51 protein-coding genes, 1 tRNA gene, 2 pseudogenes and 1 riboswitch (2 of these 55 running past the window's edge) are annotated in these 55,606 nt (G+C 74.9%); of the genes and pseudogenes, 30 read left to right on the top strand and 24 right to left on the bottom strand.

Annotated elements, in window-relative coordinates; genetic code table 11:
* A pseudogene (locus ACZ7KX_RS33735) lies at positions 1–196 on the bottom strand (SpoIIE family protein phosphatase); its annotated part reaches 1,127 nt to the left of the window's first position; the annotation flags it as partial.
* A 170-nt stretch (positions 197–366) separates the two neighbouring features.
* On the bottom strand, positions 367–1,812 hold the full coding sequence (locus ACZ7KX_RS33730; protein WP_470329798.1) for an NAD(P)/FAD-dependent oxidoreductase: 1,446 nt from the start codon (positions 1,810–1,812) through the stop codon (positions 367–369).
* A 479-nt stretch (positions 1,813–2,291) separates the two neighbouring features.
* Between ACZ7KX_RS33730 and ACZ7KX_RS33725 the strand changes: the two genes are divergently transcribed.
* Positions 2,292–3,167, top strand: a complete 876-nt coding sequence (locus ACZ7KX_RS33725; RefSeq protein ID WP_470329797.1) for a TetR/AcrR family transcriptional regulator — start codon at positions 2,292–2,294, stop codon at positions 3,165–3,167.
* Positions 3,168–3,725: 558 nt separating this feature from the next.
* Positions 3,726–5,876, top strand: coding sequence for a sigma-70 family RNA polymerase sigma factor (locus ACZ7KX_RS33720; RefSeq protein WP_470329796.1), 2,151 nt, complete (start codon positions 3,726–3,728; stop codon positions 5,874–5,876).
* Between the two features lie 55 nt (positions 5,877–5,931).
* Here the strand turns inward: ACZ7KX_RS33720 and ACZ7KX_RS33715 are convergent, their stop codons facing one another.
* The 3 genes from ACZ7KX_RS33715 to ACZ7KX_RS33705 form a co-directional block, all read right to left on the bottom strand.
* Entirely contained in the window at positions 5,932–6,636 is a 705-nt protein-coding gene (locus ACZ7KX_RS33715) for a DsbA family oxidoreductase (RefSeq protein WP_470329795.1), read from the bottom strand.
* A 95-nt stretch (positions 6,637–6,731) separates the two neighbouring features.
* Entirely contained in the window at positions 6,732–7,253 is a 522-nt protein-coding gene (locus tag ACZ7KX_RS33710) for a universal stress protein (RefSeq protein WP_396552910.1), read from the bottom strand.
* Positions 7,254–7,423: 170 nt separating this feature from the next.
* Positions 7,424–9,601 (bottom strand): asparagine synthase-related protein, encoded by a 2,178-nt coding sequence (locus ACZ7KX_RS33705; protein ID WP_470329794.1) that lies wholly within the window; start codon positions 9,599–9,601, stop codon positions 7,424–7,426.
* A gap of 741 nt (positions 9,602–10,342) precedes the next feature.
* On the opposite strand from ACZ7KX_RS33705, the gene ACZ7KX_RS33700 reads away from it, so the two are divergent.
* From ACZ7KX_RS33700 to ACZ7KX_RS33665, 8 genes are all read left to right on the top strand, one after another.
* A complete protein-coding gene (locus tag ACZ7KX_RS33700; protein ID WP_350525373.1) occupies positions 10,343–11,770 on the top strand; it encodes an MFS transporter in 1,428 nt (475 codons plus the stop codon).
* A gap of 653 nt (positions 11,771–12,423) precedes the next feature.
* Complete coding sequence (locus ACZ7KX_RS33695; protein ID WP_470329793.1) at positions 12,424–14,001, top strand: TROVE domain-containing protein; 1,578 nt, start codon at positions 12,424–12,426, stop codon at positions 13,999–14,001.
* Between the two features lie 270 nt (positions 14,002–14,271).
* On the top strand, positions 14,272–15,510 hold the full coding sequence (gene lhgO / locus ACZ7KX_RS33690) for an L-2-hydroxyglutarate oxidase (protein WP_470329792.1): 1,239 nt from the start codon (positions 14,272–14,274) through the stop codon (positions 15,508–15,510).
* A gap of 55 nt (positions 15,511–15,565) precedes the next feature.
* Positions 15,566–16,396, top strand: coding sequence for a tRNA (guanosine(46)-N7)-methyltransferase TrmB (gene trmB / locus ACZ7KX_RS33685; RefSeq protein ID WP_350525376.1), 831 nt, complete (start codon positions 15,566–15,568; stop codon positions 16,394–16,396).
* A 115-nt stretch (positions 16,397–16,511) separates the two neighbouring features.
* Positions 16,512–17,879: a PrsW family intramembrane metalloprotease gene (locus ACZ7KX_RS33680; protein ID WP_470329791.1), complete on the top strand. Its 1,368-nt coding sequence runs from the start codon at positions 16,512–16,514 to the stop codon at positions 17,877–17,879.
* 94 nt (positions 17,880–17,973) lie between these two features.
* A tRNA-Met gene (locus ACZ7KX_RS33675) sits at positions 17,974–18,047 on the top strand.
* 196 nt (positions 18,048–18,243) lie between these two features.
* Positions 18,244–19,035 (top strand): hypothetical protein, encoded by a 792-nt coding sequence (locus ACZ7KX_RS33670; RefSeq protein WP_470329790.1) that lies wholly within the window; start codon positions 18,244–18,246, stop codon positions 19,033–19,035.
* A 452-nt stretch (positions 19,036–19,487) separates the two neighbouring features.
* Positions 19,488–20,639 (top strand): hypothetical protein, encoded by a 1,152-nt coding sequence (locus tag ACZ7KX_RS33665; RefSeq protein ID WP_470329789.1) that lies wholly within the window; start codon positions 19,488–19,490, stop codon positions 20,637–20,639.
* Here ACZ7KX_RS33665 and ACZ7KX_RS33660 read toward each other — a convergent pair.
* The 4 genes from ACZ7KX_RS33660 to ACZ7KX_RS33645 all read right to left on the bottom strand — a co-directional run bounded on the left by ACZ7KX_RS33660 (position 20,636) and on the right by ACZ7KX_RS33645 (position 23,500).
* Positions 20,636–21,082: a GNAT family N-acetyltransferase gene (locus ACZ7KX_RS33660; RefSeq protein ID WP_470329788.1), complete on the bottom strand. Its 447-nt coding sequence runs from the start codon at positions 21,080–21,082 to the stop codon at positions 20,636–20,638. The two genes, ACZ7KX_RS33665 and ACZ7KX_RS33660, sit on opposite strands and share 4 nt — an antisense overlap.
* A 47-nt stretch (positions 21,083–21,129) precedes the next feature.
* Positions 21,130–21,882: a class I SAM-dependent methyltransferase gene (locus ACZ7KX_RS33655; RefSeq protein WP_470329787.1), complete on the bottom strand. Its 753-nt coding sequence runs from the start codon at positions 21,880–21,882 to the stop codon at positions 21,130–21,132.
* Between the two features lie 150 nt (positions 21,883–22,032).
* A complete protein-coding gene (locus ACZ7KX_RS33650) occupies positions 22,033–22,773 on the bottom strand; it encodes a sensor domain-containing protein (RefSeq protein ID WP_470329786.1) in 741 nt (246 codons plus the stop codon).
* A 115-nt stretch (positions 22,774–22,888) separates the two neighbouring features.
* The gene (locus tag ACZ7KX_RS33645; RefSeq protein WP_470329785.1) at positions 22,889–23,500 is read right to left on the bottom strand and encodes a GNAT family N-acetyltransferase; all 612 of its coding nucleotides are present in this window, start codon (positions 23,498–23,500) and stop codon (positions 22,889–22,891) included.
* Between the two features lie 42 nt (positions 23,501–23,542).
* Here ACZ7KX_RS33645 and ACZ7KX_RS33640 point away from each other — a divergent pair, with 42 nt between their 5' ends.
* Entirely contained in the window at positions 23,543–24,418 is an 876-nt protein-coding gene (locus ACZ7KX_RS33640; protein ID WP_470329784.1) for a hypothetical protein, read from the top strand.
* 86 nt (positions 24,419–24,504) lie between these two features.
* Here the strand turns inward: ACZ7KX_RS33640 and ACZ7KX_RS33635 are convergent, their stop codons facing one another.
* Entirely contained in the window at positions 24,505–25,338 is an 834-nt protein-coding gene (locus tag ACZ7KX_RS33635) for a M23 family metallopeptidase (RefSeq protein WP_350525385.1), read from the bottom strand.
* Between the two features lie 12 nt (positions 25,339–25,350).
* Positions 25,351–25,509: riboswitch (cyclic di-AMP (ydaO/yuaA leader) on the bottom strand.
* 197 nt (positions 25,510–25,706) lie between these two features.
* Between ACZ7KX_RS33635 and ACZ7KX_RS33630 the strand changes: the two genes are divergently transcribed.
* From ACZ7KX_RS33630 to ACZ7KX_RS33585, 10 genes are all read left to right on the top strand, one after another.
* On the top strand, positions 25,707–25,997 hold the full coding sequence (locus tag ACZ7KX_RS33630) for a YiaA/YiaB family inner membrane protein (RefSeq protein WP_470329783.1): 291 nt from the start codon (positions 25,707–25,709) through the stop codon (positions 25,995–25,997).
* A 131-nt stretch (positions 25,998–26,128) separates the two neighbouring features.
* A complete protein-coding gene (locus ACZ7KX_RS33625) occupies positions 26,129–26,956 on the top strand; it encodes an alpha/beta fold hydrolase (protein WP_470329782.1) in 828 nt (275 codons plus the stop codon).
* A 111-nt stretch (positions 26,957–27,067) separates the two neighbouring features.
* Entirely contained in the window at positions 27,068–27,634 is a 567-nt protein-coding gene (locus tag ACZ7KX_RS33620; RefSeq protein ID WP_470329781.1) for a TetR/AcrR family transcriptional regulator, read from the top strand.
* Positions 27,635–28,038: 404 nt separating this feature from the next.
* Positions 28,039–29,250, top strand: coding sequence for an ATP-binding protein (locus tag ACZ7KX_RS33615; protein WP_470329800.1), 1,212 nt, complete (start codon positions 28,039–28,041; stop codon positions 29,248–29,250).
* A 58-nt stretch (positions 29,251–29,308) separates the two neighbouring features.
* On the top strand, positions 29,309–29,722 hold the full coding sequence (locus tag ACZ7KX_RS33610; RefSeq protein ID WP_350525389.1) for a roadblock/LC7 domain-containing protein: 414 nt from the start codon (positions 29,309–29,311) through the stop codon (positions 29,720–29,722).
* Positions 29,719–30,066: a DUF742 domain-containing protein gene (locus ACZ7KX_RS33605; RefSeq protein ID WP_350525390.1), complete on the top strand. Its 348-nt coding sequence runs from the start codon at positions 29,719–29,721 to the stop codon at positions 30,064–30,066. Before ACZ7KX_RS33610 ends, ACZ7KX_RS33605 begins: the two co-directional genes overlap by 4 nt.
* On the top strand, positions 30,044–30,679 hold the full coding sequence (locus tag ACZ7KX_RS33600) for a GTP-binding protein (RefSeq protein WP_350525391.1): 636 nt from the start codon (positions 30,044–30,046) through the stop codon (positions 30,677–30,679). Before ACZ7KX_RS33605 ends, ACZ7KX_RS33600 begins: the two co-directional genes overlap by 23 nt.
* Positions 30,676–32,148, top strand: a complete 1,473-nt coding sequence (locus tag ACZ7KX_RS33595) for a cytochrome P450 (RefSeq protein WP_470329780.1) — start codon at positions 30,676–30,678, stop codon at positions 32,146–32,148. The genes ACZ7KX_RS33600 and ACZ7KX_RS33595 overlap by 4 nt, the downstream gene beginning before the upstream one ends.
* Positions 32,112–33,245 carry a cytochrome P450 family protein gene (locus ACZ7KX_RS33590; protein ID WP_470329779.1) on the top strand — a complete coding sequence of 378 codons (1,134 nt, stop codon included), beginning with the start codon at positions 32,112–32,114 and terminating at the stop codon, positions 33,243–33,245. Before ACZ7KX_RS33595 ends, ACZ7KX_RS33590 begins: the two co-directional genes overlap by 37 nt.
* An 84-nt stretch (positions 33,246–33,329) precedes the next feature.
* Complete coding sequence (locus ACZ7KX_RS33585; protein ID WP_396552924.1) at positions 33,330–33,587, top strand: hypothetical protein; 258 nt, start codon at positions 33,330–33,332, stop codon at positions 33,585–33,587.
* 92 nt (positions 33,588–33,679) lie between these two features.
* On the opposite strand, the gene ACZ7KX_RS33580 is transcribed toward ACZ7KX_RS33585, so the two are convergent.
* Together ACZ7KX_RS33580 and ACZ7KX_RS33575 are read right to left on the bottom strand one after the other, a co-directional pair.
* Positions 33,680–34,489 (bottom strand): isocitrate lyase/PEP mutase family protein, encoded by an 810-nt coding sequence (locus ACZ7KX_RS33580; protein WP_470329778.1) that lies wholly within the window; start codon positions 34,487–34,489, stop codon positions 33,680–33,682.
* Positions 34,490–34,500: 11 nt separating this feature from the next.
* Complete coding sequence (locus ACZ7KX_RS33575) at positions 34,501–35,001, bottom strand: carboxymuconolactone decarboxylase family protein (RefSeq protein ID WP_470329777.1); 501 nt, start codon at positions 34,999–35,001, stop codon at positions 34,501–34,503.
* A 128-nt stretch (positions 35,002–35,129) separates the two neighbouring features.
* Here ACZ7KX_RS33575 and ACZ7KX_RS33570 point away from each other — a divergent pair, with 128 nt between their 5' ends.
* The 3 genes from ACZ7KX_RS33570 (at position 35,130) to ACZ7KX_RS33560 (ending at position 37,297) form a co-directional block, all read left to right on the top strand.
* On the top strand, positions 35,130–35,930 hold the full coding sequence (locus ACZ7KX_RS33570) for an NRDE family protein (RefSeq protein ID WP_470329776.1): 801 nt from the start codon (positions 35,130–35,132) through the stop codon (positions 35,928–35,930).
* A 159-nt stretch (positions 35,931–36,089) separates the two neighbouring features.
* A complete protein-coding gene (locus tag ACZ7KX_RS33565; RefSeq protein ID WP_470329775.1) occupies positions 36,090–36,263 on the top strand; it encodes a hypothetical protein in 174 nt (57 codons plus the stop codon).
* A gap of 116 nt (positions 36,264–36,379) precedes the next feature.
* Entirely contained in the window at positions 36,380–37,297 is a 918-nt protein-coding gene (locus ACZ7KX_RS33560) for an undecaprenyl-diphosphate phosphatase (protein ID WP_350525399.1), read from the top strand.
* On the opposite strand, the pseudogene ACZ7KX_RS33555 reads toward ACZ7KX_RS33560, so the two are convergent.
* Positions 37,282–37,740 (bottom strand): annotated as a pseudogene (locus tag ACZ7KX_RS33555) (hypothetical protein). The gene ACZ7KX_RS33560 and the pseudogene ACZ7KX_RS33555 sit on opposite strands and share 16 nt — an antisense overlap.
* Positions 37,741–37,797: 57 nt before the next feature.
* On the opposite strand from ACZ7KX_RS33555, the gene ACZ7KX_RS33550 reads away from it, so the two are divergent.
* Entirely contained in the window at positions 37,798–38,550 is a 753-nt protein-coding gene (locus ACZ7KX_RS33550; RefSeq protein ID WP_470329774.1) for a glucose 1-dehydrogenase, read from the top strand.
* Between the two features lie 63 nt (positions 38,551–38,613).
* Here the strand turns inward: ACZ7KX_RS33550 and ACZ7KX_RS33545 are convergent, their stop codons facing one another.
* Positions 38,614–39,552: a sigma-70 family RNA polymerase sigma factor gene (locus tag ACZ7KX_RS33545; protein ID WP_470329773.1), complete on the bottom strand. Its 939-nt coding sequence runs from the start codon at positions 39,550–39,552 to the stop codon at positions 38,614–38,616.
* A gap of 81 nt (positions 39,553–39,633) precedes the next feature.
* On the opposite strand from ACZ7KX_RS33545, the gene ACZ7KX_RS33540 reads away from it, so the two are divergent.
* The gene (locus ACZ7KX_RS33540) at positions 39,634–40,080 is read left to right on the top strand and encodes a carboxymuconolactone decarboxylase family protein (RefSeq protein WP_470329799.1); all 447 of its coding nucleotides are present in this window, start codon (positions 39,634–39,636) and stop codon (positions 40,078–40,080) included.
* Positions 40,081–40,116: 36 nt separating this feature from the next.
* Positions 40,117–41,550, top strand: a complete 1,434-nt coding sequence (gene pdxR, locus ACZ7KX_RS33535; protein ID WP_470329772.1) for a MocR-like pyridoxine biosynthesis transcription factor PdxR — start codon at positions 40,117–40,119, stop codon at positions 41,548–41,550.
* A gap of 236 nt (positions 41,551–41,786) precedes the next feature.
* Here the strand turns inward: pdxR and ACZ7KX_RS33530 are convergent, their stop codons facing one another.
* The 9 genes from ACZ7KX_RS33530 to ACZ7KX_RS33490 form a co-directional block, all read right to left on the bottom strand.
* Positions 41,787–41,990 (bottom strand): DUF6126 family protein, encoded by a 204-nt coding sequence (locus ACZ7KX_RS33530; protein WP_470329771.1) that lies wholly within the window; start codon positions 41,988–41,990, stop codon positions 41,787–41,789.
* Positions 41,991–42,022: 32 nt separating this feature from the next.
* A complete protein-coding gene (locus tag ACZ7KX_RS33525; RefSeq protein ID WP_470329770.1) occupies positions 42,023–42,658 on the bottom strand; it encodes a helix-turn-helix domain-containing protein in 636 nt (211 codons plus the stop codon).
* 104 nt (positions 42,659–42,762) lie between these two features.
* Positions 42,763–44,496, bottom strand: a complete 1,734-nt coding sequence (locus ACZ7KX_RS33520) for a pyruvate dehydrogenase (RefSeq protein WP_470329769.1) — start codon at positions 44,494–44,496, stop codon at positions 42,763–42,765.
* Positions 44,497–44,656: 160 nt separating this feature from the next.
* Entirely contained in the window at positions 44,657–47,062 is a 2,406-nt protein-coding gene (locus ACZ7KX_RS33515; RefSeq protein WP_470329768.1) for a glycoside hydrolase family 65 protein, read from the bottom strand.
* 49 nt (positions 47,063–47,111) lie between these two features.
* Entirely contained in the window at positions 47,112–47,858 is a 747-nt protein-coding gene (locus ACZ7KX_RS33510) for an HAD family hydrolase (RefSeq protein ID WP_470329767.1), read from the bottom strand.
* Between the two features lie 98 nt (positions 47,859–47,956).
* Positions 47,957–48,757, bottom strand: coding sequence for a VOC family protein (locus tag ACZ7KX_RS33505; RefSeq protein WP_470329766.1), 801 nt, complete (start codon positions 48,755–48,757; stop codon positions 47,957–47,959).
* A 248-nt stretch (positions 48,758–49,005) separates the two neighbouring features.
* On the bottom strand, positions 49,006–49,455 hold the full coding sequence (locus ACZ7KX_RS33500) for an SRPBCC family protein (protein WP_402805906.1): 450 nt from the start codon (positions 49,453–49,455) through the stop codon (positions 49,006–49,008).
* A gap of 126 nt (positions 49,456–49,581) precedes the next feature.
* Positions 49,582–51,333: an LCP family protein gene (locus tag ACZ7KX_RS33495; protein WP_470329765.1), complete on the bottom strand. Its 1,752-nt coding sequence runs from the start codon at positions 51,331–51,333 to the stop codon at positions 49,582–49,584.
* Between the two features lie 314 nt (positions 51,334–51,647).
* Positions 51,648–52,634, bottom strand: a complete 987-nt coding sequence (locus tag ACZ7KX_RS33490) for a LuxR C-terminal-related transcriptional regulator (protein ID WP_350525412.1) — start codon at positions 52,632–52,634, stop codon at positions 51,648–51,650.
* Positions 52,635–53,002: 368 nt separating this feature from the next.
* On the opposite strand from ACZ7KX_RS33490, the gene ACZ7KX_RS33485 reads away from it, so the two are divergent.
* The 3 genes from ACZ7KX_RS33485 to ACZ7KX_RS33475 all read left to right on the top strand — a co-directional run bounded on the left by ACZ7KX_RS33485 (position 53,003) and on the right by ACZ7KX_RS33475 (position 55,066).
* Positions 53,003–53,233 (top strand): hypothetical protein, encoded by a 231-nt coding sequence (locus tag ACZ7KX_RS33485; protein WP_470329764.1) that lies wholly within the window; start codon positions 53,003–53,005, stop codon positions 53,231–53,233.
* 301 nt (positions 53,234–53,534) lie between these two features.
* Positions 53,535–54,404 (top strand): hypothetical protein, encoded by an 870-nt coding sequence (locus ACZ7KX_RS33480; protein WP_470329763.1) that lies wholly within the window; start codon positions 53,535–53,537, stop codon positions 54,402–54,404.
* Entirely contained in the window at positions 54,338–55,066 is a 729-nt protein-coding gene (locus ACZ7KX_RS33475) for a VOC family protein (RefSeq protein WP_470329762.1), read from the top strand. Before ACZ7KX_RS33480 ends, ACZ7KX_RS33475 begins: the two co-directional genes overlap by 67 nt.
* Positions 55,067–55,141: 75 nt before the next feature.
* On the opposite strand, the gene ACZ7KX_RS33470 is transcribed toward ACZ7KX_RS33475, so the two are convergent.
* Positions 55,142–55,606 carry the 3' portion of an AAA family ATPase gene (locus ACZ7KX_RS33470; protein ID WP_470329761.1) on the bottom strand. It continues 2,031 nt past the right edge of the window, so only the last 465 of its 2,496 coding nucleotides appear in the window; its start codon lies off the right edge, out of view; it ends in the stop codon at positions 55,142–55,144.

Here is a 55,606-nt window from a genome sequence, read left to right as displayed (position 1 = left end):
GGACCTCGCGCAGGTTCTGGGGTTTGTGCGGGTCGAGGAGCTCGGAGGCGGCACCGGTGGAGCCGGCCGGTTCGCGGGGGCTGGGCACGACGACGCCGTCGGCGGAGGGCGCGCCCTCGTCGGTGCCGACCCCGCAAGTCGGGGTGGCACGCCAGGGGACTCCGGTGAGCCGGGCGCTCCAACGCATCAGGTTCAAACGACGGCCGCTTCCTCGTTTTCCAGGCATATCATCACTTTTTGTGTACACGGCAGTACACGGGGTAATGACCAGGTCGGGCTGATCCTGTCAGGCAGAGGCCCGGTTTCGGAAGTCGCGCGCCCGGCGTGGCCGTCCGATCGGCTTCCGGGCCGCACCGGCGGGGGCGGTCAGCGGGGCGCATCCGGTCCGGCGTCGGACGGCCGTCCGAACTTCGGGTCGAACCCCTCCTCGAACGCCGAACGCGGGTGCTCCATCGCACCCAGCGAGACCACCTCGCGGGAGAACACCCCGCCCAGCACCCAGTCCATCAGCACCCGGACCCGGCGCTCCGCGGTCGGCAGTCGCCGCAGGTGCCTCGCCCGGTGCAGCCACCAGGCCCGCCGGCCGGTGAGCTTGCCGCCCCGCCGGGTGTGCGCGACGGCCCGGTGCGGGCCGAGCGAGGTCGAGCAGGCCGCGGGACCGGGCTCGTACTCCGCCAGGCCCGGTGCGTGCGGCCCGCCGTCCAGGGCGACCGCGATGTTGCGGGCGAGCAGCGCGGCCTCGGCGAAGGCGTGCTGGGCGTTGGGCGCGCAGGGGGCGCCGTGCGCGTTCGGATCCGGTACGGCCGCGCAGTCGCCGGCCGCCCAGACGCCGGGCAGGGCCCGCCCGTCCGGTCCCACCACCTGCAGGGTGGACAGACAGCGGACCCGGCCGAGGGTGTCCAGCGGCAGGTCGGTGTCGCGCAGCAGCGGGGACGGCCGGACGCCCGCCGTCCAGACCAGGGTGCGGGCACCGAAGCGGCTGCCGTCGGAGAGTGCGACGACCCGGTCGACGGCGGACTCCAGGGTGGTGCGCAGCCGGATGTCGACGCCGCGTTCGCGCAGCTCGCCGAGGGTGTGATCGGCGAGTTCGGGCGACTCCTCGGCGAGGATCCGGTCGGTCGCCTCGACCAGTACCCAGCGCAGGTCCTCCGCACGGACGTTGTGGTAGCCGCGCACGGCGGTGCGGACCATGTCCTCCAGCTCCGCGAGCGCCCCGACGCCCGCGTAGCCCGCGCCGACGAAGACGAAGGTGAGTGCGGCCTGGCGCAGCGCGGGATCGCGGGTGGCGGAGGCCAGGTCGAGCTGTTCCAGGACGTGGTTGCGCAGGCCGACCGCCTCGCCGACGGTGGAGAAGCCGAGGCCGTGCTCGGCGAGGCCCGGCACCGGTGCCGCCCGGGAGACCGATCCGGGGGCCACCACCAGGACGTCGTAGGGCAGTTCGATCGGCGCCGGGAGTTCGCCGGGGCTCGCGGCGTCGGCCAGGGCGCGGCGGGCGGCGTGCTCGATCCGGGTGATCCTGGCGGTGAGCACCCGGCAGTCGGGCAGGACCCTGCGCAGCGGGACGACCACGTGTCTCGGGTCGATCGAACCGGCCGCGACCTCGGCCAGCAGCGGGTGGTAGGTGAAGTAGGCCTGGGGCTCGACCACGGTGATCTCCACCTCGCCGCTCCGCAGCCGCTCCCGCAGGCCGCGCTGGAGGTGGAGTGCGGTGGCCGTACCGGCGCAGCCGCCGCCGGCGATCAGGATCCTGATGGTGCACCTCCTGCCGATGAACGTTTCGTCCCGGCCTCGCGGCCGGGGGTGTCCCCCCATCACGCCCCCCTATGAAGGACCGGCGGAGGTGGTCTTGTCCACAGTCCGTACGGGGCTGGTTGCGCCGCGAGTGGCCGTCGTGGCCAGTTGTGCTTCCTGGGCGACTTTCTGACGCACTTTCGGCCGCGAAGAGCCGTGAACTATGGTCGGATTGTGTACCGGGGCGGCTGTCGCCATGACAATCGGCGGCGACGCACCGTGGAGCGGCCACTACGGCCAGTTCCAGCGTTGGCGTGAGAACCCGACTGGGGGACAGTCATCCGGGGAAGGGTAGTTCCCGGACAGGGCCCCGGGCGGTGCCGACGCGCCGAGCCGGACATGGACCCGGCCCGGCGGCACGAAACCGTGGTCACCGGAACGGGACGGGCGGCACGAGCGATGGTTCATCGGGTCATTTCTGACGGGCTGAGCTGCACCGGGGGGTGCAGGGGCGGGCGACGACAGGGTCCGGATTCGGACGCCTGCGGGGGAGAGTTGGGATGATGGAACAGGAGCAGGTGTTGGGGAGGGCGGGCGCGCCGCAGGCCGGACCGGGCACGGTGCCCGGGCAACGCGGCCCGGTGGACCTGTCGGTGCAGGCCGGGATGTTCCAGGGCGCCGCGCCGTACCGGACCGAGTCCGCGCAGGCCGTGCCGCCGGTGCCGGGGGCCCGGCTCCGGGTGGACGCCCGGCGGAATCTGGAGAGCGTGCTGCGGGCGGCACGCGAGGTGTTCGGCGAGTTCGGCTACGGCGCGCCGATGGAGGAGGTCGCGCGCCGGGCCGGGGTCGGCGTCGGCACCGTCTACCGACGGTTCCCGAGCAAGGAGGTGCTGGTCCAGAGGATCGCCGCCGAGGAGGTGGCGTGGCTGACCGCGCAGGCGCGCGAGTCGCTGTACGGCGGCGACGGCGCCTGGGAGTCGCTGGCCGGCTACCTGGCCCGCGCGGTGAGCAGCGGGGCCGGGCGGCTACTGCCGCCGGAGGCGTTCCGCTACGCGGAGGAGCTGGGCCGGGTGCCCCAACAGCGGGTGCCGGAACCGCCCGCGGCGGTCCGCTTCGACCTGCGCGGTGAGGAGGCCCGGTCCGGCGGGGCGGTCGAGCCGTCGGCCGCCGACGCCGATCCCCGGCTGCTGCTCCAGCTGCTGGCCGCGCTGGTGGCGCGGGCCGGTGCGGCGGGCGAACTGCGGCCGGGTGTCACGGTGTCGGACGTGGTGCTGGTGCTGACCGCGTCGGTGCCGGTGCACGCGGCCCGCCCGTCGGTCTCGACGCCGGCGGCGGGCGGCTTCTCGCCGGTTGCTCCGCAGACGGACGGTCAGGCGCTCACCGGTCCCGCGGACCGGCTGCTGCAGATCCTGCTGGACGGTCTGCGGGCGCGCTGACTCCCGGCGGCGGGTGTGGCCGCCGCGCTTGGCTAGCAGGGCAGTTGGACGGATCACCGGCGCGCGGGGCGGGCGCGCGCCGGGTGCGGGTGTCGCGCGACCGGGCGCCGCACGCTGGGCGAACACATCCGCGACGGCCCCACGGAAGAGTGGGGAACGGCCGGTCCGGCTACCGCGCGTCCCTGCGCTATGCCATCCTTTGCCCGTGGTTGGAGCCAATGTCCGGATGCGCGCCCTTCGCGCGCCGTCGGCGCCGCACGCCGGGGAACCGTGCGCCTACGCACGTCTGCGCGCCCTGCCACACTACGGGGGCTGTCGTGGAATCTGGGGTCCGTTGTGAGCGCCGAGGAACAGAACGACTACGGGTACGGCCTCGACTTCGGAGGCCTCTCGGGTAGTACCGCCGAAGGGTCAGCCGCAGGCTCCGGCGGGCTCGGCGGTACGGGCGGGCTCGGCGGAACGGGCGGGCTCGGCAGCCCGGGCGGGGGCGGCGGACCGGCCCAAGGTTCCGGCGCCGCACCGGGTTCCGCGGCCGGACACGTCCCCGACCAGGCCGGGATGCCCAGCCGTGAGTCGCTCTCCGCATCGGCCGCCGCGCTGCCCTCCGGCCGGGTGCCCGGCCAGGCCCCGGCGGGCCGCGGCGGCGTCGCCCCCGAGGCGTTCGTCGGCGAGCAGTTCGGCGGCGGCCGGCCCGTGCGCCCGACCGTGCCCGCGCCCGCCGACCCGGTGGACGGTGAGCGGCCGCCCTCCGACGCCGAGTTGACCGCCCGGGTGCGGGCCGGCGACGACACCGCGTACGAGGAGATCTACCGCCGGCACGCCGAATCGGTCCGCCGCTACGCGCGCACCTGCTGCCGGGACAGCTTCACCGCCGAGGACCTCGCGGGCGAGGTCTTCGCCCGCACCCTGCAGGCGCTGCGGGCGGGCAAGGGACCGGAGTTCGCCGTCCGCGCCTACCTGCTGACCGCCGTGCGCAACGTCGCCGCCGCCTGGCACCGCAGCGAACGGCGCGAGCAACTCGTGGACGACTTCGCCGTCTTCGCGCAGAGCTCGGCCGCCGTGGCCGACCCCGACCTGGCCGACCCGGGCGCCGACGCATGGGCGATGGCGATGGCCGACCAGCGGATGGTCATGCAGGCCTACGCCGAACTGCCCGAGGACGACCGGGTGGTGCTCTGGCACACCGAGGTCGAACGGGAGTCCCCCAAGACCGTCGCGGTGATGCTCGGCAAGACCGCCAACGCCACCGCCGTCCAGGCCCACCGGGCCCGTGACCGGCTCGCCGCCGCGTTCCTGCAGGCACACGTCTCCGGCAGCCAGGACCGGGCGTGCGAGGGGTACGCCAACCGGCTGGGCGCGTACGCGCGCGGCTCGCTGCGCAAGCGGGCCTCGGCGGAGGTCGGACGGCACCTCAAGGAGTGCGACCGCTGCACGGCGGCCTGCCTGGAACTGACCGAGATCAACACCGGCCTGCGCGCGCTGCTGCCCGGCGGCGTGCTCGTCTGGGTCGGGGTCGGCGGGTTCGGTGCCGCCGCGGCCGCCGTCGGCGGTGTCGCCGCGGTCGGCGGGGCGGCGGTGGGGACGGCGGCGGCGAGCGCCGGGTCCTCGGGCGCGGCGGCCGGCTCGGCTGCGGGCGGTTCGGCGGGTGCGGCCGGGTCCGTCGGTGCCGCGGGCTCGGGCGGTGCCGCGGGCGGAGGGGCCGCGGGGGCCGGTGCGGCCTCCGGCGGGCACGCGGCCGCCCTGGCCGGCGAGGGCCTGGGCGCGGCCGCCAAGGCCGGGATCGCCGCCGCCGTCGCGGTGGCCGCGGCCGCCGTCGCCGCCTACGCGCTGACCGGTTCGTCCGAGCCGACTCCCCCGGCGGCCGCTCCCCCCGCCGTCAGCGCCCCGGCCGCGCCTTCCCCGGCGGCCCCCTCCCCGGCGGCCCCCTCCCCGGCGGCGCCCCCTCCGGCACCGGCGCCCCCCGCGCCCGCCCCGGCACCCGCGCCCAGCAGCGCCGCGCCGCCCCCGGAGCAGCCCGCGCCGAGCCCCGGTGCGCAGCCGCCCGTCAAACCCGCTCCGGCACCGCCCGCGGCCAAGGCGCCGAAGCCCGCCCCGGCCGCGCCCAGCAGCCCGGCGGCCCCGAAGCCGACCTTCGTGCCCCCGGTCGTGCCCGCGCCGACCCTGCCGCCGGTGCCCGTGCCCGAGCCGCCCGTCGTCCCGACGCCCACCCCGCCGCGGGTGCCGACCCCGACCGTCACACCGCCCACTCCGCCGCTGCCCACCGACTTCTGGGCCGACGCGCTGCCCGTGATCAAGCCCGGCCACAACCGGGTGCCGCCGCCCCAGCCGAGCATCCGGCAGAAGGGCAGCGACAACTTCTGGCAGCGCGTCGGCGGCTGGATCGGCGGTGACCACCACGCGCACGTCCTCACCGTGCGCGCCCCGGCGACCACCCTGATCGACCTCAACCGCAGCTGCACGTCCTTCGACGCGGTGGCCGGAGTGGACGACGCCACGCTCTCGCCCGGCGGGGTGGTCTTCTCCGTCGAGGGAGGCGACGGCCGCACCCTGTGGCGCTCCCGGCCGCTCGCCGTCGGTGACGACGCCGTGCCGGTGCACGTGCCACTGGCCGGGCAGAAGTCGATCCGGCTGGTGGTCACGCCGGCGAACGGGATCTGGTCGGCGCTGAACGTCGCGGACTGGGCCGAGGCCCGCTTCCGGTGCTCCTGAGGCAGGTGCACCGGAAACGGGCCTCGGGCTCCGGGCCGCCGGGGCCCGGAGGGGGTCAGATGGCGCAGGCGCCGTCCGCGCAGGCTTCCCCGGCCGGGGCGACCTGCACCGGGGCGGGCCGGCGCTCGCCGATCTCGGTGGCGACCTGGTCCAGCACCTTGCGGAAGGTCTCGGCGTCCTGGCCGCCCTGGACCGCCCACTTGCCCTCGAACACGAAGGTGGGAACGGCGGAGATCCCCAGCTCCCGGCCCTCGGCCAGCTGGGCGTCGACCTCGGCGGTGCCCTCGTCGCCCGCCAGGTAGGCGGTCACCCGCTCCCGGTCCAGGCCCACCGCCACGGCGACGTCGGCCAGCGCGGCGCGGTCGCCGACGTCGACGCCGTCGGTGAAGTGCGCCTTGAGCAGCGCCTCCTTCAGCCGGCCCTGGACCTCCGGGCCGTACTCGGACTCGGCGAGGTGCAGCAGGCGGTGGCCGAGGAAGGTGTTGGCGTGCAGCGCGGCGTCGAAGTCGTACGCGATGCCCTCGGCGAGGCCCAGCTCGGCCACCCGGGCGTCCATCGCCACCGACTGGGGCCCGTAGCGCTCGGCCAGCCAGGCGCGGTGCGGGCTCGCCGTCGAGGGGGCGTCCGGGACCAGCTGGTACGGGCGGTAGACGACCTCGACCTGCTCCTTGCCCGGGAAGTCCGCGAGGGCCTGCTCGAAGCGGCGCTTGCCGATGTAGCACCAGGGGCAGGCGATGTCGGACCAGATCTCGACCTTCATGCGGGGTCTCCAGGGGGCGTCTTGTCAGAGGTGAACGAGATGGGTGAACGATGAACCATCTCGGTACATTCCCGACAACTCCGTGACCTGCCGGTTCAGCCGGCCGGCGGCGCCGGGACCACCAGCACCGGGCACGCCGCGTGGTGCACCATCGCCGAACTCACCGACCCCAGCAGCAGCCGGGCGAACCCGCCGTTGCCCCGGGTGCCGACCACCATCGTGTGCTGCCGGGGCGCCGCCTCCAGCAGCACCTCGATGACGTTGCCCAGCACCACGTGCAGCGACATCTCCCCGGCGTACGGCGTCGGGCGCTGCCGCTGCACGGCGACCACCGAGCGGCGCAGCCCGTCCGCGGTGCTCTCGACCAGCGTCTCCACACTCTCCTGCACCAGCTCCGCCATCCCCGGCGGATAGCCGGCCGGCGCCGGGTTCACCACGGCCAGCACGTACAGCGGCAGGCCGAACAGCTCCGCCTCCGTCATCGCCCGGTCCAGCGCCCACAGCGACCCGTCCGACCCGTCGCACGCCGCCAGCACCCCGGCCGGTCGGCCGGCCGGCGGCCGCCCGAGCACCGACAGCACCACGGGCACGTCCCGCCCCGCGCTCCCACCGGCCACCGCACACCCTCCTCGCCCCGGATCCACAACCCCGCCATCATGGGCGCCCGGACGACGCCGCCGCCGCAACCGCGCCGAGGGAGGGAGGGCGGGTCGGTGGGTGCGGCCCGGTCGACGGGCGGCGGAGCGCGGAGGCGGCCCCCCGCGCGGCAGGGCCGTCCTGCGTCGGGTCAGGGGGTGAGGGCGGGGGGCTGGGGGTGCGGGAGGCCGGTCCAGCAGGCGCCGTGGCGGCGGGCGCGGACGCGGCGCAGCCAGAGTTCGGCGGAGACGAGCTCGGCCAGGCCGGCGAGCGCACCGGGGGAGATCGGGGAGGCGGGGTCCGCGGAGTCGGCGAGGCCGGCGCGGACGGCGGGGAGGTCGATGAGGCCGGCTTCGGCGAGGAGGGGGGCGTCGAAGAGTTCGGCGAGGCCGTCGGCGGCGAGGCGCAGTCCGGCGCGGGCGGGCGCGGTGCGGTCGGGGCGGGGGCCGCGGCCCCAGTCGGGGGGCAGGTCGGTGCGGCCGGCACCGGTGAGGACGGCGTGCAGGAGGGCGTGCCGGGCGCCGGGCTGGAGGCGGACGTCGTCGGGGAGGAGGCGGGCGGCCCGGACGACCTGGTTGTCGAGGAAGGGCGCGTGCAGCCGTTGGCCGGGCTGTTCGGCTGCGTGTACGAGCGTGCGGAAGGAGCGTGCCTGCCGGTAGAGGGCGTGCCGGGCGCGGCGCGCGCCGGGGCGTTCGTCGGGCGCCGGTTTGCGCGCCGCCAGGCGGAGCCGCAGGGCCACCGAGGAGAGCGCCTCGTCGGAGAGCCAGCGGGCGGCCGGCCCGGGCACGCACCAGGCGAGGTCGACGGCCGAGCGGCTCCCCGCCGTCCCGCCGCCCTCCGGGACGTGGCGGGCGGTCAGTTTGGCGGCGGCCTCGTCCAGCGCCTCGGCGTAGCCGACCCGGGAGAGCCGGTGGGCGGCGCGGACCACGGTGAGCGGTGTGCGCAGCGCGCCGGCCAGGACGCCCGCGACGGCCCGGTCGGCCCCGGCCAGCGCGGCGACCGGGGGCAGGAGTTCGCGCGGGCGGCCGGCCCGGATGAGGTCGGCGAGGCGGGCCGGGTGGCCGTCGAGGACCTGGCGGGCCCCGTAGCCGGTGAGGTGGTCGGTGCCGCCGGCGTCGAAGCGGGCCTCGGCGCGGGCGGCGGCGACGAGTTCGGGCCCGGGCTCGTCGGTGAGCCGGCCGGCCTGCGGGTCGGTGCGCAGCCCGGCGTACGGGAGGGTGTCGGGGCCGGGGTCGAGCACGGTGTGCCGCAGTCGCGGGGTGTCGGGGGCGAGCGCGAGGGTGGCCGGCGGCTCGGTCTCGCCGAGCGTGACGGCGGCCAGCTGCTCGGGCGCGGCGGGTTCCGGGGCGGCGGCCCGGGCCCAGGAACCCTTGACCGCGCCGTTCCTGGCCCCCTGCATCCCGGCTGCCCCCGCGGCTCCCGGAAGCCCTGCGGCCCCCGGTGCCCTCGGGGCCGGGACGGTCGCCGCGGGCACCGGCGGCAGCGGTACGGCGGCGGCGAGCAGCGCGACGGTGGCGGAGGCGGTGCCGTACGAGAGGTCGACGCCGAGCCGGGCCCGCCCGGCGGGGTCGAGGACCGGCGCGGTGGTGCGGACCCGGGAGCGGACGGATTCCAGCAGGGCGCGGGTGAGTTCGCGGACGGCGGGCGCCTCGTCGCGGGGCTGCTCGGCGGAGACCGGGTCGTCGTAGCCGGACAGGTACGGACGGCCGCCGCGGATCCCGAGCACGTGGCCGGGCGGCACCTGCTGGACGCCCAGGTACGGCGTTCCGGTGCCGAGCGCCTCGGGGGACTCGGGGCAGGCGAGCCGGGCGGCGAGGTGGCCGGTGTCCAGGGCGGCGCCGACCAGGTCGGCCAGCGGGAGGGCGGCGGTGGCGTACGCCGTGCCGCCGGCCCAGGGGGTGTGGAAGACCGGCTGGGCGCCGGCGAGGTCGGTGAGCAGCAGGGTGGAGCGGGTGCCGGCGCGCAGCACGACGGCGTAGCTGCCGGGCCAGGCGGTGAGGTGGCGGACCGCGCCGCCGCGGGCGGCCGCGAGGCCGGCGGCGAGCTCGGCGTCGGTGGCGCCGCAGTGGCCGAGGACGGCGAGCCTGGTGGTGGCGGGGGTGTCCTCGATCGGGTCGGGGGCGGTGGGGCCGCTGCTGACCACGGCGGGGGCGCCGGGGCGGAGGGTGACCAGGCGGATCTCCTCGGGGCGCCAGTCGCCGACGGCCCAGAGCGGGTCGGATCCGGTCCACAGCGGGCGCGCGGCGATCGGCGCGACCGTGCCGGGCGTCCCGTGCGCGGGCGTGCCCGCCCGGGGCCCGCCCGTGCACCAGCCCGTCAGCCACCGCATCGCGCCTCCACCGGACGAGGACCTGCATCCGCGCGGCGTGCCGAACGCCGGGTGGGTGTGCCGTGGCGGCCCGTGCGCGTCCCGACGTGCCCCCGCAGCTCGATGCGCCGTCAGGGACATCGTGCCACCGCTCGGCGTCGCTGTGGCCGGTGTTGCGGGTTCCGCTTCGGTGGCGGCCTTTCGGCGGCGGGACGGAACCGGGGCTGAACTCCCCACGGCGGCGGGGCGGAACGAGGGCGGAGGGCGCCCACGGCGGCGGGACGGGGCCGGGCGGGCCGGGCCTCCCCCTCCTTGGCCCGGACCGCCCGCGGGCCGCCTTGGCATGGGCATCGCGAGATGGCCGAAAGGCGTCGCCCAGCCCGGGAGGGCATCCGCATGCCCTCCCGGACTTCACCGCCGCCCGCGGGGATTGAGGCGGCGGCATCCCCCGGCCCGCCGGGTCCTCGACGGCGGGCCGACCCACGACCACCAGCGAATCGCCGACCAGCCGGTGCGGCCAGGGGGCACGGCCGGGCGCACGTGAACACGGGACCGGAGCACGACGCTCCGGCGCGCGGCGCGATCGGCCGGATCCGAGTGGTCCGGACCAACCCCCGTGCGGCGCCGCCGAGTGCGCGATCCCGCCATCCGGAATGCGACCTCTTAACCGTCGGAACGCGTCCGACTACTCTAGGTACAGCAGCTACGGCCCGGTGCCGCCCGGGCCCCGCGCACAAGGCCGCAGGAGGTGCCGCCGCCACCATGACCGTCAGCCCACGTGGACCGAACGAACGGCTCGGCACGCTCCTGACCCTCGCCCAGATCAGCAACGCCGGACTGGCCCGCCGGGTCAACGACCTGGGCGCACAGCGGGGGTTGACCCTGCGGTACGACAAGACCTCGGTGGCCCGGTGGGTCAGCAAGGGCATGGTCCCGCAGGGGCCCGTCCCGCACCTGATCGCCACCGCGATCGGCGGCAAGCTCGGCCGGCCCGTCCCGCTGGAGGAGATCGGCCTGGGCGACACCGACCCGGCGCCCGAACTCGGCCTGGCCTTCCCGCGCGACGTCGCCGAGGCCGTCCGCTCCGCCACCGACCTGTGGCGGGTCGACCTCGACCTGCGCCGGGGCCCCGGCGGCGGCCGGTGGAGCGACAGCCTGGCCGGCACCTTCTCGGTCGCCGCCTACGCGACGCCCGTCTCCCGCTGGCTGATCACCCCGGCGGACGGCTCGGTGGCCCGCGAGGTGCCGCGCTCCCCCAGCGACACGTCCTCCTACCGGGTCGGCCACTCGGACGCCGCCAAGCTCCGCGAGGCCGCCCAGGAGGCCCGCCGCTGGGACTCCAAGTACGGCGGCGGGGACTGGCGTTCGTCGATGGTGCCGGAGTGCCTGCGGGTGGAGGCGGCGCCGCTGCTGCTGGCCTCGTACAGCGACGCGGTCGGCCGGGCGCTGTTCGGGGCGACGGCCGAACTGACCAGGCTGGCCGGGTGGATGGCCTTCGACACCGGGCAGCACGAGGCCGCCCAGCGGTACTACATCCAGGCCCTGCGGCTCGCCCGGGCCGCCGCCGACGTGCCGCTCGGCGGCTACGTGCTGGCCTCGATGAGCCTGCAGGCCGGCTACCGGGGCTTCGCCGAGGAGGCGGTGGACCTGGCGCAGGCCGCCCTGGAGCGCAACCGGGGCCTGGCCACCGCCCGCACCATGAGCTTCTTCCACCTGGTGGAGGCGCGGGCCCAGGCCAAGGCCCGCAACGCGGCGGCGTGTGCGACGGCGCTCGGCGCAGCGGAGAGCGCACTCGAACGAGCGCGCGCCGGGGATCCCGATCCGGCGTGGATCGACTTCTACGCCTACGACCGGCTCGCCGCCGACGCCGCCGAGTGCTTCCGCGACCTCGGAGTGCCCTCCAAGGTGCGGCAGTTCACCCGCGAGGCACTGGCCAAGCCCACCGAGGGCTTCGTCCGCTCGCACGGCCTGCGGCTGGTGGTCTCGGCGATGGCCGAGGCGGAGGCGGGCAACCTGGACGCCGCGGTCGCCGCCGGCGAACGCGCCGTCGAGGTGGCCGGCCGGATCTCCTCGCAGCGCAGCCGGGAGTACGTGGTGGAGATGCTGCGGCGCCTGGAGCCGTTCCAGGGCGAGCGCCGGGTGCGGGAGCTGACCGAGCGGGCGCGGGCGGTGATCGTCGCTCCGGCTTGAGGGGCGCCGGGCGGGCCCGCCACCGCGCCGGGCGGGGCTCCCACTCCGCCGGGCGGGTCGGCTGCTGCACCGGGCGGGCCCGCCGCTGCACCGGCTGATGCCTGACGGTAAATGAGGTGCGCCTGCGAGAGGGGCCTGGCTAAGGTCTCTCTCGTCCAGGTGCGCAGGCAGAGGTTACTTCCAACTCCCAATTGGGCAGGTCGCGGGTTCGAATCCCGTCATCGGCTTCGGGCCGGTGTAGCTCAGTGGCCAGAGCAGCTTCGTCACCTCAGCCGTCCTCGAACTCTGGACACCCATACGTGAATAGTTCGTCCGCACCTCCCGGTGCGACGGCAGCGGTTACTTCGGTCGAGTGCCCCCCGTGGGCGCGGTGAAGCTGAGTTCCATCGACCGCGGCCACCTCTGATCTCGGGAGGCAGTGCGCTTCGGAATGCCCGGTGCGCAGGCGGGGGTTACTTCGGATCTTGCGGTTCCGGGTTCGAGTCCCGGGCGTGCCGTGCGCGAGCGCGGGCGCTAGCTCAATGGACAGAGCACAAGGCATACAAACCTCCGCCGACGCCGGCCGTCCTCGCGACGGTCGGCACGATCTCGGGCACCCCGGACGCAGCACGCCTCCCTCCCACTGACACCGACAGGCCGAGGGGGGCTGTCCCATGTCCAGGTTCAACATCCGCAGGGCGAAGGCGGGCCCGAGCTCGCCGGTGACCACGACCGGACGGCTCACCCGCAACCACAACGGCGGCACCGGCCACGTCCGGGACGCCCGGTCCGAGCTGTTCCTGCTCGCGATGGCCAACATGGTCGGCAAGGACACCTACTACGAGCGCGGCGGCGAGCGCGACGACCGCTACACCGCGCTGGTGCGCGAACTCGCCGTCTCCGATCCCGAGTGGACCCTCGGGCTGCTGCGCTGGCTGCGCTACGGCGCCCACATGCGCACCGCCGCCCTGGTCGGCGCCGCCGAGTTCACCCGGGCCCGGCTCGACGCGGGTGCCCACGGGCACTCCCGGCAGGCCGTCGCGGCGGTGCTGCGGCGCGCCGACGAGCCCGGTGAGCTGCTCGCCTACTGGACCTCGCGCTACGGCCGGGCGCTGCCCAAGCCGCTCAAGCGCGGTGTCGCGGACGGCATCCGGCGCCTCTACGACGCCCGTTCGCTGCTCAAGTACGACACGGCGGGCAAGGGTTACCGCTTCGGTGACGTGATCGAGCTGACCCACCCCGCGCCGGACCCGGACAAGCCGTGGCAGGGCGCCCTGTTCGCGTACGCGCTGGACCGCCGGCACCGGCCGGACGAGGCCGTCCCGCCCGTGTCCGAGCCGCTGCTGACCGCCAACCGCGAGCTGCTCGCGCTGCCGGTCGAGGAGCGGCGGGCAGCGGTGACCGCCGAGGACGGCGCCGAGCGGCTGGCCGCCGCCGGGCTGACCTGGGAGGCGCTGGCCGGATGGCTGCAGGGGCCGCTGGACGCGCCGGTCTGGGAGGCGGTCATTCCGTCGATGGGGCCGATGGCGCTGGTGCGGAACCTGCGCAACTTCGACCAGGCGGGGGTGTCGGACGCGGTCGCGGCCGACGTGGCCCGGCGGATCTCCGACAAGGGCGAGGTACGGCGCTCGCGCCAGTTCCCGTTCCGCTACCTGTCCGCGCACCGGCACGCGCCCTCGCTGCGCTGGGGGCACGCCCTGGAGACCGCGCTCGGCCACTCGCTGGCCAACGTGCCGGAGCTGCCGGGCCGGACGCTGGTCCTGGTGGACCGCTCGGGCTCGATGTTCGACCGTTCCGGCGGCCCGACCGAGCTCAACCGGGCCGACTCGGCGGCGATCTTCGGCACCGCGCTGAAGGTCCGTGCCGCCGACGCGGACCTGGTCGAGTTCGGCACCACCAGCCGGGTGGTCGAGGTCGGCCGGGGCGAGGCGGTGCTGCGGGTGCTGGATCGTTTCTCCAGCCTCGGCGGCACCAACACCGCCGACGCCGTGCGCGCCCACTACCGCGGCCACGACCGGGTGGTGATCGTCACCGACGAGCAGACCGGCCCGAACCACTGGGGTGGCGACCCCCTCGCCGCCGTCCCCGCCCACGTCCCCGTCTACACCTGGAACCTGGCCGGCTACGCGCCGGCCCACGGCCCCAGCGGCGGCGCCCACCGCCACACCTTCGGCGGCCTGAGCGACGCCGCCTTCCGCCTCATCCCGCTCCTGGAGGCCGGGGCGAACGCCCACTGGCCCTGGGAGGAGTGAGGGGGCCGCCGGCCCGCGCGGTCGCCGGCCGTCCCGCAGCACCGGTCGTGGGGGCCGGGGCTGCGGGACGGGACCGCACCGGACCCCCGGCGGGGCCGGGCCCGGCATCGGGCACCGCCGGGGGCGGGCGGGCCGGGAAGGGATCCACGGGGGTGGTTCCTTCCCGGCCCGAACGCCGTTCCCGTGCGGGCCGTTCGCACTCTCGACCCGGCCCGGCCGCCGTGGCAGCATCGGCGGCGGTGGGGGCGGGCCGGGCGAGGCGAGGAGCCTGTGGTGGCGGACGAGATCGATGTGCTGGTGGTGGGCGGCGGGATCGTCGGGCTGGCCACGGCGTACGCACTGACCGGGGCGCGGCCGGGGCTGCGGGTCGCGGTTCTGGAGAAGGAGACCGGCTTCGCGGCGCACCAGACCGGGCGCAACAGCGGGGTGATCCACAGCGGCGTCTACTACAAACCGGGTTCGTACAAGGCCCGGTTCGCCGTCGAGGGCGCCGCCGAGCTGGTGGCGTTCTGCCGCGAGCAGGGCATCCCGTACGAGGTGACCGGCAAGCTGATCGTGGCCACCGGCGCCGCCGAGCTGCCCCGGCTGGCGGCCCTGGCGGAGCGCGGACGGGCCAACGGCATCCCGGTCACCGAGCTGGACCGGGCCGGGATCGCCCGGTACGAGCCGGAGGTGTCCGGGCTCGCCGGGCTGCACGTCGGCACCACCGGCATCTGCGACTTCCCGGCCGTCGCCACCGCCTACGCCCGGCTGGCCCGGGAGGCCGGGGCCGAGCTGCGGCCCGGCAGCGAGGTCCGGACGGTGGCGCGGCGCAGGGACGGGGTGACGGTGGGCACCACCACCGGCGAGCTGCGGTGCCGGGTGCTGGTGAACTGCGCCGGGCTGCACAGCGACCGGATCGCCCGGATGGCCGGGGACGAGACCGGGGTGCGGATCGTGCCGTTCCGCGGCGAGTACTACGAACTGGCCGAGCACCGGAGGGACTTGGTGCGCGGCCTGGTCTACCCGGTGCCCGACCCGGCGTTCCCGTTCCTCGGCGTGCACCTCACCCGGGGGATCCACGGGGACGTCCACGTCGGCCCGAACGCGGTGCCCGCACTGGCCCGCGAGGGCTACGACTGGCGCACCGTCCGCCCGCGCGACCTGGCCGGGACCCTGGCCTTCCCGGGCACCTGGCGGATCGCCCGCCGGCACTGGCGGTACGAGCTGGGCGAGCTGCACCGCTCGCTGTCCAAGCGGGCGTTCACCACGGCCGTCCGGCGGCTGCTGCCCGCCGTCTCCGCCGAGGACCTGGTGCCGGCCACCGCCGGGGTGCGGGCCCAGGCGGTGGCCCGGGACGGCTCGCTGCTGGACGACTTCGCCTTCGCCGGCTTCGACCCGCAGGACCCGGGCTCCCCGCGCCGCGCGGTGCACGTGCTGAACGCCCCCTCCCCGGCCGCGACGGCCTCGCTGCCGATCGGCCGGGAGGTGGCCCGGCGGGCCCTGGCCGCGCTGGAGGCGGGCGGATGAGCCCCGTCACACACCCCGCCGGGCGCCCCGCACGGCCCCGTAGACTCGGGGGATTGTGACTGCCACCGCCCCGATCCCCCAGCCCTCGCCGTCCGCCCGGCTCTCCGCCGCGCCGGCCGGCTACCCCGCGCCGATGTACCCGCACAAGGCCACCGAGGAGCAGCACCGGGAGCGTCGCATCCGCAGCTTCCAGCCGCGCCGGGGCCGGATGACCAACGCCCAGGCCGGTGCGCTGGACCGCGGCTGGGAGACGTACGGCATCCCGATCGACGGCACGCCGCTCGACCTGCGGGAGCTGTTCGGCGAGCTGCCGGTGACGCTGGAGATCGGCTTCGGCATGGGCGAGACCACCGCCGCGATGGCCGCCGCCGACCCGGGCACGGGCATCCTCGCCGCCGACGTGCACACCCCGGGCCACGGCAACCTGCTCGGCCTGCTGGAGCGCGACGGCTCGGACAACGTCCGGCTCGCCGCCGGCGACGCGGTGATCCTGCTGCGCGACATGCTCCCGGACGCCTCGCTGGCCGGCCTGAGGGTGTTCTTCGCCGACCCGTGGCCCAAGCCCAAGCACCACAAGCGCCGGCTGGTCCAGGAGTCCTTCCTCGACCTGGTGCTGCCCCGGCTCGCCCCCGGCGCCCTGGTGCACTGCGCCACCGACTGGGAGCCGTACGCGGAGCAGATGCTGGCGGTGCTGTCCGCCTCGCCGGAGCTGGAGAACCTGCACCCCGAGGGTGACGGGACCGGCTGGCTGGAGCCCGCGGACCACCCGGACGGCAGCATCCCGGGCTACGCACCGCGACCGGAGTGGCGGCCGGTCACCAAGTTCGAACGGGCCGGGATCGCCAAGGGCCACGTGGTCCACGACCTGCTGTTCCGCCGGCGCTGACCCACCGGCCGCCGTTCGAACGGCGGCCGCGCGGCGGCCGTACGGACGTGCCCCGAACGGACGTTTCGTCCCGAGTCCTCCCGACGGGCGGCTGCCGTGGCCTACCCTGTGCCGCATGGGCAGCCCGTCCGGCGGCGGGTCCCGGCCGACCGCCCTGACGACGGTTCGGACGGCTGTTCGGGTCGCCGCCGACGCACCGGAGACGGTCCCGGGCACCGGCGACACCCGGACGATCCCGGGGCCCCGGTGGCGCCGGGACCGACGGCTGCTGCCCCGGCCGGGGGGCTCGTCACCGCCGACCGTGAGGGTCCTCGCCACCGCTTCCGCCGCCGTCGGCGCGGCCGGCGCCCCCGGAGGGCCGCCGGGCCGCAGCCGCCCGACGGTGCTCTCCTCGGTCACCGCGACCGCCGTCCTCGTCCTGCTCGGCTGCGGCGTGCTGATCCTGCACCTCGTCCAGCGGCAGACCGGCACCGTCGGACTGCTGGTCGGCCTGGGGCTGGCGATGGTGCCGCTGCCCTTCGTGCTGGGCGGCCTGGCCTGGCTCAACCTCACCGCCCGGGTACCGCTGAGGCACACCGCGTTCTGCCTCGCCTGGGGCGCCTGCGCCGCCACCACCGTCGCCATCCTCGCCAACAACTGGACGGCCAGCTACCTCACCAGGCACCGTGGCCCGCTCGGCGCACTGCTCGGCGCCGGGATCGCCACCCCGGTGATCGAGGAGACCGCCAAGGCCACCGCCCTGCTGGTGCTGCTGCTGCCGCTCGGCCGACGACTGCGCTGCCGGGGCCGCCGCACCGGGCGCCCCTGCGCGCCGCTGCTGCACCGGTCGTCCGCGCCCCGGCGCCCCCGCCCGTACCCGCGCCGCGAGGTCGGGCCGCACGCCCGGGGCCGGCTGCGACTGCGCCCCTACCTGCGGCCGCTGCCCTACCTCTGCCCCGCCCCGCCGTCCGGCGGCGCACCGCACCGCCGCTCCCGGCCCCGCACCCTGGCCGCCGGGGTGGTGCTCGGCGGGACGACCGCCTGCGGCTTCGCCTTCACCGAGAACGCCCTCTACCTGGGACGGGCCTTCACCAGCGACCAGCGGCAGCGGCTGGACAGCATAGGGCTCGGTGATCCGCCCAGCCTGCGCGACTTCGACAGCACCGTGCAGACCTTCGTGCTGCGCGCCCTGCTCTCGCCCTTCGCCCACCCGCTGTTCACCGCGCTCACCGGGATCGGCCTGGCCGTCGCCCTGACCACCGGGCGGCACTGGCTCGCCCGGCTGGCCGCACCGACCGGGCTGCTGCTGGCGATGGTGCTGCACGGCACCTGGAACGCCGCCGCCGACCTCGGCACGCACGGCTTCCTGGTGGTGTACGCGGCGCTGATGGTGCCCTGCTTCGTCGCGCTGGTCTGCTTCGCGGCCTGGGCGAGGGCCCGCTCGGCCCGGCACGGGGCACGGGGCGGGCGGCGGCCCGCCGGGCACCCCGCCGGGGGCGGCTGAGGCCCGCCGCGGGGGTGCGCCGGGCCCGCGGCGGGGGTGCTCGCAGAACCGATTTCCCATCTCGGCGACTTCCACGTATTGTTGTGTTCACCGACGCGGGGTGGAGCAGCTCGGTAGCTCGCTGGGCTCATAACCCAGAGGTCGCAGGTTCAAATCCTGTCCCCGCTACTCAGTAGCACGAAAGGCCCGGAGGACTCGTCCTCCGGGCCTTTCGCGTTCCCGGGTACACGGAGAGCACGGTCCTGCCACGAAGCTGTAACGGCGGCGGATTGCAAGATCCCCCGTCTGGCGCCTGACCCATACTGAGGAAAAATTCATCCAGTTGGGGGCGGCCCGGGGCCACCCCCGGGACAAGGAAGCACCAATGCTCTCGAAGCGCCTGGTCAGCACCGCCGCGATCTGCCTCGTCCTGGCAGCCGGCACCGCCGCGTGCGGTGACAACAAGGGCGACAGCAAGGGTGGCGGCGACTCCAAGGCGGCCGCCTCGCAGAAGCTCGACACCGACAAGCTCAGCGCGCAGGACATCGAGAAGCAGGCCAAGGACGCCCTGGCCGGCGCCACCGCCCTCAAGATCAGCGGCAACATGGTCGACGAGGACGGGAAGATGGAGATGAACCTGTCCCTGGACAACAAGAGCCAGTGCACCGGCACCATGTCGATGCCCGGCATGGGCAAGTTCGAGATCATCAGCGACGGCAAGACCTCCTACGTCAAGCCGGACGCCGACTTCTGGACCAACCTCGGCGGCCCGAACGGCGCCCAGGCGGCCGAGCTGTTCAAGGGCCGCTACCTGACCGGCTTCGACACCGACCCGGAGATGAAGTCCCTCTCCAGCGTCTGCAACCTCGCCGACTTCAGCAAGAAGATCACCGAGGACGACGGCACCGACAACAAGGTCGAGAAGGGCTCCGCCGGCAACGTCAACGGCGTGAAGACCTTCAGCCTCAAGTCCACCGACACCAAGGGCGGGGTGTCGACCATCCACGTCGCCACCGAGGGCAAGCCGTACCCGGTCCGGATCGAGCACACCGGCGGCACGGACGGCAGCGGCCAGATCGACTTCTCCGACTTCGACAAGCCGCTGACCATCCAGGCCCCGCCGGCCGACAACGTCATCGACTTCGCCAAGTTCAAGAGCCAGTTCAAGACCGCGTGAGCGACGCACCCGGATAAATCCGTTGCCCTCCCGACAGTGGCCTGCCTATGGTGGCGGCACACTGAAAGGAGGTGATCCTGAGTTGAGTACGACCAGGATGCGTGAGGTGGCTGCTCGCTAGAGCCGCCCCTGCCTGCGCGGGGTGAGGCCCTTGGCCTCCGGCAGGCGAAATCCATAGCAGTCACCCGGCCCGCAGGCTCACCGGTACATCCCCGGTGCCTCGGCGCCAGGCCAGTGCACGGGCCGGCGTCGCAGGAGCAGCCTGCGGGCTGTCTGCGTTTTCGGGGACCGTCGGTGTTTTCAGGGGTCTTCCTGTCGTAGCCGGGGCGTGCTCCGGGCGTTTCCGTGGTGGGGCCGCAGCGCTAGAGTCGGCGCGGGGTTCCGGAGCGGAGCGGCACGGACACAGGGGGTGGGCGATGGCGGGGTCGCGGCGGCCGGGCGGCAGGTCGGCGATGCGCACGGCGCAGTGGGGTGCCGCCGGCGCACTGGCCGGGACGGGGCTGATCGGACTGCTGCTGTTCGCGCTCGGCCGGGACGAGACCTGGCAGGCGCTCGGCGGCGGCCTGGTGGTGACCGGGGCCTCGACGGTGCTCGGCGGCGCGCTGGGCTTCCTGTTCGGGGTGCCCCGGGTGCGCGGCGGCTCGGACCAGCCCCAGGGCTCGTACGCGCCGAACACCAATCTGGAGCAGGTCTCGGACTGGCTGACCAAGGTGCTGCTGGGCGTCGGACTGACCCAGCTCGGCTCGCTCGGCGAACGGCTGCACGAACTCGGGTCGGCGCTGGCGCCGGTGCTCGGCGGGGGCGACTCCGCGGTGCCGTTCGCGGCGGCGCTGGTGCTCTACTTCCTGGTCCTCGGCTTCCTCGCCGGCTGGCTGGTGACCAGGCTCGCGCTGCCCCGGGTGCTGAACGACGCCGACCGGGCGCTGGACCTCTTCCTCGCCGGGCAGGACCGCGACCGGCACGGCGACAAGGTGGGCGCGGACGACCTGCGGGTCCGCGCGATGCAGCAGCTCGGGCTGCTGGGCGGCAGCGCCGAGCACCCTGCCGCGCTGGCCGGGCAGCTGCCGCCGGCCTCGGGCTCGCCGGGCGGGCCGGAGGGCGTGGTGGCCGAGGTCCGTTCGACGGCGCGGCGCTCGGCACTGACCGCCGACCAGGTGCGGGGCCTCTTCACGGACGGCTCCGAGGGACGGCGGATCCAGGCACTCGCGCTGATGCAGGGCGACCCCGCCCTGGCGGACCTGACGAGCGTGCTGGACGCGATCGAGCACCCGCGCTCGGGCTTCGAGCAGTACCACGCGCTGCTGGCCGCCCGGGGACTGCTCTCCCGGCTGCCGGCCGCCGAGGCGCAGCGGCTGCGGGACGCGGTGGCGGCGCAGCTGGTCGACCCGCGGGGCATTCCGTACGGGTCGGACCGCAGCTGGCTGGCGGAGAAGATCCTGTCCCGGCTGCAGGTGACGGCCTTCGTGCCGGCGCAGCCGGTGGAGTCGGCACCGACGGCTGCGCCCGCGGCAGTGACCTCCCCGGCCTCCCAAGCCTCTCCCGACGCCCCGGACGCGGCGGCGCCTTCGGCTCCGTCCCCCTCCGGTGCTGCGGGCGAGTCCTAGACGGTGAAGCGCAGTTCGGGCTGCTCCCACGGGGTCCTGGGCTGCGGCGGCCGGGTGCCGGTGCGCTCGGCGCCCATCCGGAGGTAGAAACGCTCGGCGGGCGGGTGCGACACGACCTTGACCGAGGTGATCCCGGCCGCCCGGGCACGGTCCAGCATGTCCGCGATCAACTGCCGCCCGACGCCGAGCCCCTGGGCCTCGTCCGCGACGAACATCAGGTCCAGCTCGGCCGGTTCGCGGATCAGCGCGTAGAAGCCGAGCAGGCGGTCGTCGGTGCTGTCCGCGGCCATCCGCACCTCGTGCCGCGCGAGGTAGTCGGGCGTCACCTGGTAGCCGTCGATCATCGCGAAGTACTCGCCGCGGTAGGCGCCGGAGGCTCGGATCAGCCCGGTGAGCCGGGCGGCGTCGGCCGCTTCGGCACGCCGGATCGTCATGTCGGTCATGCGGCGAGTATAGGCGGCCGTATAGGAGCGCAGGCCGCCAGTGACCATTACATGCTGAGCGACCCCGCCCGGCGGCGGCGGTCGGCGGCCCGCAGCACCAGGACCCGGCGGGTTCGGCCGCCCTCGGCCGGGCGGACGCGGTGGACCTCGCTGGCGATGCGGCGCCCGCCGAGCGCGTAGCGCAGGGGGTCGAGGTGGGGGCAGCGGCGGCCCAGGGCGTCGTACAGCGGCTGGACGCGGACCTCGCCGTCCGGGGACGTGACCCGGACCAGCTCGGCCAGGGCGGCCAACTGGAGCTCGGGGCCGAAGAGTCCGGGGTAGGCGAAGAGCAGGTAGCCGCTCAGGGTGAGGGCGAAGGTGCCGTCGTCGAAGGGCAGCCGGGGCAGCGCGGCGGCGACGTACCGCTGCGGGTGCGCGGCCGAGTCGGCGGCGAACAGCCGCCGGGCGCGGTCCCAGCTGCGCAGGTAGCGCTCGGGCCGGTGGGGGTGGGGCGCGGGGTAGAGGTACGGGCGGGCGGCCATCGCGGTGGCCATCGCCGCCCGGGCGGCCCGGGCGCGGGCCGCGACCACCGGCAGCGGTAGCGCGTACGCCGGGTCGGCGGCGATCACCCGGCAGCCCAGCTCGCGCGCCTCGGCGGCCAGGCCGGCCGCGCCGCCGGGGCAGTCCAGCAGCGGCCCGGGCAGAGCGGCGAGCCTGGCCCGGGTGAGGCCGAACAGCGCGCAGTACTCGTCCAGCGGACGGGAGGTGACCAGGACGTCCGGGGGTTCGGAGGGAGCCCGTTCGCGGGGGAACCCCTCCACGGGGAACCGTTCGGTGGGAAAGCCTTCGGCGGCCACCCGGCCATCCGAACACGCGTCGGCCCCGCCCGCACCCGGAGGGCGGACGGGGCCGGACGGGGCGGAACGGGGGCGGACGACCGGGGGCCCGACGGCCGGGCGGCCGGTACCGGCTCAGCGGCCGAGCAGACCCTGGGCGGCGGCCCGGTTGACGTTGGTCAGAGCGCGGACCAGCTGCGCGGTGAGGAACACCAGCACCACCCCGACCAGCGAGACCGCGGCGACCTGCCACACCCCCTCGATGTAGTAGACGTGCCGCACGTGGTGGCTGTCGGTGTAGTCGAACAGCTGGTACCCGCGCCAGTCGGTGAAGGTCGGGAAGACCCAGTGGTAGACGGGGTAGAGCGCCATCGCCCAGCCGACCAGCAGGAACACCAGCGTCATGGTGAAGCTGAAGATCGCCCAGGGGAACATCACCACCTGGTGCAGCGCGGCCTTCCAGCCCACCGGGTCCGCCAGCCGCGCGGTGATCGCCCCCCAGCTGCCCGGGCGGACCCGGCGCGCCGGCTTCGGGCCGGGGACGTCCAGGGCCAGCATGCCGCGCACGCGGGCCAGCTCCAGCCGGCCGAAGCCCCGGCCGGCGACGGTCAGGGCGGCCAGGACGGGCAGGCCGAGGGCGGTGACGAAGGTGCCGACACCGAGGCAGAACAGGGTGATCGCGACGGCGAACCCGGCGATCGCCACCGGCAGGCCGGTGAGCACGTACCCGATCTCGCGGTAGTAGTGCGCGGAGAACGGCGCCGCCAGGAAGGCCGGCGGCCGTTCCGTCCGGTGGGCCCGGTCGGGACGCGGGTCGGCGTCGTACCCGCCCAGGACGTCGAACTCGTGGTCCAGCGTGCTTCGGCTGCTGCTCATCTCCCGGCCCCCGGCCCCTTCGTTGTGACGGTCGTCCGCGTTCCCTGACGTCGTCCAGTCTGGTCGAACGGCCGGGGCCCGGGGCATCCGGAGGCCTGGCGGATCGGAGGTGGGGTTAACCCCCCTCCCCTTCGGGCCGCCGCTCGGCCGGACGGCGGTCGGCCGGGCCCGGCCACGCGTCGGCGAGCAGCACGTAGTGGTCCGAGCCGGACCGCTCGCCGTCCGGGAGCCGGTCCTGCCGCGCCCGCTCCTCCGGCCGGAACCCGAGTCCGGTGAGCACCTTGGCGGCGGCCGCGTTGGCCGCCTCGGCCCGGGCCGTCAACCGGTGCAGGCCCAGGACGCCGAAGCCGAGGTCGCAGAGCAGGGCGGTGACCTCGCGCCCGTGGCCGCTCCCCTGGAACTCGCGGCCGAGGACGCAGCCGAGGTCGGCGGCGCCGTGTTCCCCGAGGGTGAGCGAGGCCTGGCCGATCGGGGTCGCGTCCCGCGGGTCCCCGGCGTCGGCGAGCCTGGTGACGGCGAGCCGGTAGGTGTCCCGCTCCTCGGCCATCGCCTCCTCCAGGTAGAGCTCGATCTGGTCGGCGCAGGTCTCGCGGTCGTGCGGCTCGAACGGCAGGTGCCGGGTGACCTCCGGGTCGCCGAACAGCGCGTGCAGGGCGTCCACGTCGCCGTCGGTGTGGTGGTACTCGCGGATGGCCAGCCGGGGGCCGGTGAGTCGTACGGGGACCATGGCTGCCGACCCTACCCGCCCCCGGCGGCTACCGTTCGGACTATGAACGACGAAGACCTGCGGCTCGCCCCGCGCACCAGGGCCGCCGACCTGCTCGCCTGGGCGGCCGAGCAGGGCCGCACGCCGGTGGCCGAGGGGCCGCTGCACGCGGTGCTGGCGCTGCTGGAGCTGGGCGAGAGCAGGATGCACGACGGCTGGCCCGAACTGACCTCCGGCGCGGTGGAGCACCTGCTGTACGAGCGCCTCCACCTGTACGTCCAACCCGCGCCCGAGGAGGACCCGCTCGCGTACGGCGAGGCGGTCCGACTGCTGATCGACCACCAGCGGGCGGTCCGGCGGCTCAACGCCAAGCGCCAGGAGCGGCTGCACGCCGAGGCCGAGTGGCAGGGCGAGGTCGCGGCCGGGCTGCTGCGCCGTGCCGACCTGGTGACCTGGCCCCGGCTGTACGCGCTGCTGCTGCACGCGCACGGGGTGGACGTCGCGGACGGGGCGGCGGTGCGGGACTGGCTGACCGGCTTCGGCGGGCTGGCGGAGGAGGAGCGGCTGGCCGCGTACGAGGCGCTGGTGCCCACCGGCTGGCTGGACGAGCCGGACGAGCAGGGCTGGGGTCCGGGACGGGTGCTGTCGGTCGGCATGGCCACGGACGGCGCCCGGCGGCTGCTGGAGCAGGGCCTGATGCGGCGCAGCTACCGCAACCTGGCCGAGCTGACCGCGCTCGGGCGCCCGATGCCGGACGAACTGGCCGGGGACTTCGGGCACTTCGAGGACGCGGCGGTCGACGCGGCGCTCGACCTGTTCGGGGAGTGGACGGTGCCCGGGCTGCCGCGGCTGCTGGTGGTGGAGTTCCCGGAGCTGGCGCCGGAGCCGGGCCAGGAGGAGATCGACGCCTACCTGGCGCAGCTGCCCGCCGAGGAGTAGCCGCCGTGGAAACCGCCGTGCGGCCGGGGGCTTCCGGGTGTCCGTCAGGAGCCTTCGGGAGGCCGCTGCGGGCCTCCGGGTGTCCGTTACGGGTTGAGGCCGTGCTGCTGGAGCCAGGGCTCCGGGTCGACCGGGGCGCCGCCGCCGGGGCGGACCTCCAGGTGCAGGTGCGGGCCGGTGACGTTGCCGGTCGCGCCGACCTTGCCGATCTGCTGGCCGGAGGTGACCTTGCCGGAGCCCGCGATGATCGAGGAGAGGTGGCAGTACCAGATCTCGGTGCCGTCGGGCAGGGTCTCGACGATCCGGTAGCCGTAGGAGCCGGACCAGCCGGCCGAGGTGATGGTGCCCTGGCCGAGCGCGTAGACCGGGGTGCCGGTGTCGGCGGCGAAGTCCAGGCCGGTGTGCAGGTTGGCCCAGTAGCGGGCGCTCTGGCCGTAGTGGGCGGAGAGCCGGTAGTCCTTCACCGGGAGGGTGAGGGCGGCGGCGCGCTTGGCCTCGGCCTCCTCGGCGGCGCGCTTGGCCTCGGCCTCCTTGGCGGCGGCCTTGGCCTCGGCCTCCTGCGCGGCCTGCACGCGGGCGGTCTCCTCGGCGGCGGTGCGCTGGCTGTCGGCCTGCTGCTGGATGCGGGCGGCGAGCGCGAGGCCGGGGTCGGCGGAGAGCGCGACCGGCGTCTCGTCCGGGGCCTCGACGGCGGGTGCGGCGGCCGGGGTGGCCGAGGCGAAGCCGGTGGCGCCCAGGGTGGCGGCGACGGCGGTGACGCCGAGCAGCGGGGAGGTGCCGCGGACCTGTCGCGGCATCCGGTGCCGGTTGGTCTCGGCCTCCGGGCCGAGGGCCTCGGGGCCGTCCGCACCGGGGTGGTCGAGGAGCTGGGTACCGGCTGCGGGGCCGGCCGGGTGTGCCGGAGTGTGCGTCGACGCCACGGAGGCGCGCTCCTTTCCTTCCTTCGCGCCTACCGGGTTAGCTGACGGGTTCGGAGCAGGAAGGTCTCCTACGGCCGGGCCGGGGCCCTGCCGATTCACCCCAAGGAACGTGGTTCCCCGGCTCCCTGACCTGCCCGGAGGCCGGCCGGCGGGATTAGGCGACGGCGCACGGTGCCGTCTGGGTACGGCGTTGACAACCGCGCTGCGTTATCAGACGTTAATCCTAGGACGCTCTGATTCCAAGCCATCCGTCCGGGACGGCCGTGGAACGAGTGATGGGACGTCAACGAACGACCCTGCGACACGAGCACTCCATCTGAGTACTCCTACTCATGTGCGGCCCGGCAGGACGGCCGCATCCTGACGCCATGAGCGCACCGATGCAGAACCGCACGACGGCCGCCTACTACATCCAGGCCATCCTCTCCTTCGCCCTGTCGGGCACGGCCCTCGCCGTCGGGATCGCCTACCTGCCGGTCGGCGGGTGGACCCGGGCGTTCCTCGCGATCGGCCTCCTCTACACCGTCAGCTCCGCGTTCACCCTCGCGAAGGTGGTCCGGGACCGGCAGGAGACGAACGAGATCGTCAGCCGGGTCGACCAGGCCCGGCTGGAGAAGCTGCTCAGCGAGCACGACCCGTTCAAGGTCGAGGGGGTCTGAGGCGGGCCGCCCGACACCCCCCTCCCCCCTCCGCCGCGGTCGAGCACTTGACGGCTAAGGCTATTAGCCTTAGCTTTATGGCTATCGGCAGCACCGCCGATGCCCGCAGCGGAGGACCGAGGAGGCCCACCATGAACGCCACCATCACCCCGGACACCCAGTACCTGACCCTCCCCGGCGGGCGGATCGCCTTCGACGACACCCGGCAGGGCGACGGCACCCCCGTCGTCCTGCTGCCCGGCATGCTCGACAGCCGCGCCGCGTACCGGCACCTCCGCCCGCTGCTCGTCGCCGCCGGCCACCGGGTCGTCACCATGGACCTGCGCGGCTTCGGCGAGTCGTCCATCGCCTGGGACGACTACGGCCCCGCCGCCATCGCCGACGACGTCCTCGCCCTGCTCGACCACCTCGGCATCGAGCGCGCCGTCCTCGCCGGGAACTCCTACACCGGCGCGACGGTCGTCAAGGTCGCCGGGGACGCACCGGAGCGGGTCGCCGGGATCGTCCTGATCGACGCCTTCGTCGAGAACCCGCAGCCCGGCGCCCTGATGCGCGGCGTGCTCGGCCTGATGGGCGCGGCGCTCGTCCACTGGCCCGCCTTCTGGGGCTTCTACCTGCGCCGGATGGCCTTCCCCGGCGCCAAGCCCGCCGACTTCGACGCCTACGTGAACGGGCTGGTCGCCGCGCTGCGCACCCCGGGCCGCAAGACCGCCACCCGCGGGTACGTCACCGGGAACTCCTCGCCGGTCGGCTGGACGGCCGCCGTGCGGTGCCCGGCGCTGGTGGTCATGGGCAGCAAGGACCCCGACTTCCCGAAGCCGGAGCTCGTCGCCGACCGGCAGGTCGCGGCGCTGGGCGCGCGGAAGGCGATGATCGAAGGGTCCGGGCACTACCCGATGGCCGACGACCCGCAGGCCACCGCGGACGCCCTGCTGCCCTTCCTCGCGGAACTCGCCTGACCGCCGGCCCACCCGGCCCACCCGGCCCACCACCGGCCGGCCACCGGGCCGACCCACGGCGGGACCACCGCCCGACCACCGCCGACCCCCGCACGAGAGAAGCCCCGAACCATGCCCCGCATAGGACTGACCCCCGACCAGGTCGTCGACCACGCCATCGCCCTCCTGGACGAACAGGGCACCGAAGCCCTCACCCTCGCCGCGGTCGCCGCCCGGGCCGGCGTCGCCACCCCCTCGCTGTACAAGCACGTCAGCGGTGGCCTCGCCGAACTGCGGCGGCTGATCGCCGTCCGGGTCACCGGGGAACTGGCCGACCGCCTCGCCGCAGCCGCGGTCGGCCGCAGCGGGGACGACGCCGTCGCCGCCGTCCTGCGCGCCTACCACGCGTACGCCACCGAGCACCCGCACCGCTACAACGCCCTCCCCCAGGCCCCGCAGCCCGACGACGACCTCGCCGAAGCGGCCGCGCGACTCGTCGGCGTGATCATCGCCGTCCTGCGGGAGTACGGGCTCGACGGCTCCGAGGCGATCCACGCCGCCCGGACCGTCCGCTCCCTGGCCCACGGCTTCGCCTCCCTCAGCACCGCCGGTGCCTTCCGGCTCGCCGAGGACCTCACCACCACCCAGGACCGCCTCATCGCCACCCTCACCACCGGCCTCCGCGCCTGGCCCGCCTGACGGGCCGCCCACGCACCCGGCGGACCGGCGGACACCGGGGGCGTCGAGCCGGCCGACCCCCCGCGCCGCCCCGACGGAGGACGGGTGGACGCCGAGAGGAAGCGCCGGGGGAAACGTCGGCGGGAGGCGTCGAGGGGAGACGCCGCCGGCCCCGAGGATCCGCTTTCGCGACACCCTGCACACAGGCCCCACACATCCCAGGGCGTGAACCGGCCATCGGGTGGGATCGGGACGGGTGGCGGCCGACCTGGCGGAACCGCCCCGAGGGCTTGCCCTGGAGGGCGATCGAGGACGAACGAGTCCGGAATGCGGGCGGATTGACTTGATTTTGACGAGATCCGGTCACTTGGCGAGATCCGTTCACACCTTCGTAGGATCATCACCCTAGAATTCGCCGCGTGACGATGACTCAGTGGTCAGTAACGGCAACCGGCGTGCTCGCCGTCCTCGCCCTCGTGGCCGCCGCGCGCTACCACGCCGTGTCCGTCACCCAGCGCGGCCGCGCCGACCGGTTGCAGCACGAACTCGCCCGGATCCAGGAACAGCTCACCGCCGAACTCTCACGCCGGGGCGTGGACCTGGCCGCCGTCCAGCACGAGCAGGAACTCACCGCCTCCACCCAGCGCGCCTTCCTCAGCGTGGCCCGCCGGATCCTGGTGATGGCCCACGACCAGCAGGCGCTGCTGGACGAGATGGAACGCACCCACGACGACCCGGCACTGCTGGAGGGCCTGCTCAAGGCCGACCACGCGGCCGCCCAACAGGCCAGGCTGGCCCAGACCCTGGCCGTGCTGTGCGGCGCCCGGGCCGGCCGGCACTGGCCGGAGCCGGTCACCCTGGAGGACGTCGTCCGCGGTGCCCAGTCGCGCATCCTGCCGTTCCAGCGGGTGGTGGTCCGCAGCCGGATCGAGACCGCGGTGGTCGGCGCCGCGGCCGAGGCGCTGATCCACGCGATCGCCGAGCTGCTGGACAACGCCACCCGCTACTCCCCGCCCAGCACCCAGGTGTTCGTCACCCTGATGCCGGTGCACAACGGCGCCGTCATCGAGATCGACGACGGCGGCGTCGGCATGCCCGAGCAGGCCGTCGCCAAGGCCGCCGCCGCGCTCGCCGGCGGCAGCACCCTGGAGGTCTCCCGCCTCGGCGAGGTCCCGCAGTTGGGCCTGGCCGCGGTCGGCCGGCTCGCCGAGCAGTACGGCTTCCGGGTCACCCTCAGCTCGGCGCCCTCCCCGTACGGCGGTGTCCGCGTCGTCATCCTGCTGCCGAACGCGCTGCTCACCGAGCCGCTGCCGCCCACCGTCCCCGGCTTCGGGCCGGGCGACCCGGCGTTCAGCCCCGGCCCCGGGCCGGCCTCCCCGGCCGACCACCCCCTGCTGGAGACCCCGCCACCCGGCCGGGCCCCGGTCGGCGGCGACACCCCACCGCCGCTGCCCCGCCGCAGCCACCGGCGCGACCGCGCCAACCGGCCCGCCCAGCACGCCGCTCCCCCGCCGCCCGCCCCGCCGTACCGCTCGGCCCGGGACGCGCAGTCGTTCATGGCGATGTTCCAGGCCGGGACCGCCAGCGGCCGGTCGGCCGCCCGCGGCCAGGGCCGGAACGCACCCGGCCCCTCCTGACCACTCCCGCACCGCTTCCCCCGACTCCCCCCGACTCCCCAGCGCTCCGGAGAACTCCATGACCACCACGCCTGATCTCGGTTGGCTGCTCGCCGACATCATCAATGTCCCGCAGGTCCAGCACGCCGTCGTCGTCTCCAACGACGGCCTGGAGATCGGCCGCAGCGCGGGCATCGCGCGCGAGGACGCCGAACGGCTCGCCGCCGCCTGCTCCGGCCTGCAGTCCCTGGCCCGCGGCGTCGCGACGGGCTTCGGCGGACCGGGCAGCGCCACCCGCCAGATCATCATCGAGTACGGCGGCGGCTACCTCTTCATCGTCGCCGCCGGGGCCGGTGCGCACCTGGCCGTGGTGACCAGCGAGGCGGTGGACGCCGGCCTGGTCGCCTACCAGATGCAGGTCCTGGTCGAGCGGATCGGAGCCCACCTCACCAGCCCGCCGCGCGTCGACCACGCGGCGGGGGGCCACCGGTGAGCGGGCCGGTCCGGCCGTACGTCATCACCGGTGGCCGCAGCCGCTCCACCCGCCCCGAGCTGGCCCTGGAGAGCCTGGTCAGCGCGTTACCCGAGCCCCCGGAACTGCCCGAGCACGTGCTGCTGAACCGTGAGCACCGGCGCATCCTCGGGCTCTGCCACAGCCTGCTGTCCATCGCCGAGGTGGCGGCCCACCTGGGGCTGCCGCTCGGCGTCGTCAAGGTGCTGGTCGGGGACCTGTGGGACCTCGGCGCCGTGCAGGTGCTCCCACCCGTCCCGCAGGCCGAACGCCTGCCCACAACCCTTCTGGAAGAGGTGCTCGTTGGCCTCCGCCAACTCCGCTGAAGCCGCCCCCGGGGCCGCCGGGTCCGCCGACGGGCCGCAGTACCTGCCGTCCTCGGTGCAGGGCGCGGTCAAGATCCTGGTCACCGGCCCGTTCGGGGTCGGCAAGACCACCCTGGTCGGCTCGCTGAGCGAGATCACCCCGCTGCGCACCGAGGAGACCATGACCGCCGCCAGCAGCGGCGTCGACGACCTCACCGGGCGCGGCGGCAAGACGACCACCACCGTCGCGCTGGACTTCGGCCGGATCACGCTCAACCCCCGGCTCGCGCTGTACCTGTTCGGCACCCCCGGGCAGCAGCGGTTCTGGCCGCTGTGGGACGACCTGTCGCGCGGCGCGCTCGGCGCCATCGCCATGGTCGACCTGCGCCGGCCGGACGAGAGCTTCGACGTCCTCGGCCGGCTGGAGGAGCAGCGCATCCCGTTCGCGGTGGCGGTCAACACCTTCCCGGACACGCCGAGTTACCCGGAGGAGGAACTGCGCACGGCGCTGGACCTGCTGCCGGACGTACCGATCCTGTTCTGCGACGCACGCGACCGGCGGCAGTCCTACGACCTGCTGATCGACTTCGTCGACCACCTGCACCGCAACTCGATCCTGGAGCTGCAGGGATGAACGCCTCCGACCCCGGGGCCGCGGGCGCCCACGGCTGCCCCGTCGCCCACGGCGGCAGCCTGCCCGGCGGCCTGCCGGTGGGCGTGCCGCTGACCCCGCTGCACGGCACGGCCGTCGCCGAGGACCCGCACGGCCTGTACGCCCGGCTGCGCGCTCACTACGGCCCGGTCGCACCGATCGAGCTGGAGCCCGGCGTCGAGGCCTGGCTCGTCCTCGGGTACGCCGAACTGCTCGAACTCACCCGCAACGAGGCGCTGTTCTCCAAGGACTCGCGCCGCTGGCGGGTGCCCGCCGAGGGCCGGCTGGCCGCCGACTCCCGGCTGCTGACGATGACCGCCTGGCGCCCGACGCTGCTCAACCTGGACGGCGCCGAGCACCAGCGGCTGCGCTCCGCCGTCTCGGACACCCTCGCCCGGATCGACCACCACCAGCTCCGCGGCACCACCGAGGCCGCTGCCAACGGCCTGATCGACAGCTGGGGGCCGGACGGCACCGCCGACCTGGTCGCCCAGTACGCGCGGCGGCTGCCGCTGCTGGTCTTCACCCAGCTGATCGGCCTGTCCGCCGAGGCCGGGCCGCGACTGGTCGAGCTGATCAGCCACTTCGTGGACAGCAGCGCCGAGTCCCAGCGGGCCGGCGCCGAGTTCCAGGCGATCCTGGTCGACCTGGTCCGGCGCCGCCGGGCCGCGCCCAGCGCCGACCTCACCTCCTGGCTGCTCGCCCACCCGGCCGGGCTGACCGACGAGGAGGCGGTGCACCACCTGGTGGTGCTGATGGTCGCGGGCAACGAGACCTCGATCAACTGGATCGGCAACACCCTGCGGCTGCTGCTCACCGACCGGCGGTTCCGGGCCACCCTCACCGGCGGCCGGCTGACCGTGTCCGACGCGCTGGAGGAGGTGCTCTGGCGCGACCCGCCGACGCAGAACTTCCCCGGCCGCTGGGCCACCGGCGACACCGTGCTCGGCGGCCAGTACATCAGCGCCGGCGACATGCTGGTCCTCGGCCTGGCCGCGGCCAACGCCGACCCGGCCGCCCAGGGCGTCTCCGCCGCCGCCCAGGGCTCGCTCGGCGGCAACCGGGCGCACCTCGCCTGGGGCGCGGGCCGGCACGTCTGCCCGGCCCAGCACCCGGCCCGGATCATCGTCGAGACCGCCGTCGAGACCCTGCTGCACCGGCTGCCCGACCTCCAGCTCGCCGTCCCGCCGGGCGAGCTGGCCTGGCGCCCGTCCCCGTGGTCGCGGGCCCTGACCGCCCTGCCGGTGCTGTACAGCGCCTTCACCCCGCCCCGCCCGCCAGCCCCCGAGAGGCCCGCATGGACACCGCCGTCGATCCCGCAGGAGCCCGACCCGAGCCCGTCCGACTCGACCCCTTCGGAGGCGACCAGCACGGAGAGAACGCCCGACTCCGCGCGGCCGGCCCCGCGGTCCTGGTGGAACTCCCTGGCGGGGTGGTGGTCTGGGCGATAACCCACCACGACACCCTCCAGACGCTGCTCGCCGACCCCCGCGTCGGCAAGAACCCCCGGCTGTGGACGACGTTCCGGGAGGGGCGGCTCCCGGAGGGCTGGCCGCTGACCAACTTCGTCTCCGTGCCCGGCATGGTCACCGCCGACGGGGACGACCACCGGCGGCTGCGCGGACTGGTCTCCCAGGCGTTCACCCCGCGCCGGATAGCCGCCCTGGCACCGGCGATCGAGGCCAGGGCGATCGCGCTGCTCGACCGGGTCGCCGAGCTGGACGGCGAGTTCGACCTCCGCGAACACTTCGCCTACCCGCTGCCGATGCAGGTGATCGGCGAACTGCTCGGCCTCGCGGTGGAGCAGCAGGACGAGCTGCACGCGCTGTCCGACACCCTGGTCTCCAGCTCGGCCACCCCGGCGGCGGCCGTGGCCGCGCAGCGGGACCTGAACGCGCTGCTGGCCTCCGTGGTGGCCGCCAAGCGGGCCGAGCCCGGCGACGACCTGACCACCGACCTGATCGCCGCCCGCGAGGCCGGCCCGAGCACGGACCGGCAGCAGCTCAGCGAGGCCGAACTGGTCGGCACCCTGCTGCTGATGCTGGTCGCCGGGCACGAGACCACGCTCAACCTGATCACCAACGCCGTCCGCGCCCTGCTCGCCCACCCGGACCAGCTGCAGCTCGTCCTGGACGGCGCGCAGCCGTGGTCGGCGGTGGTCGAGGAGACGCTGCGCTACGACTCGCCGGTCGGACAGTTCCCGCTGCGCTACGCGGTCGAGGACATCGAGGTCGGCGACGTGGTCATCCGGCGCGGCGAGGCGCTGCTGGCCTCGTACGCGGCGGCCGGGCGCGACGCCGGGCACCACCCCGACGCCGACCGCTTCGACCTCACCCGGCAGCCCGCCCGGCACCTGTCGCTCGGCCACGGCCCGCACTTCTGCCTCGGCTCCGGGCTGGCCCGGCTGGAGGCCGAGACTGCGCTGCGGCACCTGTTCGGGCGCTTCCCCGGGCTGGCCCTGGCGGAGGGCCGGACGAACGAGCCGATCGCGTCGTTCGTCAGCAACAGCGTGCGGACCCTGTGGGTGACCGTCCGGCCCGCCGGGTGACCTGAGGGCGGCCCGGTCGTTCGGCAGTGCATGACGAACCACGGCACCAAGAACGACGGCACGCACGGCACGAGGAGCCACGGCATGAAGAAGCTCGCCACCCTGGCCGCCCTCACCATGGCGGGCCTGGCCCTCGCCGCCCCGGTGGCCTCCGCCACCACCCAGACCGCCGCCTCGCCGGACGCCACCGGGGGCCTGACCGACGGCCTCAACCTCTCCCCCGCCGACCTCGCCCTGCAGACCGCGGGCAAGCTCCCGGTGGTCGGGCACGCCGCCAACGAGGTCGAGGCCGTCGGCACCAACCAGATGAGCCACCCGGGGCTCAGCGGGCAGATCGGCTGACGGGCGTCGGCGGCGCCCCGGGCTGACCGGCCGGTGCCGGGCGGCCGGCCGTCCCCCGAACGGTCGGCCGCCCCCCGGTCCGGTCCCGGGGTTCAGTCGGCGAAGAGCCCGTTGAGCTCCGGGTACGTCAGCCCGCCGTCGAGAGCGCCGTACGTGCCGCTCGTGTACACCTCCTCGGCGGCCCGGCGGACCGCCGCGTACGCCGCCTTGGCCAGGCCCGGGCCGAGGCTGATCCGGGCCACGCCGAGCTTCGCCAGGTCGGCGACCGACGGGGAGCCCGGGCCGGCCAGCACGTTCAGCGGCGCCGGGACGGCCGCGACCAGGGCGGCGATGGTCTCCGGGTCGGCCACGCCGGGGACGAACACGGTGTCCGCGCCCGCCTCGACGTACGCCCGCAGCCGGCGGACGGCCTCGTCCAGCCGGCCCTCCGGGGCTCCCGTGCCCTGCAGGAACACGTCGGTGCGGCTGTTGACGACGAGGGGGACACCGGCTTCGTCGGCCGCCGCCCGAGCCGCCGCGATCCGCTTGGCGGCCTCCTCCAGGGGACGTCCGCCGTCCTCCAGGTTCACCCCGACGGCGCCGGTGGCGAGCAGCGCGGCGACGGTCTCGCCGACCCCGGCGGCGGTGTCCGCGTAGCCGCTCTCCAGGTCCGCGGTGACCGGCAGGTCGACCGCCCGGACGACCTGGGCGGTCCGGGCCAGCACCTGCTCGCGGTCGGCGCCCCCGCCGTCCGGGCTGCCGAGCGACCAGCACACGCTCGCGCTGGCCGTCGCCACCGCGCGCGCCCCGGCGACGGCCACCAGACGGGCGCTCGCCGCGTCCCACACGTTCGCCAGCACCAGCGGCTCGCCCGGGCGGTGCAGCTCCCGGAGCAGCCGGGCCTTCTCCTGCTGGGTCGTCACGTCGTCGGCCCTCACTTCGCGGCCGGGCTCAGGCGGGTGCTCACGCCGATCCGGTTCCAGGCGTTGATGGTGGCGATCAGCGCGACCAACTGGGCCAGCTCCGTCTCGTCGAACTGCTCGGCGGCCTCGGCCCACACGGCGTCCGGCACGTGGCCCTGGGTCAGCAGGGTGACCGACTCGGTGAGGGCCAGGGCGGCGCGCTCGCGGGCGGTGAACCAGGGGGTCTCGCGCCAGGCCGGGAGGGAGAGCAGGCGGTGCTGCTGCTCGCCGTGCTTCACGGCGTCGGTGGAGTGCATGTCGATGCAGAAGGCGCAGCCGTTGACCATCGAGGCGTGCAGCTTGACCAGCTCGACGATCACCGGGTCGAGGCCGGTGCGGGCGGCCTGGTCCACGGCGACCATCGCCTGGTAGAAGGCGGGGGCGAGCTTCGGGAGCGCGAGGCGCTGGGCCGGGGCGGGCACGTGCGCACCGGCCGCCGCGTCGGGGGTCGGCAGGCTGTCGTTCGTCGTCATGATCACCAGCCTAGGAGCGCGGTGGCCCGTCGCCGTGGTGCATTCGGCACCGGGTTCCTTGGGCCATTTCCGGCGTGCGAACAGCCGTGCGAGGATCGCTGACAGGACGAGGTCAGGGGGCCGGGGTCGTGTGCACGGCGTTCGTCAGCATCGAACCGGGGGCGGCGGTACCGGTACTGCTGCTGTCCGTCCGGGACGAGTACCTGGGGCGCGCCTGGCTGCCGCCGGACCACCACTGGCCGGACCGGCCCGAGCTGCTCGGCGGGCTCGACCTCGCGGCCGGCGGCACCTGGCTGGCCGTCGACCCCGCCCGGCGGACCGCCGCCTGCCTGCTGAACGGCTTCGGCCCGCTCGCCCCCGCCGACTCCCGGCGCACCCGGGGCCGCCTGCCGCTCACCGCCGTCACGGAGGGCGGGATCGGCCACCTCGACCTGACCCCGTACGACCCCTTCCACCTCGTCCTCGTCCGGCCGGACGGCGCCCGGGTCGCCAGCTGGGGCGGCGGCCGGCTCACGGAGCACGAACTGCCCGACGGCCTCAGCGTGGTGCTCAACGACGGGCTGGAGGGCCTGGCCGCCAACCGCGCCGCCTCCGAGCGGATCAGCGCGCTGATGGCCGCGCGCGCCGCCCACTTCCGGAACCGCTTCGGCGCCGCGCCCCGCCCCGAGCCGACCGGCGCCGGGCCCGCCGCGCGGGCCTGGGGGGCGTGGCTGCCGATCGTCAGCGGCGACGGGCTGGCGCCGGACGAGGACGCGGCGCTCGTCCAGCGCCGGGACTTCGGTGACGGGCGGGTCTGGGGCTCCTCGTCGATCTCGCTGCTCGCGCTCGGACCGGACCGGCTGCGGTACGACTTCACGGCCGCGCCGGTGGCGCCGGACGGGCCGGACGGCTCGGGCGGCTCGGGCTGGCGGCGGATCGCGACGGACTGACCCGGGCCCGGTCGGACGCCCCGGGCCCGGTCGGCCGCCCGGACGGGAGCAGCCCGGCCCGGAACTCCGGCCGCCGGGGCGAAAAGGACTTGAACCTGACGCAGCGGGAGGCGCCATCGTGGCGTGCGTCGAGCCCGAAGCCGAGTCCGGGGAGCCACGATGCACCGCCTGTCCGCCGTCCTGACCGTCGCCCTGCCGCTGGCGGGCGCACCGCTCGCCGTGAGCGCCTTCGTCCTGCTCGGCCACCCCGTGCACCGGGCCGTCCCGAGCACCACCCTGCTGGCCGCCGTGGCAGGGGCGCTGATCCACCACCTGGGCGCCGGTTTCCCGTAGACGTACGGTCGGTGAACTTCTGGCGGCGGGGCTGCCGGGCGTCTACATGGGCGTAGTAGCTTCGCGGGGGCCACCGGACCAAGGCCGGCCACCGACCCCCCGATCGAAGGTGCGCGATGTCCACCCTGACCTACCCGGAAGCGATAGGCGTCGGCCTGCTGCAGGGCGTCACGGAACTCTTCCCGGTCTCCAGCCTCGGCCACAGCATCCTGCTGCCCGCCCTGATCGGCGGGAAGATCCAGCACGACCTCGACATGACCGCCGAGGGTTCCTCCTACCTCGCCGCCCTGGTCGCCCTGCACCTGGCGACCGCGCTCGCGCTGGTCGTGTACTTCTGGCAGGACTGGGTCCGCGTCGTCAGCGGGCTGATCACCTCGATCCGCCACCGCCGGGTGGAGAGCCGCAACGAGAAGCTCGCCTGGCTGCTCATCCTCTCCACCATCCCGGTCGGCGTGGCCGGCCTCGTGCTGGAGAAGGCACTGCGCAACGCGCTCGGCAAGCCCCTGCCGGCCGCCGTCTTCCTCGCCCTCAACGGGCTCGTGCTGCTCGGCGCCGAGCGGCTCAAGCGCGGCGGCTCCGGCCGCCGCCGGGCCGGGCACGCCGCCCCCGTCGACGAGCCGGGCCTGGACCCGGCGGTCGCCTCCGACCACCGGCTCACCAAGCTGGGTTACGGGCAGGGCGCCTGGATCGGCGCCGCGCAGATCCTCGCGCTGTTCCCCGGCATCAGCCGCTCGGGCGTCACCATGAGCGCCGGCATCCTGCGCGGGCTGCACCACGAGGACGCCGCCCGGTTCTCCTTCCTGCTCGCCACCCCGGTCATCCTGGCCGCCTCGGTGCTGAAGGTCCCCGAGCTGTTCAAGCCGGAGAACTCCCCCGTGCTCGGCCCGGTCCTCGCGGGCAGCGTCGCCGCCTTCGCCGCCGGGTACGTCTCGGTGCGGTTCCTCACCAAGTACTTCGAGACCCGCAGCCTGACGCCGTTCGCGATCTACTGCTTCCTGGCCGGCCTCGGCAGCGCGGTCTACCTGTCGGTCTGAGCCAGTTCGGCCGGCCGGGAGAACATCGGTCGGTGCCCGGGTCCCGGGTGTCCGGCTCGGCCAGCCGCCAGTGGCCGTCCGCGACCAGCGCGGCGACCACCGGCGGCGGCTCCGGCCAGTCCAGCAGGCACTTCACGCACACCGCCGGGAGGGCGCTCAACGGCCCCTCCAGCTCGGCCGGTTCGGTCAGCGAGGCGCCCGGGTGGGGCGGCCCGCTCGGCGATCCGGGCGATCTGCCCGGTCGTCAGCCCCTGTCCGGGCTCGTCGAGAAGCGGGCGGCAGCGGCGGCCGCCGGCCCCCGTGCGCGGCGAGGTGGGCCCGCAGCCCGGCGAGCCCGGACAGCGTCAGCGGGTACGCCCCGTGCCCGGCCGCGCGCAGCTCCGGCACCTCGTCCCAGGCCCAGGAACCGAGCACGCGCCCGCCACGAGTACGAAGGTCGCCATGCGCGGCACGGTAGCGCGAGAGGGTGACAACTCACCCGTCGAACACGTGGAGGAAGCATGACGGAACCACTGCTCCTGGACGGCAAGGCCGCGGTCGTCACGGGCGGCTCGCGGGGCATCGGGCGGGCCGTCGTCCGGCGGCTGGCGCGCGACGGCGCGCAGGTCGTCCTCGGCTACGCCCGCGACAGGGCGGCCGCCGCCGAGACGGTCCGCGCCGTGGAGGCCGAGGGCGGCCGCGCGTGGGCCGTACGGGCCGACCTCGCCGAGCCGGACGCCGCCGAGCGGCTGATGGCCGAGGCCGAGGAGCGGCTCGGCGGGCTCGACGTCCTGGTGAACAACGCCGCCGCGTCCTTCGTCCCCACCCCGCTCGCCGAACTCGACGACGAGGCCCTCGACGCCGTCCTGGCCGTCAACACCCGCGCCGCCTTCAGCACCGTCCGCTACGCCGCCCGCCGGATGCGCGACGGCGGGCGGATCATCAACGTCTCCACCGCGAACACCGTCCGGCCCGTTCCCGGCATCGCCGCGTACGCCGCCAGCAAGGGCGCCGTCGAACAGCTCACCGCCGTCGCCGCCGTCGAACTCGGCCCGCGCGGGATCACCGTCAACACCGTGTCCCCCGGGGCCACCGACACCGACCTGCTGCGCGGCACCAACCCGCCCGAGGCCCTCACCCGGGTGGCCGGCCTGACCCCGCTGCGCCGCCTCGGCCGCCCCGAGGACATCGCCGACGTCATCGCCTTCCTGGCCGGCCCGGACGGCCGCTGGATCACCGGCCAGAACCTGCGCGCCACCGGCGGCCTGGCCTGAAACCGGCCCCCGGGTCCGTCCGTCCGTCGAACGGCCGGACGGGCCCGGGGAGCGGGTGCCCGGTCAGGCCGTGAGGCCCAGGCCGGCCAGGCGGGTCGGGTCGGTGAGGATGTCCATCGCGGTGATCCGGCCCTCGTGGATGGTGAACGACATGACCGACAGCGGACGGCCGTCGGCGAACGACACCACCCCGGGCGAGCCGTTGACCAGGACCAGGCGGCCGTCGGCGGCGAACCGGGCGAAGGTGATCGCCTGGGCGGCGACGTCCGCCGCGCCGCGGCGCAGCACGCTCGGCACCAGCGTGCCGCCGTCGGAGCGGGCCACCACGTCCGGGTCCAGCACGGTCAGCAGGGCGTCGAAGTCGCCGCCCCGGGAGGCCGTCAGGAACGCCTCCACCACCTCGCGCTTGCGGGCGGCGTCGGTGTCCGCGGCCGGCGTGGCGCCCTGCACCCGGCGGCGGGCGCGACTGGCCAACTGCCGGGTGGAGGCGGACGTGCGGCCCAGCACCTCGGCGATCCCGTCGAAGGGCACCTCGAACATGTCGTGCAGCACGAACGCCACCCGCTCCGCCGGGGACAGCGTCTCCAGGACCACCATCAGGGCGATCCCCACCGAGTCGGCGACCAGGATCTCGTGCACCGGGTCCAGCGCCGCCAGCCCGCTGACCACCGGGTCCGGCAGCCGCACCTGCCCCTCCTGCTCGGGCAGCGGATCCTCCCGGCGGGAAGCCCGGGACCGCAACTGGTCCAGGCAGACCCGGCCGACCACCGTGGTGAGCCACGCCCCCAGGTTGCGCACCCCGCCCACGTCGCTGCGGCTCAGCTTCAGCCAGGCCTCCTGAACGGCGTCCTCCGCCTCGGCGACCGACCCGAGGATCCGGTAGGCCACCGCGCGCAGCTGCGGCCGCTCCGCCTCGAAACGCCCTGCCAGCTCGGCCAGTTCGGACTGTTCGGCCGGTTCGGACGGCCGGGCCGGATCGGCCGGGGAAATCTCTTCGCTCATGCTGTCACATCCTCGCGTCGGGATCCGTCGGTCCAGTGACGGACGCTAACCGACGAGGAGATCACCGTGACCACCGCACGCATGAAGAACCCCGCCCTGGTCCTGCCCGACGCGATGAAGGGCGTCCAGGCCGTCTACAAGGCCATGTACCAGGGCGGCGTCTCCCCGCAGCTCCTCGAACTGGTCCACCTCCGGGCCAGCCAGATCAACGGCTGCAGCGCCTGCGTGTTCGCGGGCGTCCAGGGAGCCAAGAAGCACGGCGAGACCGACGAGCGGCTGCACGCCGTCGCCGCCTGGCGCGAAGCACCGTTCTTCACCGACGAGGAGCGCGCCGCCCTCGAATTCACCGAGGCCGCCACCCGGATCGCCGACCGCTCCGGCAAGGCCGTCCCGGACGAGGTCTGGGACGCCGCCGCCGACCACTTCAACGAGGAGCAGCTCTCCGCGATCGTCCTGATGATCGCGCTGACCAACTTCTTCAACCGCATCAACACCACCATCGAGGAGCCCGCCGGCACCTCCTGGTGACCCCGACGGGCCGCCCCTCCGCGCGAGAATGGGCCGGTGACCAGCTCCTGGACCTCCTTCGGCGGCGACCTGCACCTCGACCTCACCGAGCGGCGCGCCGCCGGGACCGGGCTGCGGGCCGCCCTGGAGGACGCCCTGCGCGAGGCCGTCCAGGACGGGCGGCTCGCGCCCGGCACCCGACTGCCCTCCTCCCGGGCCCTCGGCGAGGACCTCGGGATCGCCCGCAACACCGTCGTCGAGGCGTACGGCCAGCTCACCGCGGAGGGCTGGCTCGACTCCCGCCAGGGCTCCGGCACCACCGTCGCCCGGCGGGCCGTACCCGAGGCACCCGCCCACGGCAGGCGGGCCGCGGCCCGCCGGGTTCCGCAGCGACGAACCGCCCGGCACGACCTGATGTCCGGACGGCCCGACCTCTCGCTCTTTCCCCGCACCGCCTGGCTCGCCGCCGCCCGCCGCGCCCTCGCCACCGCACCGCACGAGGCCCTCGACTACGGCAGCCCGCTCGGCCGGATCGAACTGCGGCAGGCCCTCACCCACTACCTGGCCCGGGTCCGCGGCGTCCGCACCGACCCCGACCACCTGCTCATCTGCACCGGCGTCACCCAGGGCCTCGGCCTGCTCTGCACCGCCCTGCGGGAACGCGGCACCCGCACGCTCGCGGTCGAGGAGTACGGGCTGCCGCCGCAGCACGACGTCGCCCGGGCCGCCGGACTCACCACCGCCCCGCTGCCGCTGGACGAGGAGGGCGCCCGGGTCGACCGGCTCGACACCCGCCCCGGCGCCGTCCTGCTCACCCCGGCCCACCAGTACCCCACCGGCGCCCCGCTCTCCGCCGAACGACGGGCGGAAGCGGTGCGGTGGGCGCGCGAGCAGGACGGGTACGTCGTCGAGGACGACTACGACGGCGAGTTCCGCTACGACCGGCAGCCGCTGGGCGCCATGCAGGCGCTCGACCCCGAACGCGTGGTGTACGCCGGAACGGCCGCCAAGAGCCTCGCGCCCGGCCTGCGGCTGGCCTGGCTGGCCCTGCCGGACGCCCTGGTCGAACCGGTCGCCCGGCTGAAGGTCCTGGCCGACACGATGTCCCCGGTGCTCGACCAGCTGACGCTGGCGGAGCTGATCACCTCCGGCACGTACGACCGGCACGTACGGCGCTGCCGCCTGCACTACCGGCGCCGCCGCGACCACCTGGTCGCCGCGCTCGCCGAACACGCCCCGCACGTCCGGGTCACCGGGATCGCGGCCGGCCTGCACGCCGTCCTCCAGCTCCCGCCCGGCTCCACCCCGGAACCCGAACTCCTCAGCCGCGCCCAGGCCGCCGGCATCTCCCTCAACGGCCTCGCCTGGCACCGCGCCACCCCGGACCCCGCCGACGCACCGCCCTCCCTCGTCATCGGCTACGCCACGCCACCGGAGCACGCCTTCCCGGCGGCGGTGCAGGCCCTCTGCGAGCTGCTGCGCAGGGCGTGAGGGTGGGGAGGCGCGGCGCAAGCCCTCTGCGAGTTGCTGCGCAGGGGCGGGCGGCGGTCGGCACGTGAACGGCTGCTCGCAGGCCCTCTCCGAGCCGCCGAGCGGGGCGCAGCGGCGGGCGCTCGCGAACTGTCGGGCGGCGCAGGCGGGTTGGCCGGCCGACGGGTCGGACGGGGCCGGACGGCGTTCCGCCCACCTCCCTCGGGGGTGGAGGTGGGCGGACGGCGGAGGGGCGCCTACTTGTTGCGGCTGCCGAGTTCGAACAGGAGCATGATGAAGCCGGCGAAGACGTGGATGCCGGCGGTGTAGATCACCAGGCGCAGGTAGACCCGCTTGTTGGCCCACTTCCCGGCGTCCATGGTCTTCGGGCCGGTCGGGGTGTCGGCCGCGCCGACCAGGGGGGCCGGGGCGGTGGTGGCGGTGGTGGCGGGATCGGCCATGGTGATCTCCTCCGGATGGTTCTGACGGCAGGTCAGTGGGTCGCGGCGGGGCCGCCGCCGAGGCAGAGTTCGCCGCCGGGGCTCTGCAGCAGGGTGTGGACGAAGAGCAGTTCGACGCCGTTCTCGGACTCGGCGGCGATGCAGTGCGGGGTGAGCGAGTCGTAGTGGGCGGAGTCGCCCACGCGGAGGTGGTGGACGCGGTCGCCGAGGGTGAGTCGGAGTTCGCCGCGCAGGATGTACAGCCACTCCTCGCCGGGGTGGACCCGGACCACCGCGTCCTGGACGCCCGGCGGGACCTGCACGCGCAGGGCCTGCATGGCACGGCCGGGGGCGCCGGCCCGGCGGTAGCCCCAGCCGCCGGCCCGGCCGGGCTCTATGGCGCCGCCGCGGACCACCGGGTCCGGTTCGGCCGTGGTCTCGCCGAGCAGGCCGGACACCGAGGTGCCGTAGGCGCGGGCGAGGCCGAGCAGGACGGGCAGCGAGGGCTGTCGGCGGCCGGTTTCCAGCCGGGACAGATACGCTGGGGAGAGTCCGATCCGTGCGGCGGCGACCTCCAGGGTGAGGCGGCTGCTGAGCCGGTGCTCGCGGAGGCGGGCGGCGAGGCCGACGACCTCCTGGTCGTCGAGCTGGTCGGCTGCGGCGGGGGCGCCGGTGGAGCTGGTGGTCATGTACCCAGTGGACACCCGGCGTGCCGCTCGGGCAAGAATCTTGCCTCAGAGGCAAAGGCCCCGCGAGCGGGGCTCACGCCGGGACCCGCAGGCCCTTCCCCGCCTCACGGCCGCGGGATGTTCCGCAGGTTGCTCCGGGCCAGGTCGATCATGCGTCCGACCCCGCCCGAGAGCACCGTCCGCCCGGCCGCCAGCGCGAAGCCCTTCAGCTGGGCGGCGGTGATGTGCGGCGGGATGGACAGCGCGTTGGGGTCGGTGACGACGTCGACCAGGGCCGGTCCCGGTCGCTCCAACGCCTCGGCCAGCACCTCCCGGACCCGGGCCGGCTCGGTCACCCGCTTGGCCGGGATCCCCATCGCCCGGGCGATCCCCGCGTAGTCCACGTCCCCGTTGTCGATCTCCGACTCGGGGTACCCGGAGACCAGCATCTCCAGCTTGATCATGCCGAGCGCGCCGTTGTTGAACACCACCGTCTTCACCGGCAGCCGGTGCTTGGCCACCGTGAGCAGTTCCCCGAGCAGCATGCCGAGGCCGCCGTCGCCGGCCATCGCGATCACCTGGCGTCCGGGGTTGGCGAGCTGGGCGCCGATGGCGTGCGGGAGGGCGTTGGCCATCGAGCCGTGGAGGAAGGAGCCGATCACCCGCCGGTGGCCGTTGGGCTGCAGGTAGCGGGCGGCCCAGACGTTGTTCATGCCGGTGTCGACGGTGAACACCGCGTCCTGCGCGGCGACGTCGTCGAGGACGGCGGCGACGTACTCGGGGTGGATCGGCAGGTGCTTCTCGATGTCCCGGGTGTACGCGCCGACCACGTCCTCCAGCGACCGGACGTGCTTGCGCAGCATGCCGTCGAGGAAGGCGCGGTCGCCCTTGGCCTCCAGCAACGGCAGCACGGCCCGCAGGGTGGCGGCGACGTCGCCGTGGACGGCCAGGTCGAGCGCGGTGCGCCGGCCGAGGCGGGTCGCGTCGTGGTCGACCTGGACGGTGTGCGCCTGCGGCAGGAAGGAGTCGTACGGGAAGTCGGTGCCCAGCAGCAGCACCAGGTCGGCGGAGTGCAGCGCCTCGTGGCAGGCGCCGTAGCCGAGCAGGCCGCTCATGCCGACGTCGTACGGGTTGTCGTACTGGATCCACTCCTTGCCGCGCAGGGAGTGGCCGATCGGCGCGTTCAGGGCCTGCGCCGCCTCCATCACCTCGGCGTGCGCACCGCGCACCCCGGCGCCGCAGAACAGCACCACCTTGCGCGCCTCGTTGAGCAGCCGGGCCAGCTCCTGCACCTGCGACCACGGCGGCGCGGCGACGGCCTGCTCGGTGAGGAAGTGGCTGGTGCCGGTGGGGCCGGCGGCGGGCAGCGCGGCGACGTCCCCGGGGAAGGCGAGCACCGAGACGCCGTGCGCGCCGAGCGCGTGCTGGACGGCGATCCGCAGCAGCCGGGGCAGCTGGGCGGGGGCGGAGAGCAGCTCGCACCAGCTGCTGCAGTCGGTGAACACCCGCTCGGGGTGGGTCTCCTGGAAGAAGCCGGTGCCGATCTGGCCGGACGGGATGTGCGAGGCGAGCGCGAGGACGGGCAGGCCACTGCGCTGGGCGTCGTAGAGGCCCTGGATCAGGTGGGTGTTGCCGGGGCCGCAGGAGCCCGCGCACACGGCGAGCCGGCCGGTGAGTTCGGCCTCGGCGGCGGCCGCGAAGGCCCCGGCCTCCTCGTTGCGCACGTGCACCCAGCCGATGCCCTCGGCCCGGCGGATCGCGTCCACGACCGGGTTGAGGCTGTCGCCGACGACGCCGTAGACCCGCTCCACCCCGGCCTGCCGGAGCACCTCCACCATCTGTTCGGCCACGCTCGCCACGGGTGCACTCCTTCACTGGGGCGCCGGTTCTCACAGGCACCTGCACACTCCGACGGGCGGCGGGGCGGCGCAGCCGGGGTGGGCCGGACGGGTGAGCGCGCGGGCGCGGACGCCGCGGGGTGCGGGTCCGCGCGGCCGGCGCGGACCCGCACCCCGGGCGCTACTCCGCCGCCAGGTGGTCGTGCTGGCCGAGCTTGCCCGCGGCGAGGCCAGCCTGGGGCTGGCGGCGGGCGGGTTCGCGGCCGGGCGGCTGGGCGAAGCGCTCCTGCGCGGGCGGGGCGGTGGTGGGCAGGGTGACCGGCTTCCCGGACTTGAGCTGGACCGCCTCGCCGTCGTGCCGCAGGTGGAGCACGTAGCCGCGGCGCAGGGTGTACGTCGTCTCCTCGTGGCTGATCCGGACGTCGAGCAGGTGTCCGCGCACCAGCAGCGAGAAGCTGAGCCGCATCAGCCCGGACGGCAGCCGGGGGCGGAAGGACAGCGTCTCGCTGTGGTCGCGCAGCCCGCCGAACCCCGCCACCAGGGCGATGCAGGCCCCGGCGAGCGAGGCCATGTGCAGGCCGTCGCCGGTGTTGCCGCCGAGGTCGTGCAGGTCCATCAGGGCGGCTTCGGCGGTGTAGTCGTACGCGAGGTCGAGCTGGCCGACCTCGGCGGCGATGACCGCCTGGGTGCAGGCGGAGAGCGAGGAGTCGCGGACGGTGAGGCGCTCGTAGTAGGCGAAGTTGCGGGCCTTCTGCTCGTCGGTGAAGGCGTCGCCGCGGACCTGCATGGCGAGCACCAGGTCGGCCTGCTTGACCACCTGCTTGCGGTACAGGTCGAAGTACGGGAAGTGCAGCAGCAGCGGGTACTTCTCGGGCGGGGTGTTCTCGAAGTCCCAGACCTGGTGGTGGGTGAAGCCGTCGGCCTGCGGGTGGACGCCGAGGTCCTCGTCATAGGGGATGTACATCGCCGCGGCGGCGTCCCGCCAGGCGGCGGTCTCCTCGGTGTCGACGCCGAGGGTGGCGGCCTCGCGCGGGTGGCGGACGGCGGCCTCGGCGGCGGCGCGCAGGTTCGTCTGCGCCATCAGGTTGGTGAAGACGTTGTTGTCCGCGACGGCGCTGTACTCGTCGGGGCCGGTGACGCCCTCGATCCGGAACTTCCCGGCGACGTCGTGGTGGCCGAGCGAGCGCCACATCCGGGCGGTCTCCACGAGGAGTTCGAGCCCGTACTCGCGCTCGAACTCCTCGTCCCCGGTGGCCCGGACGTAGCGGGCGACGGCGGCCGCGATGTCGGCGCCGATGTGGAAGGCCGCGGTGCCGGCCGGCCAGTACCCGGAGCACTCCTCGCCGCGGATCGTCCGCCACGGGAACACCGCTCCGGACAGGCCGAGTTGGGCCGCCCGTTCGCGGGCCAGCGGGAGGGTGGTGTGCCGCCAGCGCAGGGCCTGGTTGACGGCGGCGGGCAGGCAGTAGGTCAGCACGGGCAGGACGAAGGTCTCGGTGTCCCAGAAGCTGTGCCCGTCGTAGCCGGGTCCGGTCAACCCCTTGGCGGGGATGGCCCGTTCCTCGCTGCGGGCGCCGGCCTGCAGGACGTGGAAGACGGCGAACCGGACGGCCTGCTGGAGTTCGACGTCGCCCTCGATCTCGATGTCGTTGGTCTCCCAGAACTCGCGCAGGAACGCGTTCTGTTCGGCGACCAGGCCGTCCCAGCCGGTGTACCGGGCGGCGGTGAGCGCGGCCTCCACCTGGTCCCGGACGGCGGGCAGCGAGCGGGTGCCGGACCAGCCGTAGGACATGAACTTGGTCAGCCGCAGCCGCTGTCCGGGCTTGAGCACGGTGGTGACGCTGATCCGGCAGTGGTCGGCCTCGGCCTCGGCGACGGTGTCGAACTTCTCCGGGCCCTCGATGATGTGGTCCATGCCGGCCGCGACCCGGATGCCGCTGTAGCGGGTGCGGTGCACCAGGACGGCCTTGGTGCCCCCGGCGTGGTGCACCTCGGGCTGCAGCGGCGCCTCCAGGACGGCCGCGACGCGCGGGTCGCCCTCGGGGCCGCCGGGCAGCTGCTCGTTGGCGACCAGCTCGGACTGCAGCACGATCCGCACCGGGCCGTCCACCGCCTCGACGGCGTACTCGACGGCCGCGATGGCGCGCTGGGTGAGCGAGACCAGCCGGGAGGAGCGCACCCGGATCGTCCGCCCGGCCGGGGACGTCCACTCGGCCTCGCGGTGCAGCAGGCCCTCGCGGAAGTCCAACCAGCGCTTGTGGCTGACGAGTTCGCCGTACCGCAGGTCGAAGGGCTCGTCGTCCACCAGTAGCCGGATGATCTTGCCGTTGGTCACGTTGATGACGCTCTGGCTGGACTCCGGGTAGCCGTAGCCGCCCTCGCCGTAGGGCAGCGGACGCAGCTCGAAGACGCCGTTGAGGTAGGTGCCGGGCAGGCCGTGCGGCTCGCCCTCGTCCAGGTTGGCGCGCAGGCCGATGTGGCCGTTGGAGAGCGCGAAGACGGACTCGGCGCGGGCCATCGAGGCCAGGTCCAGGCCCTGTTCGGTGATCTGCCAGGGGTCGATCGCGAAGTTGTCGGAGGGACTCATGAGGCCGCCTCCCTACGCCCGCCCAGGGGCCCCGCCCCGCCGCGCCCGCTCACGCTTCGTCCCCCAGGAGCTCGGCGAGGTCGTCGACGACCACGGTGGCGCCGTCGTGGCGCAGTTCGGCGGCCTGTCCGGTGCGGTTCACGCCGATCACCGCGCCGAAGCCGCCGGCCCGGCCGGAGGCGACCCCGGCGAGCGCGTCCTCGAAGACGGCGGCGTGCACCGGCTCGACGCCGAGCGCGCGGGCGGCGTACAGGTAGGTGTCGGGGGCCGGCTTGCCGGGCAGGCCCTCTGCCTTGGCGACGTTGCCGTCCACGATCACGTCGAACAGGTCCTCGATGCCCGCCGCCCGCAGCACGTCGCGGCAGTTGGCGCTGGAGGAGACCACCGCACTGGGCAGCCCGGCCGTGCGCAGCCGGTGCACGTAGGCGACCGAGCCGTCGTACGGCTGGACGCCCTGTTCGCGGATCATCCGCAGCACGGTGTCGTTCTTGGCCCGGCTGATCCCTTGGACGGTACGGGAGTTGGGAGGGTCGTCGGGAGTGCCCTCGGGCAGGTCGACGTCCCGGCTGTGCAGGAAGGCCCGGGTACCGTCGAGGCGCGGGCGGCCGTCCACGTAGGTGTCGTAGTCGACGACGGCGTCGAAGGGGACGAACGGCCCGCCGGTACGGGCGGCTTCGGCGCGCAGGAAGGCGTCGAAGGTGTCCTTCCAGGCCGCGGCGTGCACCTTCGCGGTCTGGGTGAGCACTCCGTCGAGGTCGAAGAGGAAAGCGCGGATGTCGTCCGGTAGCCCCAGCATGGGTGCAGTCTTACCCGGGAACGGGGGGAAGCCGCCCATTTCCCGGCGGCGCGTCGCGGGAAGGGCGGCTTCCGGTTGCCCGGCCAGGCCGCGGGCGGCTACGGGGAGTCGGGCAGCTGCGCCTGGGGCGCCTGGACGACGGCGAAGACCGCGCCCTGCGGATCCCGGACGACGGCCATCCGCCCGGCCTGCATGTCGAACGGCGGCTGGATCACCGAGCCGCCCGCCTTGACCAGGGCGTCCACCGTGGAGTCGGTGTCGTCCACCGAGAAGTACGTCATCCAGTGCGAGGGGGTGCCCGGGGCGAGGTAGCCGGGGATCGCCTGCATGCCGCCCACCGTGCGGTCGGCGACGTTGAGCGAGAAGTAGCCGTCCATGCCCTGGATGGTGGCCGGGCGCAGCCCGAGCGCCGCGCGGTAGAAGCGGCCGGCCGTGTCGCCGTCGGCGGTGTTGAGCTCGTTCCAGACCAGCGCGCCCGGTTCGTTGACCACGCCCGCGCCGATGAAGTCCACGGCCTGCCAGACGCCGAACACCGCGCCGGTCGGGTCGGCGGCGACCAGCATCCGGCCGATCGTGCCGACGTCCATCGGCTGGTACAGGATCGTGCCGCCGGCCGCGGCGATGGCCCGGTTGCTCTCGTCAGCGTCGTCCGAGGCGAGGTAAGTGGTCCAGGCGACGGGCGGCGCGGGCTGGCCCTCGGGCACGACCTGCCCCATGATCCCGGCGACCGGCCGGCCGTTGAGCGCGCACACGGCGTAGCCGCCGAACTCGGCCGGGCCGACCTCGCCCTGCCAGCCGAAGAGGTCGCGGTAGAAGTCCAGCGCGGCCTGCTGGTCGGCGGCCATCAGGTCGACCCAGCAGGGGGTGCCGGGCGGGTACGGATCGGTGACGACGGGCATGGCTGGGCCTCCCGGAGGCGGTGGGTGACCGGCGGTGGCGGTGGCTGACGGTGGCGGGAGCGTCGGTCGGTGCGGGGCCCGGGGCCAGGCCTGGGCCGGGCCGGCGGTCGCGGCCGGTACGACGGGCGTACACCGCCACCATCGGCCCGCCGCCGCGATCCCGCCACCGGACCGCGCCCTGGCGGGCGACCGGTGCCGTCGGCCGACGGCCGGGGCGGGCGCGGTGTTGCGGGGCGGCCCCGGCGGGCTCACGGGGCGTCGTGCCGCCGGGCGGTGACGAAGTACGGCTGCACCTTGCCGCTCTGCGCGTAGTCCTTCAGCCGGACCAGCAGTTCGGCCCAGGTGCCGGCCACCGCCGGGACGCCCTCCTCGCTGCCCGGCTGCCAGCCCCCGTGCCGGAACAGCAGCCGGGTGCGGTCGGGCGCTCCGGGCTGCTCGGCGAGGTCCCAGCTGATCCAGGTGCCGGCCCAGTGCGGCGGGAACGCCCCGGCGTTGGTCCACACCACCCGGTCCTGGTCGGCCCGCTCCACGCGGAGCCGGAACGGCTCGGGGACCTCGGGGAAGTCGAACAGCAGGACGTCCTCCTCCCGGTCCGCGGCGGTGGTCCACCAGGAGGTCAGCCCGTCGTGCGTGGTGAGCGCGGCGAGGACGACCTCACGGGGCGCGGCGATGTCGAACTGCAGGGCGATCTCGGGCATGGGCTCCGCCTTTCGAGACCTGGGTCGAGGCCCGTGGCGGGCCTACGGCCACCATGGCACGACCCCCGGGCCCACGCGCCCCGGGAGCGCTGGTCCGGGGGTCGTCCCGCCGTCCGGTGGCTGCGGTCAGCCGCCGCTGCCGTACGTGGTGTTGGCGCAGATGTCGTCGTCCGCCGAGCGGGCGTCGTTGGTGACGGTGGTGGGCAGCGGCTGCGGGGGGGCGCCCGGGGTGCCGGCCGTCCCGGCGGGCGCGGCGGAGCCGACTCCCGCGGTGGCGGCGAAGTCCTGGCCGACGATCACCGAGATGCCGCGCGAGCTGCCGGAGGACATTTCGGCGCCCGGGAACAGCGCGGCGACCTTCTCGGCGTTCGCCTTCTGCCCGGTGCCGTACTCGATCGTGGTGACCTTGTACTTGGTGCTCGCCGCCTGGCCCGCGGTGGAGGCGGTGAACTTGGCGGACTTCAGCAGTTCGGTGCCCTTACCGGCCAGGCCGTTGGCGGTGGTCCCGTTGTAGACCGCCACCTTGATCGCGGCGTTGGAGGCGTCCCCGGCCGGGGCGGCCGGGGTGGTGGGCCCGGGCTGCTGCGGGGCCGGGCTGGTGCCGGACGCGTCCGGCTGCTGGCCGGTGGCGTTCTGGCCGTCGATGGTCTGGTCGGCCTTGAGGGTCTCCCAGAGCTTGTTGGCGTCCGGCTGGACCAGGTCCAGGTCGGCGTCCTGGGTGCGGTAGCGCCAGGGCGCCGTCACGAACTTCAGGTCGTGCATGTCGATGTTCTTCATCGACAGCCCGAAGGAGAGCAGCTTGTCCGCGGAGTCCAGGCCCGGGTCGACGGTCAGCGACTTGGTGGCGGCGTCGGCGAGCGGCAGGAGGGTGGTGGGGCCCATCCCGTCCTTCTTGATCTTGCTGGCGAGGGAGCTCATGAAGGCCTGCTGGCGCTTCATCCGGCCGATGTCCGAACCGTCGCCGATGCCGTGCCGCAGTCGCACGTAGTCCAGTGCCTTCTGGCCGTCCACGGTCTGCTTGCCCTGCGGGAGGACGAGGGCGCCCTTCTTGTGCAGGTTGGGGTTGATGTCCCCCTCGTAGATCGGCTGCGGCAGGCAGATGTCCACGCCGTTGACGGCCTTGGTCATCGCGGCGAAGCCGTTGAAGTCGACCACGAGGGTGTGGTCGACCCGGATGCCGGTGAGCTTCTCCACGGTGTTCTGGGTGCAGGCCGGGTTGCCGTCGTCGCTGCCGCCGGTCGAGAAGGCCGCGTTGAACAGGTCGGTGTTGCCGCCCTTGGTCCACTTGCCGTTGGGCAGCTTGCAGGACGGCAGCTGGACCTTGGCGTTGCGCGGGATCGAGATGCCGACGGCGTGCTTGTGGTCGGCGTAGACGTGCAGCAGGATCGTGGTGTCCGAGCGGGCGCCGCCGTCCTCGCCACCGCCGAGGTCGGCGTTGTTCTTGCCGCGGCTGTCCGAGCCGATCAGCAGCACGTTGACCGGCTTGTTGCCGTCCGCGTCGGCCTTCGCCTCGGGCGGGCGGTCGCCGGCTATCGCGTCGGCGTCGAAGGACTTGATGTTGGCGTTCAGCTTGTAGTAGATCGCGCCGCCGGTCCCGGCGATCAGCACCAGCACGCCCGCCGCCGACCAGGCGACGATCTTCTTCACGTTCTTCTTCGGCTTGGCGTTCTTGCGCGCCGCCGCCCGTCCGCCGGCTCCGGAGTCCGATCCGCCGCCGGCGCGGCCGCCCTTGCCCTGGCCGGCGGCACGGCGGGCCTCCGCGCGTCCGCCGCCGGAACGCGGCGACGGCACGGCAGCGCCGCCCCTCTTGCCCCCGGTCGTGAGCGCACCGGACTCGTCCCCGCCCCGGGCCGGGCCCTTGTCCCGCTGACCTGACATGCGCGTACCTTTCACCGACGGAAGCGACGCCCCGGACGATCTGGCGCACCGCACACAGAGAGACGGCCCCAACCGTTCCCAGGTTGCACATACGACCGTCTGCATCAACCGACGATCGTGGCTTCCGATCATATTTTGGCCCAACACGGTCATGGACCTCCGGTCGGTGGGCAAACCCCCCGACACCCGGGCAACCACCAGGCAGAACACCCGAAACCACCCGATTCCGACGTGACTTACGCCACTACGGCTCTCCGATGACGGGCGGTGCCGGGGCGGCCGCGGCGGGCGGTGCCGGGGCGGCCGCGGTCGGCTCAGAGCCAGCCGCGGCGGCCGGCCAACAGGCCTGCCTCGAACCGGCTGCGGGCGCCGAGCCGGTCCATCAGGTCGGCCATCATCCGGCGCACCGTCCGCAGGGAGAGGCCGAGGTGCTTTCCGGCCGCCTCGTCGGTGTAGCCCTGACCGAGCAGGCGGAGCAACTCCTGCTCCTGGCGCGTCAGGCCCTGTTCGTCCCGCTCGCGCGGGGCGCCGAAGGGGGTCGCGTCGGCCCAGGTCTGCTCGAACAGCGAGAGCAGGGCGGTGATCACGCCCGGCGAGGAGATCTGCACCGCGCCCTTGCGGGTGTTGGCCGGGTCGATCGGGACGAGCGCCACCCGCCGGTCGATGACCATCATCCGCAGCGGCAGCGCGGGCACCGTCCGGACCTCGCAGCCCAGTCCGGTCAGCCACTCGGCGTGCCGGACGGTGGCCCGGTCCTTGCGGACGCTGTCCAGGTAGACCGTCCGCATCGCCACGCCGCGGGCGAGCAGTTCCTCGTTGGCCGGGCGGCTGGCCTGGAGCGAGGCGGCGGACTGGGCTCCCCCGGGGTTGAAGGTGAGCAGTTCGCCGGAGACCGAGCGGATCAGCTCGTCCAGCCGGGCCTGCACGGTGGCGAGCCCGATCAGCCGCTCCAGCTGGCTGTCCTCCCGGGCCGACTCGTCCCTGTACTCGGCGAGCAGGTTGGTGATCGCCGCCTGGCGCCGCTCGAACTCCTGCTGGGTGCGCTGCTGGACGGACTCGTAGTGGCGCAGCAGGGCGGGCAGTCCGACCCTCGGGTCCACCGGCCGCAGGCCGCCCGGGAGCTCGCCCGGGAGTTCCTCGGACGGCCGGAGCAGCCGGAGGTCGGCGAGCTGGTCGAGCGCGTCGCGGACCTCCGCCTCGCTCAGGGCGAGCTTCTCGGCGAGCCCCTTGGCATCGAGGTGATGATCCGTCAGCATTAAGCGGTAGACCGCCTGTGCGGCGTTGTCGATCCCGTCCAGCATCGGCGCACCACCCCCGCAGTCCGTCCCCCTCGACCGGCAACTTCGACCGGGAAGTTGCCGCCTGATCATGCCAGGGCGGGCGGACCGGGACAACCGTCGAAAGCCCCACCGCTGCGGCTCGCGGAGAGGCCGGCGCGGGAAAGGTAATGGAATGGCAATGGCACCATCGTGCCAGGGCGATCTTCCTGCCGTCCCGAACACCTTCCGGTCCCCCTCGGCGTGCAGCAGACTTCCGGTCGTCGGGGAGCGGCGAGCTCCCCGGCCGGGCCCGCCGATGACCGCGGACCGCCCCCGCCGGCGGTCGACCGCCGCGGCTGCGGAAATGCCCGGCATCCGCTTCCGAAACTGCGCTCGTCCTGGGGGATTCCATGCTTTCCTGCCGCACGTTCGCCTGTACCGCCGCCGCCGCTGCCGCCCTCGCCGTCGGCCTCCTGGCCGGGACCGCGCAGGCCACGACCGGCCATGCGCCGACCGCGCGTCCGGCGTCCGTCGCCTCGCCGTCCGCCACGCCGGGCGACCCCACCGACCCGGTGCCCGCCACCACGGCGAAGCCCCGGGACCCGGGCATCAACACGCCGGGTGACTGGCGTTGGGAGTGACCGGCAACAACGCCGACACGGACTGCACATGACGTCTCCTCACCGATCGCCGACCGCCGGGCAGCGCGGTCGGACGGTGCGGGACTCCCCGGTGGACGCACCCGGCCGCCGAGCCGGGCGGCGGAGCCGACCCGTGTCGCACCCCACCCGTCCGCGCCGCCGGTGCGCCGTCCGCGGGCACCGGCCGGCCGCCGCACGCCCCCACCCGGGGCGGACGCGGCGGATCGCGCTCCGGACGCCCACAAAAATTGAATGTGCAACAAAACCGTCAGGAGCGACAGTGCCGGTTATCGAGCCGATTGTGCTGAACTTCTTCGGCATCGAGGTCGGCCTGGTCCGCGCCGACCGCGACGAGATCTCGTTCCATTTCGGACCTCACCTCACCGCGATTTCCCAGGACCCCGACCAGCTGCGGGTGGAATTCTCCGGAATCACCGGAAAGGGCGATCCGGGCGATTTCCTGGTGCGGCGCAGCGACGGCACGCCGTTGCTGCGCCGCGCCTTCCGGGGCTGGGGCAACGTGCCGCCCGCCGTCCCGCCGTTCGCCGCACTGCAGGACCGGTTCTGCCTGGCCCCGGCCGTGGTGCTGGCCAAGGGCGGCGCCACCGTCGCCCTCCTCGGCGGCCCGTACTCGGAGCAGGCGAACGTGGGGGCCGCGCTGGCGCAGCGCTCCTGGGAGTTCGTCTCCGGCCGGCTGCTGGTGCTGGACCGCCGCAGCGGCCACGTGCTGCCCTACCTCGCCCCGCTGGAGGCGCGCGGGCCCGCCGCGGCCTGGCTGCGCGGCGCAGGGCTGCCGGAGGGGATGTGGCGAACGGTGGCCTCGCCGATCGGCGGCGAGGTGCTGCTGGCGCGCCCGGAGTGCCTCGGCCCGGTCGTGCCGGTCCGGGCCCGGCTGGCGCCACCCGCGCTGGTCCGGCTGTGTCGCAGTGCGGACGAGGAAGTCCGGCTGGCACCATGGGAGTTCACGACCCAGACCTGGCCGGCCGGATCGGCCGGCCTGCTCGCCGGAGCGCCGACCCACTGCCTGCACCTCCCCGGTGTGGGCGGGGCGGAGGAGGCGGCGGGCCTGATCGATCACGCAATGACCAAGGAGAAGGACGAGTCGTGCCTCGACGTACCCGCTATGCCCTCGGTGCACCGTGCTGGGCTGACTGCATCACTCCCGATCTGAGCGGCAGCCGGGACTTCTACTCGGCGCTGTTCGGCTGGGAGTTCGTCACCGAGTCCCCGGACTACCAACTGGCCGTCCTGGGCGGGGAGATCATCGGCGGCTTCGGTGCCGCACCGGCCGGGATGCCGCCGGGCGCGGTGTGGAACACCTACCTGGCGACCAAGGACGCGGACGACAGCTGCACGCAGGTCGGGCGGCACGGCGGCCGGGTGGTGATGCCGCCGGTGCCGGTCGGCGCGAACGGGCGCCTCTTCCTCGCCGTCGACCCCTCGGGCGTCGCGATCGGCTTCTGGGAGGGCCACCGCGCCGAGGGCGTGGTGCTCGCCGACGAGCCGGGCGCGATCTGCGGCCACGAGCTGCGGGTGCCGCTCGCCGCCACCGCCGAGGCGTTCTACGGCGCACTCTTCGGCTACCGCCTCACCGGCGACGGGGAGTTCGAGCTGGACGGGGTCGGGCAGGCCCGGGTGGTGGAGAGCGACCAGGGCCGCCCGCAGTGGCTGCCCCACCTCGGCGCCCTCGACCCGGCGGACACCGTGCACCGTGCCGTCGAGCTGGGTGCCCGGCTGGTCCGCCCGGGGCGCGAGGAGCCGCCGGTGCTGCGGGATCCGTGGGGCGCCGAGTTCGGCGTCGTCGCCGCGCCGGCGGGCGGCGGCGGGGCGTGACGGCAGGGCCCGGCCGGGGGGATCGGGTCCTGCCGTCACGGCGCCTTGCTGTCACGGCGCCTCGGCGTCACGGAGTCACAGCGCCTTGACGGCCGAGGCCAGTTCGGGCCGCCCCTTGATGGCCAGCTTGCGGTAGATCCGGCCCAGGTGGGTGTCCACCGTGCGCTTGCTGAGGCAGAGGCGCTCGGCGACCTCCAGGTTGCTCAGCCCCTGCAGCACCAGTTCGGTGACCCGCCGCTCGCTCGGGGTGAGCCGGACCGGCCCGGCGTCGCGGGTGCCGATGGCGGGGCCGCGGTCCTCCGCGGGGCGGGGCCGGGCGTCGCCGCCGGGGAGGGGATCGGCGGCGATGGTCCGGGCCGCGGCCGGTTCGCCGAGCGCCTGGTAGGCCTGGGCGGCGTGCGAACGCCACGGCACGCAGGCCGGGTTGGCGATCCCGCGGGCGGCCAGCTGGTGCCCGCACTCCAGGAACAGCCGCAGCGCCTGCTGGTGGTCACCGCGGTGGGCGGCGAGCAGGCCGCGGGCCTCCAGCACCACTGCGCG

Source organism: Kitasatospora sp. NPDC038210 (assembly GCF_055600605.1).
This window is presented reverse-complemented; position numbering and strand designations above follow the sequence as displayed.

Excerpts from the sequence above, each read along its gene's own strand:
- ACZ7KX_RS33700 (WP_350525373.1), top strand. The coding sequence starts at position 10,343 with ATGACCGTCAGCCCACGTGGACCGAACGAACGGCTCGGCACGCTCCTG.
- ACZ7KX_RS33500 (WP_402805906.1), bottom strand. The coding sequence starts at position 49,455 with ATGCCCGAGATCGCCCTGCAGTTCGACATCGCCGCGCCCCGTGAGGTC.
- ACZ7KX_RS33610 (WP_350525389.1), top strand. The coding sequence starts at position 29,309 with ATGACCACCACGCCTGATCTCGGTTGGCTGCTCGCCGACATCATCAAT.
- ACZ7KX_RS33540 (WP_470329799.1), top strand. The coding sequence starts at position 39,634 with ATGAAGAACCCCGCCCTGGTCCTGCCCGACGCGATGAAGGGCGTCCAG.
- ACZ7KX_RS33715 (WP_470329795.1), bottom strand. The coding sequence starts at position 6,636 with ATGAAGGTCGAGATCTGGTCCGACATCGCCTGCCCCTGGTGCTACATC.
- ACZ7KX_RS33670 (WP_470329790.1), top strand. The coding sequence starts at position 18,244 with ATGCTCTCGAAGCGCCTGGTCAGCACCGCCGCGATCTGCCTCGTCCTG.
- ACZ7KX_RS33495 (WP_470329765.1), bottom strand. The coding sequence starts at position 51,333 with ATGTCAGGTCAGCGGGACAAGGGCCCGGCCCGGGGCGGGGACGAGTCC.
- ACZ7KX_RS33515 (WP_470329768.1), bottom strand. The coding sequence starts at position 47,062 with ATGAGTCCCTCCGACAACTTCGCGATCGACCCCTGGCAGATCACCGAA.
- ACZ7KX_RS33730 (WP_470329798.1), bottom strand. The coding sequence starts at position 1,812 with ATGGGGGGACACCCCCGGCCGCGAGGCCGGGACGAAACGTTCATCGGC.
- ACZ7KX_RS33595 (WP_470329780.1), top strand. The coding sequence starts at position 30,676 with ATGAACGCCTCCGACCCCGGGGCCGCGGGCGCCCACGGCTGCCCCGTC.
- ACZ7KX_RS33525 (WP_470329770.1), bottom strand. The coding sequence starts at position 42,658 with ATGACCACCAGCTCCACCGGCGCCCCCGCCGCAGCCGACCAGCTCGAC.
- ACZ7KX_RS33650 (WP_470329786.1), bottom strand. The coding sequence starts at position 22,773 with ATGAGCAGCAGCCGAAGCACGCTGGACCACGAGTTCGACGTCCTGGGC.
- ACZ7KX_RS33550 (WP_470329774.1), top strand. The coding sequence starts at position 37,798 with ATGACGGAACCACTGCTCCTGGACGGCAAGGCCGCGGTCGTCACGGGC.
- ACZ7KX_RS33695 (WP_470329793.1), top strand. The coding sequence starts at position 12,424 with ATGTCCAGGTTCAACATCCGCAGGGCGAAGGCGGGCCCGAGCTCGCCG.
- ACZ7KX_RS33725 (WP_470329797.1), top strand. The coding sequence starts at position 2,292 with ATGATGGAACAGGAGCAGGTGTTGGGGAGGGCGGGCGCGCCGCAGGCC.
- ACZ7KX_RS33615 (WP_470329800.1), top strand. The coding sequence starts at position 28,039 with ATGACTCAGTGGTCAGTAACGGCAACCGGCGTGCTCGCCGTCCTCGCC.
- ACZ7KX_RS33575 (WP_470329777.1), bottom strand. The coding sequence starts at position 35,001 with ATGACGACGAACGACAGCCTGCCGACCCCCGACGCGGCGGCCGGTGCG.
- ACZ7KX_RS33625 (WP_470329782.1), top strand. The coding sequence starts at position 26,129 with ATGAACGCCACCATCACCCCGGACACCCAGTACCTGACCCTCCCCGGC.
- ACZ7KX_RS33630 (WP_470329783.1), top strand. The coding sequence starts at position 25,707 with ATGAGCGCACCGATGCAGAACCGCACGACGGCCGCCTACTACATCCAG.
- ACZ7KX_RS33665 (WP_470329789.1), top strand. The coding sequence starts at position 19,488 with ATGCGCACGGCGCAGTGGGGTGCCGCCGGCGCACTGGCCGGGACGGGG.
- ACZ7KX_RS33510 (WP_470329767.1), bottom strand. The coding sequence starts at position 47,858 with ATGCTGGGGCTACCGGACGACATCCGCGCTTTCCTCTTCGACCTCGAC.
- ACZ7KX_RS33565 (WP_470329775.1), top strand. The coding sequence starts at position 36,090 with ATGCACCGCCTGTCCGCCGTCCTGACCGTCGCCCTGCCGCTGGCGGGC.
- ACZ7KX_RS33720 (WP_470329796.1), top strand. The coding sequence starts at position 3,726 with ATGCCCAGCCGTGAGTCGCTCTCCGCATCGGCCGCCGCGCTGCCCTCC.
- ACZ7KX_RS33560 (WP_350525399.1), top strand. The coding sequence starts at position 36,380 with ATGTCCACCCTGACCTACCCGGAAGCGATAGGCGTCGGCCTGCTGCAG.
- ACZ7KX_RS33660 (WP_470329788.1), bottom strand. The coding sequence starts at position 21,082 with ATGACCGACATGACGATCCGGCGTGCCGAAGCGGCCGACGCCGCCCGG.
- ACZ7KX_RS33530 (WP_470329771.1), bottom strand. The coding sequence starts at position 41,990 with ATGGCCGATCCCGCCACCACCGCCACCACCGCCCCGGCCCCCCTGGTC.
- ACZ7KX_RS33640 (WP_470329784.1), top strand. The coding sequence starts at position 23,543 with ATGAACGACGAAGACCTGCGGCTCGCCCCGCGCACCAGGGCCGCCGAC.
- ACZ7KX_RS33705 (WP_470329794.1), bottom strand. The coding sequence starts at position 9,601 with ATGCGGTGGCTGACGGGCTGGTGCACGGGCGGGCCCCGGGCGGGCACG.
- ACZ7KX_RS33485 (WP_470329764.1), top strand. The coding sequence starts at position 53,003 with ATGCTTTCCTGCCGCACGTTCGCCTGTACCGCCGCCGCCGCTGCCGCC.
- ACZ7KX_RS33490 (WP_350525412.1), bottom strand. The coding sequence starts at position 52,634 with ATGCTGGACGGGATCGACAACGCCGCACAGGCGGTCTACCGCTTAATG.
- ACZ7KX_RS33645 (WP_470329785.1), bottom strand. The coding sequence starts at position 23,500 with ATGGTCCCCGTACGACTCACCGGCCCCCGGCTGGCCATCCGCGAGTAC.
- ACZ7KX_RS33545 (WP_470329773.1), bottom strand. The coding sequence starts at position 39,552 with ATGAGCGAAGAGATTTCCCCGGCCGATCCGGCCCGGCCGTCCGAACCG.
- ACZ7KX_RS33620 (WP_470329781.1), top strand. The coding sequence starts at position 27,068 with ATGCCCCGCATAGGACTGACCCCCGACCAGGTCGTCGACCACGCCATC.
- ACZ7KX_RS33505 (WP_470329766.1), bottom strand. The coding sequence starts at position 48,757 with ATGCCCGTCGTCACCGATCCGTACCCGCCCGGCACCCCCTGCTGGGTC.
- ACZ7KX_RS33680 (WP_470329791.1), top strand. The coding sequence starts at position 16,512 with ATGGGCAGCCCGTCCGGCGGCGGGTCCCGGCCGACCGCCCTGACGACG.
- ACZ7KX_RS33585 (WP_396552924.1), top strand. The coding sequence starts at position 33,330 with ATGAAGAAGCTCGCCACCCTGGCCGCCCTCACCATGGCGGGCCTGGCC.